This window comes from Scytonema sp. PCC 10023 (assembly GCF_963920835.1).
Classification (GTDB): Bacteria; Cyanobacteriota; Cyanobacteriia; order Cyanobacteriales; family Nostocaceae; genus Kalymmatonema.
In genome coordinates this window covers 57,672-115,342 of sequence record NZ_CAWUDP010000023.1, presented here as the reverse complement: position 1 = coordinate 115,342, position 57,671 = coordinate 57,672, and the positions used below count along the sequence as shown (strand labels likewise).

Below are 57,671 nucleotides of genomic sequence, written 5' to 3'. Positions count from 1 at the left end.
TAGGGGTTAGGGGAAAATTTTTCACCCCAGCCCCTTGACACTTTATAATACACATATTACATTAAGACTACAAGCGGATGTTCACAAAGGAGTTAATTTCTACAAGTAGCGGATAGCTCAATTGGTAGAGCGCCCAACTTGCCTGTTAAGGGCCGATTTATTGAGGGTTATCGTAGATAAAAACAACACCCTTGATTCAAATTCCAAAAGATGCAGGTTCAAATCCTGCTCCGCCGCTACACCAAAATAAATTAAAAACATTTCTTCTAATTTTGAATGAGCGAATTTTCCATGTAGCGGGTAGCTCAGTGGGTAGAGCACCAAAAACATCCTTATTCACCTCTTGCCTGAAAAGGACGAAGAATGAGGGTTATCGTCTTCGGAACGGGAGGTCGCGGGTTCAAATCCCGCCCCGCTACACCAAAACAAATTCAAAACATTTCTTCTAAGGAACTTCCAATTAAAAAATCTCCAATTTGTAGTGATGCACCGAAAAATGGTGGGTTACGGCGCACTTTAGTCATAATGTAAAACCTCAGCTGTCGTGCGCCGTCAGCCCCCCTACATAATGGATAATTTATCTTTTGGTACTCCCTAATTTTGAACTTTGAATTTTGAATGAGCGAATTTTCCATGTGGCGGGTAGCTCAGTTGGTAGAGCGCCAAAATTATCCTTATTCACCCCTTGCCTGAAAAGGACGAAGAATGAGGGTTATCGTCTTCGGAACGGGAGGTCGCAGGTTCGATTCCTGCTCCGCCACCTTCCATTTTTGTCCGCAAGGGCTGGGAGATAAAGCCATGAATTATAAATTCTTCACTCAGAAAAAGACAGCGACACCACAGACTCAGCCTATCCCTGGACGAGAAGCCCAGATGATCCAAGGGCGTTCCGGCGGGTTTATGTTCGATGCTGGTCTTTGGAAGATGCTGCGGCGCTGTTTGCTAATTGGTACGGCAAAAAGTACTTATTATGCTGGCAAACATGAATTGACAGAGGATTTTGTTGCCGTGGTGACACAGGCGATCGCCTCTAATCCTGGGCGAGTGGCAGAAGAAATCCTCTACGCCAGTGATGGACGCGCCATTAACAATAGTGCGCCTATCCTTGCGTTGGTGCTGCTGTCGATGGGTGAAGCACCAGAAGCTAAAAAGGCATTTGGTGAAATCTTCCCGCAAGTTGTCCGTACGGGGAGTCATTTTTACGAATGGCTGAACTACACCAAGTCTTTGCGGGGATTTGGTAAAGTTGTGCGCGAAGCTGGAAAGAATTGGTTTTTACGGGAAGATGTCAAAGGTTTGGCTTACCAGTTGCTGAAGTACCAGCAACGCTATAACTTCTCCCACCGAGACGCTTTGCGGTTGTTCCACGCCAAACCACCTACAGAAGACCACCAACAACTGTTTGAGTGGGTAGTCAAAGGTTGGGAAATCTTGCCAACGGATATTCCCTCTGCAGCGTTGGCACAGATTTGGTGGTATGAGTGGCTCAAGCGCAACCCAGATCAGACTCATCAAGCGATTGTTCAAGGACACCTAACCCACGAAATGGCTGCACCTGTGGGCAAGATGGATAAATCTGCTTGGCAGTTGCTGTTCAACGAAATGCCAATTGGTGCATTGCTGCGTAACTTGGGTTCACTTACTGAAATAGGTGTTTTAGCATCCAATGAACACGCCAACTTGCAGCGAGTTGAAGCGGTTCTTAACAACAAAGAACATTTGAGGCGCGGTCGCATCCACCCAATTGATGTTTTAAAAGCACTCAAAACATATCAATCAGGTGGCTCATTGGGACGCAGCAAGAAGACTTGGAACCGAGTTCGCAAAATTGTGGACATTTTAGAAAAGGCAGTTGAACTGTCTTTCGATGTCGTGCAACCCACAGGCAAAGTGTTCATGCACGCTGTTGACGTGTCTGGTTCTATGGATTCTCCAATTGCGGATATGGGACTGACTTGTTGTGAAGTTGCTGCAACAATGGCACTGGTCACAGCAAAAGCAGAGAAAAACTATATGATTCGCGGTTTTTCTACTCAATTTTGCGACTTGGGTATCACCGCCAAAGATAGTTTTAGCTCAGCGGTTCGCAAAGCAAGCAAGCAAAACTTCGGTGGAACAGATGCATCTGTTGCCTATGACTGGATGATTAGAAACAACTTTAAGGCAGATGTCATCTGTCTTTGGACTGACTCGGAAAGCTGGGCTGGGTATAAGCATCCAAGTCAAGCGCTGGCGGAGTACCGTAAAAAGGTAAATCCCAATGTTAAGGCAATTTACATTACCCTTGCACCTTACCAGATTACCCTAGTAGATCCCAACGACCCACTTTCTTGGGATTTAGGCGGCTTCGATCCGGGAACGCCTCGCATCATCCAGATGGTGGCTACGGGTGAGTTGTAGGTGAAAACTTGCGTCCATTACTCAAAATTCAATAATCTGCTTTCGCAAAGACACAGAGGCGCTAAGAACAACTTCGCGTCTTTGCGTTTTTGAGCGCAATTTTAAAACTTATCACCAAACCTCCTCGCCCCGGAAGCCCCTGTTTTCTAAACATGGGGAGGAAGGGGCAGGGGAATTCATTCCCCGTCCAGATATCTTAGAAAGCATACGAGTAACCATCCTTTTTGTGAATTGGTGTACAAAACTTGTGGCTGATACCTGCGACACGCCCACTTTTGGTAGCGATATCAAAACTGCCTGTTTTACGGCACAGCATACGACCAACATATTGACCTATCTTCTTCCCAGTAGTAACAACGGCTTTAATAATGTCGCCAGTTTTGAAACCAAAATGAACTGATGAACGTTCTCGATGACGAGTGGGAAAGCCGTATCGGTTAGTGCCACACATTTGACGAGTTCCCCAGCCAGTACACTTGATGCGTAATGGTTGTTGAGTTAACAACTGAATTGTTTCCACGTCTCCAACACAAGCCGCATCAATAAGCGTGTTGTTTGGGCAGTTCAAGCCTTGTTCGGTTGCCCACCGTTTGTCCACCCGTTCCCGTTGTGGTGGGTAGGATGTTTTTTAAGGTGCGGAATAATTCCCAACGAGTTGCATTGACTGCGGCTGCATCCTTTAATGGTTGCTTGGCTTGTCGTTTTATTTTTTCTAACCTAGAACCATCATTTTTGAGAAACTCGTCTATAGACTTAGTTCCTTTCTTGGTATTGCATCGTTCGCACGACAAAGTTAGATTACTTACTCTGTTGCTACCGCCCTTTGATTTGGGATGGATATGCTCAATCTGGAGCGGAATAGTTCCTGTTGGAAGCTGACGACCTTTTATAATCCCCTGCTTCCACCAATTCCAAGCCGTTCGATAGCTAACCCCTTGAGATTTTGCGTAATCAGATAGTTTCATGCGGTAATCTTATCGACCTGTGAAGATATTACAGCATTTTTCTACAAAATTCTATATTATGAGGAAACGAGAATCATACCTTCTTTATCGCAGTAGGCACATTTGCGCCCCCACTTCTCTAGAAGATATTCGCGTACCTCATATCCAGCAACTTCTCCCTGTTGATACTCAACACCGTTGACTTCTGGGTTCTGCATTTTTTGAGTGTCAAATTTGACCAATTCCATAGCTATTTGACCAATAGGTGCATAGCGACAAAGTCGCTTTACCCAAGCCTCAACTGTGAGAACACGATGCATTAAAGATGGAGGCAGCCATCCCTCTTTACGTTTGCGATTGTCAAAACGTGGTTGACGATAACGAGTTTTGCGATTACGACGACTACGACGTAGTGAACGTCTAGATTCCAAGGAATCTTTAATCTGCCATCCTCTGTGTTCCAACTCCGCCGCCCAAATAACTTTGTTTTCATCCAAGATTGCAATACCCGTAGTTTTGCTTCCAGGGTCAAACTTAATTGTTAATGGCTTGGGGTTAGGATTATCAACCACGTGTTTCAAAATGATTACAAAAGGGTACACCCGATAAGCGGCAGCTTTTTGTTTTGTGAGTAATTCTCTTGCTCGTGCAGGAGGTATTGGATTGAGTGGTTGTTTGTTTTGGTCGATAACGAAAACATAATTTTGCATTGCTGCATACTCCTTGCGGGTAAAGTTTGCCTCGTTCATGTTTACGATCGGTAACTATCCAGATTGCACTGCCTAAACCTTCAAAGGACGTTTAACAATCTGGTTTCAGAGCTTGGGGCTGGCACGCACCCCAAGGTGAGTTCTTGAACGCTTATCGTAAACGTAGCCCTTTGATGGACTTGAACTGGTCAACTAGAGTCAACTGCAAGCCCCTGCCTTATAGGCATGGGGTTTACACTCAACTGTTAGGTCGTTGACACAAACTGTTAATCAACCCTACCTCACCTTTAGCACAGCAATTTTGTTTTACTATCTGGGAACTGGAGTTTAGACTAACGCATGACAAAATGACTCAAAGGTATTGAAATTTTGCATCAAACCAGGCTTACCCTATAATAATCTATCTACCTCTTTAAGTATTAAACCTGGAATCTTGACGACTTAATCAAAAAATTGTCTATAAAAATACCGTTTTGTATTATGCGTGTCGCTTCATAATTGAAGGATTTATTTAGATAGGCTTGCACTATATCTTCTAACCTAAAGACTGGATTTCTACACTTGTAATCTCGATACAATCCCAAGACAGAAGATAAATTTTTGTAAGTTTGATATGAATAAGTACTTAACCAAATAACTAGCCGCAGCTTATGTGAGGAGTTATCAATGCATCTAGAGCCTATTGTTTCTTTCGCCATTCTGTTAACGGTCATCTTAGTTGTCCCTCTCATCTTTGAGCGACTGAAGCTGCCAGGATTGCTGGGGTTACTGGCAGCTGGTGTAGTCTTAGGACCGCATGGATTTCATCTTCTCAATAATGAGTCGGAAACCCTCAAACTACTCTCTGGCATTGGGCTGATTTACCTGATGTTTGTGGCGGGGCTGGAAATTGACATGCAGCAGTTTGAGAAAACCAAGCACCGTTCCATCGGCTTTGGCACCTTTACGTTCCTTGTGCCCCTGATTGTCGGAACAATAGTGGGGCGAATATTTGGTTTTGGTTGGAATGCCTCATTTTTGATTGGCTCTCTGTTTGCCTCCCACACCCTGCTGGCATACCCAATCATCAGTCGGCTGGGAGTGATTAACAATGAAGCTGTGACAGTCACCATCGGTGCAACCATCTTTACAGACATCGGCTCACTGCTGGTACTGGCGGTATGTATCGGTATCCATCAAGGAGAATTTTCCACGTTTAGCTTAGTCAAGCTGCTGCTGGGGCTAGTGATCTACTCTGCTGTTATCCTGTTCGGCTTTAAGTGGTTGGGGCATGAATTTTTTCGGCGAACCGGAGACGAAGAAGGAAACCAATTTTTGTTTATCTTGCTGGTGGTCTTTATATCCGCACTGGGAGCAGAAGTTATTGGGGTAGAAAAGATTGTCGGGGCTTTCCTAGCAGGATTGGCGGTGAATGAGGTTATCGGTTCTGGACCTGTGAAAGAAAAGGTGGTCTTTGTCGGTAATGTCCTGTTCATCCCAATTTTCTTCGTTAGCTTAGGTTTGTTGATTGATATTCCTGCATTTATCAGCAGCATTAGTTCTATCTGGTTAACTCTGGCTATCTTAGTAGGTTTAATTGGCAGTAAGTTTGGAGCAGCACTCCTGGCTAAGTTGGTTTACCACTACAGCTGGCGTGAGATGATTACGATGTGGTCGCTATCTCTGCCGCAAGTGGCGGCGACGCTGGCGGCGACTTTAGTGGGTTATCGCGCAGGGTTGTTAACTGAAAATGTGCTGAATGGCGTCATTGTTTTAATGATGGTGACAGCAACATTAGGACCTTTAATCACTGCCCGAAGTGCGGCTGGGTTGACTGTAACGGAGTTGACCGTAACGGACACGACTCCTGAAGCAACTGAGTCAATGCTTGACTGGAAAAATGACCCCGCCGACGCGTTGACAGTGGTTGTACCTGTTCGGAACCCGGAAACAGAAAGGAATTTGATTGAAATGGCGGCACTGTTGGTGCGTCGCGAATTGGGTAAGGTAGTTGCCCTAGCGGTTACGCCTGCTCATTTACACATGGACGCACCAGACTTGGAAAATGACATCCAGCGAAGCAAAAACCTTCTGTCTAATGCTGTAGACCTCGGTCGGGAATTTGGGGTAGAAGTGGAACCTGTGGCACGCATCGACCAAGCTATTGCTCAAGGTATTAGCCACGCCAGCCGAGAGCAAAACTCTAGCTTGATTGTCATGGGCTGGGGTACAACTACAGGATTGCGTGCCAGGCTGTTTGGTGGTGTCATTGATAGAGTTCTTTGGGCATCTCATTGCCCTGTAGCTGTTACCCGTCTCTTAGATTCGCCTAGCAACATCCGCAGTATTTTGGTACCTATTGAAAATCTTACCCAAGAATCGGTGCGGATTGTGCGGTTTGCTGAGATTCTGGCGGATGCCAATCAAGCAGAGGTGACGCTGCTGCACGTGTGCGATCGCCATACCTCAAACGCCCGCATTGCCTGGATGAAGTCGCAATTGGATTTGCTGGTTTCCCGACACTTCCCCCAAAGCCGTACCACCATTAAAGTTATGCCAGGGGATAATGTGGTGAGTGCCATCCTCAACGCAGCAAAATCCTGTGACCTTGTCGTGCTGCGATCGCGTCGTCGTCGCTTAAGTATAGGTCAAGTTGCCGTCAGCGACGTTACGACTGATGTGGTACGGCAACTCCAGTGTTCGGTAGTGCTGCTAGGAGAGCCACAAGGCTACCAAGGGAGTATACGTAAAGCCAGAGTGACTGTCAAAAAGTTATCTTCTACAACTGTATGACAAGGAGTCAGAAGTCAGAATTCAGAATTCAGAATATCCCCAAAGGATGAATCCGGGGGTAACAACTGCGTGAAAATTCTTTTCTTCTCCACGGATAAATCCGCTTGCTCTAAACCACTATTCATCCACCAGCCGCACAAAAGTCATTCTGACTCCTAGCTCCTCACTCCTGAATTCTTCTTCGGTAACCTGTATTATTTTCTTTCCATAGGAGGATGTTTCATTTCCTAAAAAGAGATAAAAACAAGAAACGTGTACCCTATGGCTTAGGTATGAATTGCTGCCAGTAGCAATGGAAATCAAAATCAAGATAGATGCATGTACGATTGGAATAAGTCGAAGATAGAACTAAAAACCCGTTTTTCGCTCTTCATTCTTCCCGAAAGTCATGACATTCAATTACGATCTGTTTGTAATTGGTGCTGGTCCTGGAGGACTAGCAGCAGCTAAAAAAGCAGCAAGCTACGGTGCGCGTGTCGCTATTGCTGAAAAAGAAGCGATTGGTGGCACTTGTGTCAATCGCGGTTGCGTACCCAAAAAACTGATTGTCCAAGCTGCTGACTTGGCGCTGCAAAATCAAATGGCGCTAAGCTACGGTTGGAGTGACTGCGAAACTTACTTTGACTGGACAAAATTTCTCAACTCTGTACACCAGCACATCGAAAGCATTCATCACTCCTATTTTGAACAGTTGCAAAAAGCAGGAGTTGAACTCATTCGGGGTGATGCTACTTTCCGAGATGCTCACACTGTAAAAATTAATGAATCCGAATATACAGCTGACAAGATTTTAATTGCTGTGGGCGGGTATCCCATCAAACCAAACATCCCAGGCATTGAATACGCCATCACCTCGCGTGAAATGTTTCACTTACCCTACTTACCTCAACGGTTAGCAATTATTGGCGGTGGCTACATTGGTGTGGAATTTGCCAGCATGATGAATGCTTTTGGGTGTGAAGTCACAATCATCGATCAAGAGGAGATAATTTTATCAGGGTTTGATGATGACATCCGCATTGGCGTTCAAGAAGGTTTGAGCAAACGGCGAATTCGCTTTATCGGCAACAGTACCGCCAAACAAATCAAATACTCAGAAGAAAGACTGCTGTTAACCCTGAGTGGCGAGTCTCGAAAAACAATTGCAGCAGACACTATACTCGTTGCCACAGGTCGCGCCCCAAATACCAAAAACCTTGGTTTAGAAAATGCTGGAGTAGAACTTGGGGAAAAAGGCGCAATCCAAGTTGATGAATACAGCCGCACAACTGCGGAAAATATTTTTGCCGTGGGTGATTGCACAAATCGTTTGCAATTAACTCCAGTAGCTAGGGCAGAAGGTATTGCTTTTGTCAATACAGTTTTTGGTAAAAAACCGCAAAAAGTCGATTATGAGCAAGTGCCTTCTGCTGTTTTTGCTCGCCCAGAAGCAGCAAGTGTAGGTATGACCGAGGCAAAAGCACGGGAAAAATTTGGTGCATCTGTGAAATGCTACACCAATCGCTTTCAACCTTTACTCTCTCAACTGACTGATAAGAACGAACAAGCTACCATTAAGATAGTTGTTGAAGGTGAATCTGAGCGTGTTTTAGGCGCTCACATGGTTGGTGAACACGCAGCAGATATTATTCAAAGTCTCGCTGTTGCCATTCGTAAGGGTATTACCAAGCAAGACCTAGATGAGACAATTGGCATTCATCCAACAACGGCTGAGGAGTTTCTTTTTATGTCCCTTTAAGGGAATAAATTAGTCCTGCCTCAAGACCTTTTTCAAAAGGATACCATCTTACCCTACGAGATGTGAGTTTCGTTGGTAAAGTGGTATCAAATTTTTTTGATTATGCAACAAGGAAAGCTTGATATGACATATGATTACGACCTATTTGTCATTGGTGCTGGTTCTGGGGGTTTGGCTGCTTCCAAACGCGCTGCAAGCTATGGGGCAAAAGTAGCGATCGCCGAAAATGATTTGGTGGGTGGAACCTGTGTGATTCGTGGCTGCGTTCCCAAAAAACTTATGGTTTATGGCTCCCACTTTCCCGCATTATTTGATCATGCAGCAGGCTATGGCTGGAAGGTAGGTGAAGCACAACTCGATTGGGAACATTTCATCACAACAATAGATAAGGAAGTTCGGCGACTGTCACAACTGCACATCAACTTCCTAGAAAAAGCAGGAGTCCAACTGATTCCAGGTCGCGCTACACTGGTAGACCCTCACACTGTAGAGGTGGACGGACGCAAAGTCACAGCAGACAAAATTTTGATTGCTGTGGGAGGACGTCCGATCAAACCAGATTTACCAGGGATGGAATATGGCATCACCTCGAACGAAATCTTTCACCTCAAAGAACAACCAAAACATATTGCCATCATTGGTTCTGGCTATATTGGCACGGAATTTGCCTCTATTATGCGCGGATTAGGCAGTGAAGTGACGCAAATTATCCGCAAAGATTTGATTTTGAAAGGTTTTGATGAAGACATCCGGCTTGAGATACAAGAAGGGATGAGCAACCAGGGAGTACGATTCATCAAGAATACCCTAGTAGAAGCGGTGGAACGCGTACCAGAAGGCTTAAAGTTGACGTTATCTGGACAACATACAGAGTCAGTAATTGCCGACATATTTTTAATCGCAACAGGGCGATCGCCTAATATCGAAGCACTAAATTTAGAAAACGCTGGAGTTGATATCGTTCCCAGTTCCATCGAAGGACCGGGATACAGCACCATGAATGCTATAGCTGTCAACGAATACAGTCAAACTTCCCAAGAAAATATTTTCGCCGTAGGTGATGTTACTGACAGAATCAATCTTACTCCTGTAGCCATAGGCGAAGGTCGTGCTTTTGCTGATAGTGAATTTGGCAACAACCGCCGTGTATTTAGCCATGAAGATGTTCCCACAGCAGTATTTTCCACACCCGAAGCCGCTACAGTCGGTTTGACCGAAACAGAAGCACGTTCTCAATTGGGAGACGACGCAGTCAAAACCTATCGCACTCGCTTCCGCCCGTTATTGCACAGTTTGACAGGTGCATCAGAAAAGACAATGATGAAGTTGGTGGTGGATGGCAACACCGACAAAGTGCTAGGCGCTCACATGGTGGGTGAAAGCGCAGCTGAGATTATTCAAGGCGTGGCGATCGCTGTGAAAATGGGTGCAACCAAAAAAGACTTTGATGCGACTGTTGGTATCCATCCCACATCAGCAGAAGAATTCGTCACCATGCGGTAATTGCCTTGCAGTACATCTACCTTCACGGCTTTGCATCAAGTCCTTATTCTGCCAAAGCAGAATACATACGTACTTGCTTTGCACAAGCAAATATCAAGCTGAAAATTCCCGATTTGAATGCTGGCGATTTTTCTCACTTAACAATCACTCGGCAGCTTACTCAAGTAGCGTCCCAATTCAGTCATAATTCTACGCCAGTCACGCTGATAGGTTCTAGTTTGGGCGGTTTGACAGCCGCCCATCTGGGACAGCAATATCCACAAGTGCAACGCCTCGTCCTTTTAGCACCAGCTTTCGCATTCTTATCTCATTGGTTACCGAAGTTAGGAGATGAGACGCTACAGCGTTGGCAAAAAGATAAATATCTCATGGTTTATCACTATGGCGAGGAGCAAAAACTTCCTCTAAGTTACGATTTCGTAAAAGACGGTAGTCAATATAAAGAGGAGGTTTTGCAACGCCCCATCCCCACTCTTATCCTGCATGGACGACAGGATGATGTGATCCCCATTCAAGCCAGTCGCGACTTTGCTCAAAAGCGTCCTTGGGTAGAGTTCATGGAACTTGACAGCGACCATGGTTTAGGTAATGTTATGTCAGAAATTTGGCAGGCAATTCGGATCTTCTGCCAGTTACCGTGAAGCTGTATAATCAACAATTCTTAGTCATTCTTTGTTTTTTGCGAATGACTAAGCTGCCGCGCTTTCAATTTGCGTACAGCTAGGGACTAGATCAGTTGCGAGTATTGAATTTCTGAATTTTGAATTTTGAATTTTGAATTTTGAATTGCTTAACCATGCTGCCATTTATTAGGTCAGATTTAGCCCAATTTACCGCTTACAAACCTCACCCCAGCAGCAATACTGCTCAAGGTGTCCAGCCATCAACGCAAATTGATCGCCTGGATACCAATGAAAGCCCCTATGATTTGCCACCACAAATCAAAGAAAAATTGGCTGGGACTTTTGAGCAACTGATTGAGACGAACCGTTATCCTGATGGCGGACATGAAGAACTCAAGAGTGCGATCGCCCAATATGTCAATGAGTCAGCGAACCTCCCGCCATCTGTCTTCACTGCTTCCCATATTTCTGTTGGCAACGGTTCGGATGAACTGATACGCTCGATACTAATTGCGAGTTGTTTAGGGGGAGAGGGCTGCGTTCTGGTTGCTCAACCTACTTTTTCCATGTACGCTATTTTGGCACAAACTCTCGGCATTCCTGTTGTAACGGTAGGGAGAGAGGCAGATTTTGAAATTGATTTACAAGCAGCCCAAGTAGCTATAGAACAAACTCAAAATCCTCCCATCCGGGCAGTTTTTGTCGTTCATCCCAATTCACCCACTGCGAATCCCTTAACAACGGCAGAGTTAGCATGGATCAGAAGTCTGAGCGAGCATATTCTCGTCGTCATTGATGAAGCTTACTTTGAATTTAGTCAGCATACCCTTGCTGCTGAATTACCAGAGCGTCCTAACTGGGTGGTGTTACGCACGTTTTCTAAAGCTTTCCGATTAGCAGCATTGCGAGTAGGCTACTGCCTTGCCCATCCTGAATTGATCGCCATTTTAGAAAAAGTTCGCTTACCCTATAATCTTCCCAGCTTTTCATTAGCGGCAGCAACAGTTGCTGTGCAAAACCGCACACTCCTGTTGGAGTCAATTCCCCAAACCCTCAATGAACGAGCCAAACTCATTCAAGCTTTATCTCAACACTCAACATTACAAGTTTGGCAAAGCGCAACGAATTTTGTTTACGTGCGTCTCAAACCAAATGGTTCTCACTCACAAGACGCTGCTGTAAAAATTATTCACCAAAACCTTAAAGCTGCTGGCACTTTAGTGCGGCAAATTAACGGAGGATTGCGAATTACTGTAGGGACTCCCGAGGAAAATGCCCGGACACTCAATCGGTTACAAGCTGCTTTACTTGATTTAAATAAATTTTAATATTTATACTTCTTGTAAAAATCTTTTTTCTAGTTTTCTTGTTTGCACCTAGAGCGTAGAGCGCGAGACAAAATCATCTTTACCCAAGAGGTTTTTGACAGATATTAACACAAAAGCACTCTGTTACGACTTATGAAACTCTCGTACGTGTTAGATATGTCAAATTCATCTGTCTCGACTTGTGCCTTATCCAAGGAAAAACAGTTAATTAAAACTCAGTCATCAAAACTGCCATCTATGTCACTGCCCAAACGGCGTAATATTGCCACCGTTTGTGGCAGCACGCCCACTAAAAGGGCAAATGCTTCATCCGGCAATTGAGTCACCATTTCTGGTGGAAAGTATTGTTCAAATTGGTCTAGGATCTTCTGGACTCGCTGTGCTGGTACTGGGTTTTCTGTAATTTGTTTGATTAACCGAATCCACTGTCGCCTAATTAAGTACGCTTTCTGGCGTTCCTCATGAGACTCAGGATTTAATAACGACAGGTTGCCTATGGGCAATGCTCCTTGACAATCACGGTCGTAATCGCCGCCTACAGCCGCCCCAGGACCAGCAAATTCAGCATGGTAACGTTTAAACAGTATTAAACCATTCCGCCTACGACTGTTAACCATGAAAACTTTTCCACTGAGCAGCATGGTTAGAAGATCCGAGCCATAGGATTGCTCAGTTCCATCTGGCATGACAATATAGTCAAGGAAACTGGTGTCAGGACAATAAGTAGATACCATGGCAGTCTGATAGCGTTGATGCTTTTCGCTATCCATTTTTTCTCAAAAATTGAATGAGTTTGGTAATTGGCTGCACTTTAGATAGAAAACGAATTTGTTGCGCGATCAGCGTTTTGTGTTTTTCTTACTATCAAGAATTGGCTTGTGAATTTGAGTAAGAATAAATAGACCTTGTTTCGTAATTGAGTAATCATATTTTATGAGATTTAACTGCATTTGTCTTCAACCCAAGGAGGATTTTTTTAAAGTTTTTATAAAGATAAATATCGAAAATACAAAGTTATTGTAAGGATTTGAAAAATTTTTCACCGTTATTTCCCTGATGTCATAACTGTATAGTCTCTCTGAAATAAAAAAAAATTGCAATTTCTTTTGTGATTGAAATAGTAGATTAATTATCTAATATCTCCCGTCTAAATAGATATTTTTTTTCAATAAAGAAAAATAAAGATTTTTGTTTTAATCTATTAATAAATATCTTTGTATAAAAACTATTAGTTATTTTATGACGGTAGAAATATTATATGATAATAAAAAACTCTATAAATACTTGTTGTCAATATTCTTGAATAGCTATACGCCAATATAAGCATTATAAAAAATTTATTATATTATTTCAAGTATATTTACTTAATTTAGCTAAATTTTTAATTAAAATATTCTTTCTGGCAGCCTGTATGGTATGGTGCCTAAACAAACTGTTGTATTCTAGTTACCGTCAAATATCTTGATTTTGCATATGTGAAGATGCGATCACATTATTATATACTCAAGCAATCAGTTAAGCTTGCACCAAAAGGTATTAGAAGCCTACACCAAACGGCATAAGACTCACAAAAAAAGAGAATTTAAATAGCTGAGTCAAGATTTAGGCGCTTGTGCAAAAGAATCTGGCGTGAGCGTCTTAAAAAGAATGCATTCAAATGAGATTCGACTTTATGCACCTGATATCCCAGCTTGAAATACAGTTGCCCAGCGTGATGGTTATCTTCCAAAACATGGAGGTATAAATCTTGGAATCCCCAGGAAAGGGCTACTTTTTCACAACCTATCAGTAACCCAGAAGCAGCGCCTTGTCTGCGGTATTTTGGGTGTACGGCTAAATTAGACAAGTAAGGAAAACTCTTACCGCTTTGTATCCAAGAATCACTAAAACGCACACCCAATTCTACAGTTCCAACTAAGTTACTTGCGGCATCAGCAGTCCTGTCAACAGCAACTAAACAGATGTGATGAGGCGCAGGAGATGCCAAACGATGCCTTAAATCTTCGTATATACCCAAACGTAATAATGGAAAAACCCACCCGAATAAACCATTTTGCGAGTGAAAGCTTTCGGCAATAATTTGGGCAACACCAGTCAAATCAGCAGCGGTAGCCGCACGAATTTGGAATTGGCTGGAAGCTGGGAGGGCGGCGGCTGAGACTGGTTCTTGATGAGATGAGTGAAAAAACGAGGGTTTCAAGGCTAGTTTAGTTTTGATTTTATGCTACAGAAATATTCTCAAATTTCCTAAAACACCATCAAACCTGTATGAAAACTTTAAATTTGCTCATAGATACTAGATATTGTTCCTCTATACCTAAGCTTCAGAGCATATCTAACAATCAGCAAAATAGCAACATAGCTCGCACTGTTTTTTGTAGTATAATCTGCTGCAACAAGAATTGCCTACAAAATTTTTTGACACACACATCAGGGCAAAATCTGGTTTCTAAGCAAAACATTGCTGTGTGCCTAGTAGGATAAAGGCAATGATTGAAAAAGTTTCGTTCTTGACTTATGCAAGAGAACTGCTGGACTTTTTGAGAATTCAGGACTGAGTCCTTATGAACCCTATACTATGGGCAATGATTCTGCATAGCGGGCTGATGGTCGTGATTGCTAAATTGCAAGTGGGTATTTGTTCAATAGTATACTTTGCTCTTTAATTTTATTGTTGTATTGCAAACTTTACCATGATTGCTCTAAATAAAACTTATCTGCAAATGTTAACGTTACTGCTGCGGTGGGAAAACTGCATATGTGGCAACAAGTTGATTTTTCAGCCATCCTTGAGTGCTGGGTACTTTGTTTGACAGTTCTCGCTCTTGGGTAAGTAGAAATTTAGCAACTAAGTAACTATTCTATAGCAGTCCTATTTGATTTATAAAAATTATTACCGCCAAGCCTGCCCTCGAGCGAAGCGTAGGAACGCCAAGAACGCCAAGAAAAGAGAGAACACAGAACAGAGAATTTTACGTAGCCGAAGGCAGAGTCCATACCTCCTCCTGAACTGAGCGCCAAGGGCGCAGGCTGCGCGTTTGCGTTGCAAGAGCGTATCCGTAAAGACTCAGGGCTTATCATTTAGGATTGCTATATAAGGTGAAAGCTTAGCATCAATGTAATTGGGGTGCACCAAAGTAAATGGGAATCTACATAAGCTATTGAGGCAATTGGTTATTAGTAAAAGCTTTGATTGTAAGCAGTCATATCATGTTTGGCTAATTAATTATGATTTCCACCTTAACTGCACCCCACTCCGCGCCGCCCCTAAGCGCAAGCGAGGAGGGGACGTGATAGCGTTTGCGCAGCGTCCCTCTTAGGGACTAGCGTGGCCGTACCCACTGGCGTATTTTTACGGGGGACTCACAGTCGCCTCTGGCGATAGGGGGAAAGGGGTTCCCTTTGGGGTTGGAAAAGGGGGTTCTTACGGAAATGACAAGTATTCATCCGGACTTGATATTATGTGGGCAAACAGCCGGATTGCTAGCAATGTGCTCTCAAGAGACTCAGAAACATCTCTACTCAATCAGATTATTACCTATCCGTCTGCCGTTACAGCAGGAAAACGGTGCATGAAATCCCAAGCAAACAGTCAGCCTAAAATTTTGGTTGTCGATGACGAACTTGACAACCTTGAATTGCTCTATCGCACTTTTTCTCACGACTATAAGGTGCTTAAAGCAAGTTCTGGTTCAGTGGCATTGGATCTGCTAGCGCAAGAGAAAGATGTGTCAGTCATTATCTGCGATCAGCGGATGCCAATGATGAGCGGTACGGAATTTTTGAGTTTAACAGCTACTCAATATCCTGATATCATCCGGATTATTTTAACAGGATATACCGATGTTGAAGACCTGGTGGAAGCAATAAACTCTGGCAAGGTCTTCAAATATGTTACCAAACCCTGGGAGACAGAGGAACTCAAAGCGGTAGTACGCCAAGCAATGGATACTCACAATGTTCTCAAAGCCCGCACTCATGAACTATACCGCACACTCCGTCAGGAATCGTTGCTCAATATTATCACAAATACGATTCGCAGCGCTTTAGACTACCGGCAAATCCTACAAACAATTGTACAAACTGTCGGTCATATGCTGGAAGTAGATATCTGCCTCCTGCGCCCCTTCCAAGATGAGCAACTGCTGGATGAAGGATTTATTTACCAGGATGAGGGAGAGGGGGGAGATGAGGGAGATGAGGGAGAGGGGGGAGATGAGGGAGATGGGGGAGATAGGGGAGATGAGGGAGATGAGGGAGATGAGGGAGATGAGGGAGATGGGGGAGATGGGGGAGATAGGGGAAATGAGGGAGATGGGGGAGATAGGGGAGATGAGGGAGATAGGGGAGATGAGGGAGAAATTACTTCCTCATCCTCCTCATCCTCCTCATCCTCCTCATCCTCTCCTCCCCTCAGCCTGTTGCTAGCTCAAACAGTCTGGGAAACCCGCGAAGTTCACGTTATTAACGATGTGGCGAGCGATAAGTGTATCCAAGGTGATCATCCCCAGTTGCAAAGTCGCGCTGCAGCTTTTGCAGCTGCTCATATTTGCTCTAGCTTGGTGGTACCACTGATTTGCCGACAAGAACTGATGGCTGTGCTGGCGCTGCATCAGTGCAACGAGCCTCGGCTTTGGGGAGAAGATGAGGTACAGTTGGTGATGATGGTGGCAGATCAGGCAGCTTTAGCTTTGTCCCAAGCTCGTGCTTATGAGCAAGTACACGCTCTTGCTCAACGCGAAGCCCTGATTAATACGATTACTAGTGCGATTCGCTCTAGCCTGAATCCTCAAGATATTTTTGCGGCTATTACACAACAATTGGGACAAGCTTTACAAGTAGATGGCTGTGTTCTGTCTTTGTGGACAGAAGAAGATGAGTTTGTCCAGTGTGTCGGCTTGTATGACAATTCTCAAAATTTAAAGCGGGAAAATTTGGGTAGTGTTGACAACATTAATACTCAACAATTGCCTCAATCTCAAGCTCCTATTCAGGAAAATCCAATTCTCCAAGAAATGTTGCAGACACAGCAGCCAGTGCTTATTGCTGATATGAACCTGTGTCCTCCAGAAATGAAAGGATTTGATTTGCCTTTGAAGGTGCCTACGCGATCGCTCATGGTTGTTCCTTTACTTGCTGACGGCAAAAGTATCGGTAGTATTACGCTGCGTGAAGGTAATAAACCACGTCAGTGGATGTCATCGGAAATTGAGTTAGCAAAAGCAGTCGCAGCTCAAGCGGCGATCGCCGTGCAGCAGTCTCGACTTTACCAAAAAACCCGCGAACAAGCTGAGCGCTTACTGGAATTAGATCGACAAAAAACCGAATTTTTTCAAAATATTTCTCACGAGTTCCGTACTCCGATAACCTTGATTCAAGGACCATTAGAAGCGGCTGTCGCCTCAAAGCAGGGGTTGTCCTACCCTGAAAGTGCGATCGCCTTGCGTAACTCCCGCCGTCTACTGCGACTCGTCAATCAATTACTCGATCTGCAACGCCTAGATGCTGATAGGATGGAGCCTGGTTTCCGTCCCTGCAATTTAGTTCAATTTGTGAGTCAAATTGTAGAATCGTTTCGCCCTTACTGTGAGAAAAAGGGACTGTACCTGCTGACTCAAATGGGAGAATGTCCCACTGTGTACTTGGATATGGAAAAATTCGACAAGGTGGTTTACAACCTCCTGTCAAATGCTATGAAATTTACGCCCTCAGGGGGAAGCATCCGGGTTAACGTAGAATCACTAAACGACAAGTGCATATTGCAAGTACAAGACACGGGAATTGGTATAGTTAAAGAAAAAATTCCCCACTTATTTGAGCGTTTTCGCCAAGCTGAAGGCTCAGAAAACCGTTCTTATGAAGGAAGTGGTTTGGGTTTGGCTTTAGTCAAAGAATTGGTGGAACTTCACGGCGGTAAAGTCACGGTAGAATCAGTCTACGGCAAAGGCACTACTTTTACCGTATGGCTTCTCCCTGGAAAAACTCACTTGAGCGCAGAACAAGTACTAGAAGTACCATGCCAGTTCAACACTAACCGCGCTAGTGTGGAATTAGCTGATTTGGAATTGCTACTCACAGGTGACGACAGCGAAAGCCATACAACAGACTTTGATACCCAAGATTCAAAAGTCAAGAATGGGCATTTAATTTTAGTTGTAGACGACAACCCAGATTTACGAGCTTATGTTTGCAGAATTTTACGTGCCAACAACTATCAAGTGCAAACTGCTTGTAATGGTTTAGAAGGTTTGCACTTAGCCAAGGAAATGGTACCTAGTTTAATAGTTAGCGACTTGATGATGCCTGTAATATCAGGGCTAGAGATGATTCGAGTGATTCGCAACGAGAAAAATTTGAAAGGAATACCAATCATCTTACTAACGGCAAAAGCTGATGAGGAAACTCGTATTGAAGGAACAGAACATGGTGCAGATGCTTATTTGTCTAAGCCATTTAATAACCGCGAACTTTTAGCAGAGGTGCGGAATCTCTTAGCATTAAAAGAAAATGAACGCCGAGTTGTCGAGTTAAACACTTACCTCACAGAGTCGGTACTCAAGCGCTTTTTGCCTCCCGCGTTGGTGCAAAAAGCAGCTGCAGGAGAGTTAGCCTTGGATTTGCAACCGGAACCACGGTTGATTACAGTTTTGTTTAGTGACATTGTGGGTTTTACTCAATTAGCAAATACCCTGCGATCGCGCCGAGTTGCAGAGTTACTCAATGAATATTTAGAAGAAATGACGCGAGTCGTGTTTGATAACGGCGGCACTGTGGATAAATTTATGGGAGATGCTATTTTAGCTTTGTTTGGAGCACCAGAAGAAATAACACCCAACGAACAGGTGCGTCGCGCCATCAACACAGCAAGAGCAATGCTGCGATCGCTTGAACATTTAAACCAACACTGGAAACAGCAGGGTATTTTTGGTGCAGGTTCTGCTGTACAATTTCGCTGTGGTATCCACCAGGGTACGGCAGTTGTGGGAATGTTTGGTAGCGCTGAACGATCTGACTATACAGCAATTGGTCCAAGCGTGAATATTGCCGCAAGGCTGCAACAAGCCGCTGTTCCCGGTACGATTCTGGTTTCTGCGGCTGTGGCAGATTATTTGCAGGATGAAGAAATGACGAAATGCAGTCCGCTACAACTTAAAGGAGTAGACGAAACTGTTCTTACCTTCACTGTCAAACCAGAACTCGTAGCTAATCGATAATTTCTCCTGATTCACTGAGACTGTTTCGTCGTTAGTGATTATTCGCACAAATCACAACCAGTGGTAAGGCAGTGCTACACTAACTCAGGAATCAGGACTCATGGTTTAATATGACACAATCGGTTGCTGATAAAACTCCTATTCCAGATAAAGCATCGAGGCGACACACCGATCCACCTGGTTTGTGGATTTCTGTAGCCGCAATTTCTGTTACCCTGCACTTGCTGCTATTCTGGTTGCTACGCTCGAATTCTTATAGCCTGTCGCAACGAAGTTCTTCAAATCCTATCCCAGTAGAGTTTGTAGAGATTTCGTCAGGACGAAAAGCGCCATCAAAAGCAAAGCCAGTTTCGTCAAAAAGAGCTTCCACAACTGGAAAGCCGACTGTAGTTAGGTCATCAAAGCCAGCCGCTCAAGAGAATTTTACTCCAAAGACTTCTACTGTAGAAGATAGTAATGGAATCGCGCTCCGTACAACGCCCGATGGGGCGATCGCTTTCGATAACACCAAAAAAGCGAGGACTTCTCAACCTAAAGCAGATGATACAACAACCCAGCCATCTTCACAACAACGGGTTGTCGAGCAACAAGCACAATCTAAGCCTCAACAAGATGCAACATCTGAACCAACACCTTCACCCCAGCCTCCTGAGCAAAACCAACCAGAACCAACTCCACAGCCGACTCCGGAAGTCACTCCCCAAGCGCAACAACCAGAACCAACTCCACAGCCGACTCCGGAAGTCACTCCCCAAGCGCAACAACCAGAACCAACTCCACAGCGGACTTCAGAAGTCACTCCCCAAGCACAACAACCAGAACCAACTCCACAGCCTAACACTGCTGACAGTACAAATACAGATACTCAAAATGAAGCAAATCAAGAACTCGGTGAGCAAAATCAGGCTTTAAATCCGCAGAATAACCCCACAGATTCAACTGGTACTGATTCCTCACCGGAAACACAGGAGGCGCAAGGGACGCCTAGTAGTCTCCCCACACCAGAAGGTGAAGTCGCTGTTGGACAAGCAACGCCTCTACAAGATATTGCTCCACCAGTCAATCCTCAACAGTCGCCACCTTTGAATGAGGAAAATGGCACAGGAGTAGGAGTAGCAACCTGGAGTCCAGAAACTGATTTGATAAGAAAGGATAGAACAGACAACCCACCTCAAATCAAAGGGGATATTACGGAAAAACAATTGAACTTCCTTGCACTGAATAGAGAACTTGGCAATCAGCCTATAGAGTTCTTAGCGGTGTTAAATATTAATCAGGAAGGCAAATTGGAGATGATCATTATAGATCCAAAGATACCGGAACCACAGGCAAGTCAATATCACGAGTACGCCGAGGAAATTTTCAAAGGTCAGGAATTTATCCCTGCTAGCAACAACAATGGAACAAAACCACCTCAAGGACAGCTTCCTGTACGTATCAAAATACAGCCGAAACCACCTCAGTCTTGATTCTCCGATTGTTTGTGCTAAGAACTTCAGTCCTTATGAGAACAAATGAGGATTAAAGTCCTCACTACGAACATAATATAATTGAATACTTGGCATCTCATTAAGATTGTGTTATCCTGTAATGGATGTGGATTTGCGGGCGTAGTTTAGTGGTAAAACTATAGCCTTCCAAGCTATTAATGCGGGTTCGATTCCCGCCGCCCGCTTTATTTATAAAAAAAGAGTATATAAAAATAGTCTCCAGGTGAATCCTAGAAACCAGAACAGCTTTATGTTGCATTCTTAAATTATTGCGACTTATTGCGGCAAATAAAATCTTCAACCAAATTTACCACTGACGTATTCCTTAGTAGCTTCCTGTTTGGGATTCTGGAAAATTGCTTCTGTGCGGTCAAACTCCACAAGATAACCGGTACGACCTCCTTTTTCAGACGTTTGCACGTTAAAGAAGGCAGTCTGATCCGAAACTCGCGAAGCCTGTTGCATATTGTGAGTCACGATAATAATTGTGTATTGCTCTTTGAGTTGGTGAATCAGTTCTTCAACCCGCAGGGTGGAGATAGGGTCAAGAGCAGAACAAGGTTCATCCATTAAAATAACTTCAGGCTGAACTGCGATCGCCCGAGCAATACACAAGCGCTGTTGTTGTCCTCCAGATAAGGACAAGCCACTTTGCCGGAGTTTATCTTTGACTTCATCCCACAAAGCGGCTTGTCTGAGCGATCGCTCTACCAGTTCATCCATATCACCTTTGTAGCCGTTGAGCCTAGGACCAAAGGTAATATTGTCATAAATTGACTTTGGAAAAGGGTTCGGTTTTTGAAACACCATTCCAATCCGACGACGCACTTCCACGGGATCAATGTGAGATGCGTACAAATCTTCACCCTGGTAAAAAACTTTTCCTTCTGCTCGAAAACTTTCAATTAGATCGTTGAGGCGGTTGTAGCAGCGCAGCAAGGTACTCTTACCACATCCAGAAGGACCAATAAAGGCTACTACTCTATTTCTAGGGACATTCAGCCAAATATCGCGTACTGCCAAGAAATTTCCGTAGTATACATTCAGTCCCTCTGTACGAAAAACGGTATCCGTTTGATTCCCGGTTTTAGTGTCGGTAGTCATAAATAAGTAACGTTGTTTTCTTGATTTTAGTTAAATGTTCGAGCTTGCTTTTCTTATTTAAGTGTGCGACTCGTTGCCCAACGGGCAATGATATTTGTCAGCAGAACCAACAACACCAAAATCAAAGCCGCCGCCCAAGCGAGTGACTGCAAATTTGCATACGGCGAAGTGCCATAGTTATAAACAAAAACAGCAAGAGAAGGTGTGGGAGCGAATAAGCTAGTGGGCCAATACTGAAACGCTAAAGCCGTAAACAGTAAAGGTGCGGTTTCTCCAGACGCACGAGCGATCGCCAAAGTGACCCCAGTCACAATTGCTGGTACAGCTGCTGGTAACACTACTTGGGAAACTGTTTGAAACTTAGTTGCTCCTAACCCCGTAGCGGCTTGGCGCAAATCTTGTGAGACTAATTGCAAAGCTTCGTCAGTGGTTCGCACTATAATCGGCAACATCAAAATTGCCAGAGCGACTCCTCCAGCCACAGCGGAGAATGTATCAGTGGTCAGAACCACAATTGCATAAGCAAACACTCCAGCAATAATCGAGGGAACTCCGCTCAAAATATTGGTAGCAAACCGAACCCAGCGAGATATCTTACCAGAGCTAAACTCTGTCAAATAAATTGCTGCCAAAACTCCAAAAGGAATGCTAAATAGTGCAGCAAGTGCTACTACTATTATTGTTCCGACAATGGCATGACCAAAACCTCCTCCCAATCCGAACGGCGGCGGTGGTAATTGGGTAAATATATTCAAACTAAAACTGCTGAAGCCTCGCAAGAGGACGTAAATCAGCACTGACAGCAACGGCAAAAGAGACAATATCCCGCATACAAATGCTAAAACCGTCATCACCGTGTTAAACAATGTCCGGGAAGACGAGCGAGAGTAAGCCAGACTGCTGCGTCCCGATCCACCAGACGGCTGCTGTGAAAAATTAGAAGTCATATTTTAACACACCCAAATGCTACAGTCGCTTGACTCGTAGTACGATCAACTCTGCCAAAATGTTGACTATAAGAGTTAGAACAAACAGAATTAACGCTGCGTACATTAAAGCTGCAATTTGCAGTCCGCCGGCTTCTGAAAATTGACTAGCCAACAGAGAAGAAATCGTATTGGCTGGTGCAAACAGCGAGGCGTTAATGTTATTAGAGTTTCCAATCAATATCGTGACAGCCATTGTTTCTCCCATTGCCCGCCCGAGTCCCAGCATCACAGCACTCACAATGCCAGAAAAGGCAGCTGGAATGAGAACCTTCAAAATTGTCTCCCAACGGGTGGCTCCCAGTCCCAGAGCTGCTTGACGCAAAGTAGGGGGTAGGGAAATCAGAGCATCGCGAGAGATGGCTGTGATGATAGGCAAAGTCATAATGGCTAAGATGACTCCAGCAGCCAACATATTTGGTCCTGCGGGAACTGTGCTAAAAATTGGCAAAAAGCCTAAGGAAGAATTGAGAAATTTTCCCAGGCTTGTTAACGGGGGAACTAAAACAAAAAATCCCCATATTCCATACACAATGCTAGGAATTGCTGCTAGCAGTTCTACCAAGAAAACCAGCACTAACCGCACTTTTGCTGGTAAGAAATTTTCGCTCAGCAACACAGCTGTGCCAACGCCAATTGGTACAGCTATCAACAAACCAATAAAAGCACTCACTAAAGTACCGTAAATTTGCGGCAGCGCACCGTACTCATTTGTAACAGGGTTCCAAGTACTGTTAACTAAAAAGCTAGCACCATACTTTTGAATAGCAGGCCAGGCCTCTTTGCCAACCTGAATAGCTATCCATAGTAGGACGGCAGCAACCGCCAATGCAAAAATCCGAGTCAGCCAAATAAAGCCACGATCCAGTGACTTTTCTGCTTGAGAAGGTGGTTTAACTATTGGAATCTGGGCTTGTGTAGTCATGACGAGACCCATTAATGAAAAAAGAAGTGGGAGCGAACCACACCAAGAAATTCAAAATTCAAAATTCAAAATTCAAAAAGCTCAGCGTGCTATTTGCTGGCGCTGGCACCAGTAGCACTGCCACCCCCAGCAATTTTATAATCTGGGCTGATTGCATCGGCAGCCGCTGTCACTTTTTGAACCACGGTTTGGGGGAGAGGAACGTAGCCTAGTTGTGGAGCAATTTTCTGACCTTCTGTCAAGCCGTACTCAATCATGGCTTCTACTGCTTTGGCTTTTGCGGCATCGGGATATTTCTTGTTAGCCAGAATCCAAGTGTAGGTCACAATCGGATAGGAATCTGCCCCTTCTGGGTCTGTAATGAAGGCGCGGAGATTTTCTGGCAAGTTTACCGATGCCAAGGTTTTAGCTGCAGATTCATCGCTTGGTGCAACAAATTGCTTAGCTTTATTTTCCAAAGTAGCAAAATTGAGTTTACTATTTTTGGCGTAAGCGTACTCGACGTAACCAATTGAGCCTTGAGTTTGTTGTATTTGGGCGGTAACACCATCATTGCCCTTAGCAGCAAGTCCCGCAGGCCAGTTTACAGTTTTCCCACTGCCAACTTTAGACTTCCATTCCGGATTAATTGCACTCAGGTGTTGCGTAAATACACCCGTGGTGCCACTACCTTCAGCACGATGCACAGTTGTGATTGGCGTGTTGGGAAGCTTGGCACCAGGGTTAGCTGCAGCAATTTTGGGGTCGTTCCAAGACTTAATTGTGCCTAAGAAGATACCAGTATAAACATCCCGTGGAAGCTTTAGTCCCTCTACACCAGGCAGGTTGTAAGCTAGCACGATGCTACCCGCAGTCATAGGTAGCAAAAGTACGCCATTTTGCACCTTTTGGATTTCTTCATCTGTCATAGCAACGTCGCTGGCACCAAAGTCTACAAGACCTTTGGTAAATTGCTCAATTCCTGCACCGCTACCAACTGGTTGATAGTTGACTTGGAGATTGGGATATCTCTGGTTTAAAGCCTGAAACCAAGTTTGGTACAGCGGTGCTGGGAAGGTGGCACCAGACCCATTTAAGCTCACCTTTCCACCAAGGTCTAGTTTGCCTGGAGCAGTAGCCGTTGTATTAGTAGCAGATCCAGGAGAGGATTCGCCAGTCGTAGCACCGTTTTGCGCTTGCTGTCCACCGCAAGCCGCCAAAGTAGTACTCAGTGCTACTACTGAAATTGTTTTTGTTAAACGAGAAAGATTAGTTACAGGGCAACGAAAAAGCATGGATGTGTCGTTTCTGTGATTTTCCAGTTAAGCGTTTATACTATACAACTGCAGAGTAAAGAGAAGGTTAACATCATTGGAATTACTACTTTGGAATGGCTACTTTTTCTTACCCCTCATCTCGCAAAATTTAATCTTTACTGGACAAAACTTTGCCACTGCAATCAGTTAATTCGTAGAATAAATGATACAGTAGTACATTCGTTTTAGTCCAACAGAGACAAAAACAACTTACACAACCATGGTAATGTAGAAAGATCATCCTATTGAGGGATGAAAAAATGCAATTAGACAGGTATATGTGTTCAGAATAGCATTTTCAACTTGTTTAAATTTATAAAATAGCGATCCTGCTGAAATCTCAAGAGAATATGACAGAAGAAAAGTATATACCAGACAACAGAACAAGTTCCTTGACTAGTTAGCAAGGCTTCATATAATTTGAGGGTCAAGTTTGCCAAGTGCATATATAAGTAGGTCGGTAAGAAAAAACATAATTGGAAAGGGTCGTCCTGAGTCATTTGTCATTATGAGCCATTGCAGGGGAACCTCCCTTGAGTCCTGCGGCGTAAATTGGTAAGAGTTTCGACCATATTTATATTTTGTAATATAGTTCTGTTTAAGTAGATAGGTGGAAATAAACACCAGCTAGTTAAGAAAGATAAAAACGCCTAAAACCCTTACTAATGACTAATGACTGCCAAAACTTGTTAACTTTATTTGTACTGACCTACTTATTCCCGCCTACCTACTTATTTTCCAATTAGAGATTAAGAAATAAAATAATACTATTATTTACACTTTTGTACGAGAGTCCTTTGCATGAGTGCCTTGTAAATGCTAGCCGCATCCAATCAATTACTATGGTCTATGATTGGCTTACTGCTAACGATGGGTGGTACATTCCTAGAAGCCTATGTCACCACTTTACCTTGGAATTGGAGTCAACATGGAATTCATACTTTGTCTGTGGGTGTCACCTATCAAATTGGTGGGGTGCTGCTCGTTGGTTGTTTAGGGGGCAAAAATGCTGGTGCGCTCTCGCAAATCGCATATTTAGTGATGGGATTAACTTTGTTACCTGTGTTTGCTAACGGTGGCGGCATTGGTTATGTGAAGCTATCCCAGTTTGGTTATTTGCTTGGTTTTATCCCTGGAGCTTGGATTTGTGGGTTTTTCGCCTTTAAAGCTAGACCTCGGCTAGAAACTCTCGCCTTTAGTTGTTTTTGTGGCTTGTTAACTGTGCACTTGTGCGGTATTACTTATTTGATTATCAGCTATGTTTTTCAATGGAAAGGAACAGAAACTCTGTCTCTGATGCAAGAAGCAATGCTCACATACTCCTGGTTGGCACTGCCTGGACAACTATCAGTAGTTTGCGCTGTCGTTGTTATAGCATATGTACTGCGCCACCTAATGTTTTACTAGTGATGAGTTTTTAGTGGTGTGTCCTTTGTCCTGTGCGCAAATGACAAAGAACCCTTCGGGTATCTCCTCTAGAGTGCCTTCGCACTTACGCCAATCGCCACCAAGTTGGAAACCTTAAGCGAAATTTCCGCTTGTTGGGATCGCCTGCAGAACTTCTGGCGTTGCAGCGCTGGCTCACAAATGACAAATGACAAATTCGCCATGCGTTTAAAAAATCTCCTGTTCTGGATTGCTGCCTTGTTAGCTTTTTTCTTAGACCAACTCACAAAATACTGGGTGGTGCAAACTTTTAGCTTGGGACAAACACAAGCACTACTACCGGGGGTATTTCACTTCACCTACGTTACCAACACTGGTGCAGCTTTTAGTCTGTTAGCAGGGAAAGTAGAATGGTTACGCTGGCTATCTTTGGGAGTGAGTTTAGCATTGATAGCACTGGCATCGTTTGGTCCGGTGTTACATCTTTGGGAGCAACTAGGTTATGGCTTTATTTTAGGCGGAGCGATCGGTAATGGCATCGACCGATTTGTTCTGGGCTACGTTGTTGATTTTCTTGATTTTCGAGTGATTAACTTTCCAGTCTTTAATTTAGCAGATGTCTTCATTAATATGGGTATTGTTTGCCTGCTCATTGCTACCTTTCAAAAGACTCCCACTTCAAATCGCAGGTAGCGGACTTGTCTATCCCCAGACTTTTCCTCTGAAAGTAGAAAATTTTTCTTGCAAACTACTCTCAAAAAGAAGAAGTCACAATTTGTGCAATTCCTCAACTGAGTTTGCCGTTATATCGGTTCTCATTTCAATCACCAAGAAAGAACGATAGATACAGAATCATTCGTCAGAATATTAAACACGCTTTTTGGGTATGAATTAAGAGTTCTGTTCAGCCGTATTGGTCTGAAGCCCCCGGATTTATCCTTTGGAGATTAACAAACTTTTTCCGCACTTATTTCCCCCGGATTCACTCGTTTTGGATATTCTGATTACTGTGTTCTGTGTTCTGCGTTCTTCTTAAATACACCACGAATAATCTAGAGACCGTACAATACAGTCTCTACAGCTGTGTATTGCACGCAACCGATAAACGCTATAGTCAGGTCTTGAACCTGTTTCAAACCCCGGATCGCAATATGCCCCCACTAAATCAAAGATGAAGTGGGGGCATATTGCTCAAGTTATCCACCAACCGCACAGAATCATAGCTGGATTCTGGTTCCTGACGACTGACGACAAATGCCGATTAAATTACGCCTAATCTAGTGTTGAGACTACTACCGCGACGATCCACCTGAACTAGGATTTTGCGTGCCAGAGCCTGAACCACCTTGAGAGGGAGATAAAGTTGGATCGGTAGTGTTGCTACCAGGAGCAGTAGGATCACTACTGTTGCCGGGGTTAGCAGGGCTGCCAACAGGAGGCGGGGCAATTTCAGTAGTGCCGCTTGGATTGCCTGTGGTGCCAGGGTCAGCGGGCGCTGTACCAGGTACACCTGTGCCACCAGGGGTAGTGCTGCTGTCAGGAGCGCCTGTTGTACCACCAGGCGGGGTCGTTTGAGTATCGCCTGTACCACCAGGTAGAGTCTGTTGTTGAGTAGTTCCACTACCGGGGACGGCAGGGTTGCCAGCAGGAGCCGGGGGAAGATCAGGGGTGCCGCTGGGGGTATTTAGCGTGCCAGGGTCATTTGGCGCTTTGCCTGGTGTAGCTGTGCTGCCATCAGCAGGTTGCTTTTGTGTATCAGAACTGCTACCGGAATTTGGTGTAGATGCTGCTTCACCTTGACAACGGGAGTTAAGCGGGAAATCTCTGCAAAACTTCTTCTTGTCTACTCTTGGTGAAAGTTTGACTTCTCCGGGTGAGCTAGTGGATTCACCACCTGATTGACCACCTGATTGAGCAGTCTCGAATTTGCTTGACTGGGCAAGAGCAACGTTGCTGGTTAAAGCCAGAGTCAAGGCTGTACCGATAAGGGTTAGATATTTTCCGTTCATATTACTTAACCTCCACACCTCAACGGAGTACTCCCGCTTATTAAACCAAAAGATCTTCATTTAGAAAATCATCCTAAATGAAGATCTGTATTTTTGCTTCAAAATGTGCTTATGTGTTAAAACGGGAATATTTATCTGTTTGATTTATCAAGTGGTAGTTAATAGAAATACAAAATCAAAAGTAGCTACTTTACATTTCTTCAACAGATGAAACAGAGACAAGACAAACACTACAAGCAAAGAAGAAAAAATCTTAGCGATATATTAAAGATGTGACAAAATTAACAACATAAGTCAAATTATATATATATCTTAATGTTAAATTGAATCGGGAACAATTCGGTGCAGCCAACGTCCTCATAGGCTTATGAGTACAATGGTCAAATACAAGCAGCGAGATTATAGTGCGTCCGATTCCTTACCAATAAACTGGTGTCAATAGCCGATGAGTTCCCCCCAACCGCCTCAAAAGCCACAAACTTTGCTTGGTCAGATAACTCAAGCAGTACAAACAATTCAAGCTAGAGTCGATTTTTCCAAACTGGCGCTCAAACCAAATGCCAAAGTACCAGAACTTTGGGTGCAGGATGCGGGGGCGGATAAGGCGGAGGTGTATCCGTTGTTGGGCGATCGCTACATCATCGGTCGCAGTTCCAAATCCTGCGATATTGTTGTCCGCAACCCAGTTGTTAGCCAAATTCATTTGTCTTTAGCACGAGATTCTACTCAAAGACAACCGGTTTTTGTCATTAAAGATGAAAACTCTACAAATGGCATTTATCGAGGTAAGCGTCGGCTCACTTCTTTGGAATTGCGTCATGGCGATATTCTCACCCTCGGACCTCCAGAACTCGCCGCCTCAGTCAGACTGCAATATGTCGATCCACCGCCTTGGTATGTCACAGCAGGAACTTGGGCTGGTTACGGTGTCGGTGGAATCACAACTCTGATGGCGCTAGTCATGGGCGTGGAATGGCTCAAATTTGATGTCAAACCCCTACCCGGACCAACGCGAGCACCCGTGGTAATTTATGCTCGTGATGCCACCACCAAGTTACGCGAACCTCGGACGACTGCTCATATAGATATGAAGCGGTTGCAGGACTTTGGTCCTTACTTGCCAACGGCAGTCGTTGCTTCAGAAGATAGTCGTTATTACTGGCACTTTGGAGTTGACCCCTTGGGGATTTTGCGAGCGGTGTTTATTAACACGCAAAGCGGTGATGTCCAACAAGGGGCGAGTACAGTGACTCAGCAGGTTGCGAGGAGTTTGTTCCGCGATTATGTAGGCAGGCAAGACTCGCTTGGTCGCAAATTCCGAGAAGCGATGGTTGCCCTAAAATTAGAAACGTTTTACAGCAAAGATTACATCTTGCTGACTTATTTAAATCGGGTTTTCTTAGGAGCTGATACCTCTGGTTTTGAAGATGCTGCTCGTTATTACTTTGATAAGTCAGCAAAAGAATTGACACTGTCTGAAGCAGCAACGTTAGTGGCAATTTTACCTGCTCCCAACGGCTTCGATTATTGTACACGAGGAGATAGCCAAAATAACCTCAGAACGATTGAATACCGCAATCGCGTACTGAAGCGGATGCTGGAGATGGGCAAAATCAAACAAGATGAGTATAACCGCTCTAGGCGCTCGCCCATCGAAATCAGCCCCAAAGTCTGCGAACAGCAAGCAAAAACAATTGCTCCTTATTTTTATAGTTATGTCTTCCAAGAACTACAAAATATTCTGGGCAAGGAACTGGCAACAGAAGGGAACTTTATTATTGAAACCCAACTAGATCCAGCCATTCAAGCACAAGCAGAAGTCGCATTGCGTAATCATGTCCGCACTGGTAAGTCATCTTTTAATTTTTCCCAAGGAGCGATGCTTACCCTTGATTCAAGCAATGGAGCAATAATCGCAATGGTAGGAGGCACCGATTATAGAACAAGCCAGTTCAATCGTGCTGTTCAGGCAAAAAGACAACCAGGTTCCACCTTCAAAATCTTTGCTTACGCAGCTGCTCTCGAGCAAGGGATTTCACCGGAAAAGTCTTATTCCTGTGCCCCTTATCGTTGGCAAGGCTTTACCTACAAACCTTGTCGTACTGGCGCTGGTAGTTTAGACATTGCCAGGGGGCTTGCCTTATCTGAAAACCCGATTGCTTTGAGGGTTGCTCATGAAGTCGGGCTGGATAAAGTTGTGGGAATGGCGCGACAGTTAGGGGTGAAGTCACAGTTAGAAGCAGTTCCTGGGTTGGTGCTGGGTCAAAGTGTAGTGAATGTCATGGAGATGACTGGTGCATTTGGTGCTATCAGCAATGGCGGTGTGTGGAATCGACCTCATGCAATTAGCCGGATTTTAGATAGCAGTGAGTGCCGTGACCAGAACGACCCTAAAACTTGCCGCGTGATTTACTCTTATGACCAAGACGCAGAGGCTAATAAACGAGTGCTGCAAACGAACATAGCTGATACAATGACTCGGTTGCTGCGCGGCGTGGTTACAAGCGGTACTGGTCGCAGTGCTGCGATAGGACTAGGGGAAGCAGGTAAAACCGGTACAACAGATAAAAACGTTGATTTGTGGTTTATTGGCTTTGTTCCCAGTAAACGACTGGTCACTGGTATTTGGCTGGGAAACGACAACAATGCCCCCACATCTGGAAGTAGCGCTCAAGCTGCTCAATTATGGGGAAATTATATGGGTAAAATTACACGGTAAGTGAAGAAAGAAGAAAGAAGAAAGAAGAATCAACAAAGAGTTTTCTGTTCTTCCTTCTTCTTTTTTGTTGTTCATTCTTTTGTCCTAACGATATCCCCGCCAAGGAATAACCTCCAGCGTGCCGTTCGGCTTGAATACCACTTGGTAGTGTGCAAGAGCTTCTTTGTTATTTGGAGGGGCTAGGTATGAACCATAGACATCTTGGAACATCTTAGGAAGGGGTGTTCCTTGAAAATAGTCAACGGCACCTTGGTTAAGTGGTTCGTAATCGGCGATGACGCCATCTTTGTTGACCGCCACCCGGTATTTCAAATCTCGCGCAAAGGAAGGAGAAGTACTCCAATTTTGGCGGATGCTGTTATAAAGCTTCTGGTTTAAATCCTTAACTGCGTTGGGGTCTGTGATTTTTGTACCCACAACATCTGGTGTTTTAGGGTATCCTCGCCAAGGGCTAACCTGTAGCACGCCTGTATTCGTAAAGACGACTTTAAATTGGGCGATAGGCGATTGCGGCGCTGCGTTTTGGGCGATCGCTTCATTAGTTCCCGAACCAGGATTTGCCGGATTCTGAAGTAGACTTGGTAAGGGAGTTTTCTCCACTGCATCATTCGTCCCTTTATCTACCGCTTTATATCCAACAATCGCACCATCCGCAGCCACACCCAAGCGAAAGACCAGATCCTGCTTCAATCCTGAGCGCTCAACCCACTTTGGATTAATTTGGTTATAGATTTGGCGGTTCAATGCACGCAGTTGAGATGCATCATTAATTTCCGGAACTGTCTTTAAAAGTGCTTCTAAATCCGTAACAACAGGCGATACCCCGGGTGTGGGAGTCGCCGCAGTTGTGGCATTTGCTGCAACTGAGGCAGGTGTCGTAGGGGCAAGAATAGAATTTGCCGTAGCTGGGGCAGTTGGTGTGGGCGTCAATGTAGCATTTGCGCCGATTTGTTCATTAGGAGTCGGTGTGGGGGTGAGTGCAGGCGTTGCCGGACTATTGACATTGGTGGTTGTATTTGCATCGTTCTGTGTCTGTGGCTGAGGCGGACGCACTTCCGGGACTGGAACCAAGCTAAAAGCAACGGCGGCGGCAGCCAAACTCGTTACTCCCACACTCGCAGGCACCGCCTGCTTGACTAACGCCTGACTGACACCGCCATGACGTCTGGCAACTGGTTGTAATTGCAGTGTTAACTCTGGTAAAGTTTGGCTATCTGCAAAAAATTGGTCTATTGCTTCTACCAAATCGAACAACTGCACTGTGTTCAAATCGAGTTGTATCGGCTGCTTTCCATTATTGGGGTTAGATCCGACTGAGTGTGATGCAGTATCTGAATGTATAATGACTCTGTGTCGGTTGCTGTCGATTTTCTGGAAGTGCACTAACTCCGACTCAAAGTTGTGTGCTTGAGGGTGTGGCACACTACTCAAAAATTCTTGGGCATACGCACTCACTGCCCTTACCAAACTTTCAAAAAATTCTCGCCCTCCTACCACCGGTTTACTATTGCCAGATAAATAGCATTCTGCATTTACCAATATGGATAACTCTGGGCGCAGTTCCTGAAAATGTGCCGCCCTTGACGCATCACTTAAACCCTCTAACAGTAATGTGCAATTAGGTAAACTATACTTACGTTGAATATTCATTCCACTTCACCGTCAAAAAGACTAATCCAGAACCGCTGCATTCCAGCTGTGCCGGTACAGAATAGTAATTGTCCCAACAAACTTATAGCTAGATCATCTAATTTTTCATCAGAATTTAATGCCAATACACCACCAGAACGCCGGGGATTCATCCGGCTCTTAAAGTGAGTTCTAAACCGTTCTAGATAGTTAGATAGACGCAAATTCTGTTCTAAAGGAATCTGTTTTTCAACCATTTGTTGATATATCATTAGCAATTGGCGAATAACAACTGTTAACCGCCGCGCCATGTAGCAAGCAATAACCACTAAGGCTTTTGCTTCCATGATAGACAGGGGACGGCGGATGTGTGCTCGTCGTATGGGGTTAGTGCTACGCATTCGCCATAAATTCACTCGATCTTTAACAATTCCTTTAAGATCCAACTCTTCAGCAAATGACAAAATCGCTTCAGAGCCACCAAGCTCTAATGCTTCAATTGCCAGTAAAATGAGGTCAATTTGCAACCGGGCTTTAGGGGGACATACCTGTCCCTCAATCGCCGGTTCGGGTAAAGTGGCCAGAATCATCGGCAAAGACTTGGGGATTGGACTGTTAAATTGCGTGACACTAGCAGAGACATTCATTATAAATACCTTATAGGGCTGCAACAAACTCAGTAAAACTAATTTAAAATAGACAACCAGTCAAGAAAATGAGACTGACGGCATTTCGAGGCAAGCCTCGCTGATATATACATTACTTACTCTTCCAAGACGATTGTTTCCGTATTGCCTTGAATCAAAGTTTTTAAAGCATCATTTCTCTTAACCTCAGTCGTTAGTATCATTACATCCTTAGCTTGTAGATTTGCTCTCATCGTCAACGAATAACGTTTATTGAGGGCTAATACCAAGCGTATGACATTTTAGTGTACGATTTTTCCGGGAAGGTGCGCCTTGTTTAACCAGGAGCTTGCAATCGGGCGAATAGGGTTGTAGCTTGTACTGCACAGTACTAAAACTTTTTTCTATTTTATGGATTTGAAGTCTCTGATTCGTGACATTCCAGATTTTCCTAAACCGGGAATTTTATTCCGCGATATTACTACGCTGCTGCGCGATCCAGAGGGACTGCGCTACACGATTGACCTGTTTGCACAAAAGATAGAAGCTACTGGACTGAGACCAGAGTTCGTGGTGGGAATAGAGTCACGGGGCTTTATTGTTGGCACACCGCTTGCTTGTCTATTAGGAGCTGGTTTTATTCCTGTCCGTAAACCTGGTAAGTTACCCGCAGCAGTTCACTCAATTGAGTACGCACTAGAGTACGGTACTGATTGTTTGGAAATTCACCAAGATGCTTTGCATCCAGGTAGCCGAGTTTTAATTGTAGACGACTTGATAGCTACAGGTGGAACCGCAGGTGCAACCGCAAGGCTAGTCCAAAAAATTGGCTGCAAACTTGAGGGTTTTGGGTTTATCATCGAGCTACGGGATTTACAAGGGCGGAAACATCTACCAGATGTGCCCATCGTCACCCTTTTAGAATACTAGTCAATAGTCATTAGTCATTTGGCTAACGACGAATGACTAATGACAAAGGACAAAGCACAAATGACTACTACACGAATTTCCTTGGATGCAGGTCGTGATTGGCTTTTAAAGTTAGTCACGAGTGAGACTTTTATTTATGTGATGAAACGGCTGTTGCAGGCGCTGTTGACTTTGTTGTTGGCGTCGGCGTTGTCGTTTGTGATTATTCAACTTGCTCCAGGGGATTATGTAGATACGTTACGGCAAAACCCAAAGATTTCTCCAGAAAGAATTGAGGAACTTAGACGACAGTTTGGTCTGGATAAGTCTTGGCTTGAGCAATTTGGACTTTGGCTGTGGCGAATTCTCACTCAGGGGGACTTTGGCACCAGTTTTGTTTACCAGCGGTCGGTGTCGTCGCTGTTGTGGGAACGGGTACCCGCAACTTTGTTGTTGGCAGTGTCTTCTCTGATTGTAACGTGGGCGATCGCCATCCCCTTGGGCATAGTCGCTGCTGTCAAACAAAATCAGTGGGTTGACCGCGTTTTGCAGGTGATTAGTTACGCAGGACAAGGGTTTCCCAGTTTCATCACTGCCTTATTGCTGCTCATTTTGGCTCAAAACCTCTCGCCCCTCGTGCCAGTGGGTGATATGACCAGCATCAATCATGCCGAACTCAACTGGTTTGGTAAAATCCTCGATATTGGCTGGCACATGATTTTACCCACCATTGCTTTGAGTATCACCAGCTTTGCTGGCTTACAGCGCATCACTCGGGGCGAATTATTAGATGTGCTGCGCCAAGATTATATCCAAACAGCTCGTGCTAAAGGGTTGCCTGAAAACCGTGTTATTTATGTTCATGCTTTGCGCAATGCGATCAACCCCTTGATGACTTTGTTAGGTTTCGAGTTAGCAGGTTTATTGGGTGGTGCGTTTATTGCGGAATTTTTCTTTAACTGGCCCGGCTTAGGGAGATTGACTTTACAAGCGGTGCAGGCTCAAGATTTGTATTTAGTGATGGCAAGTTTGGTCATCAGCGCCGTACTGCTGAGTGTTGGTAATTTGATAGCAGACTTGTTGCTCAAGGCGAGTGATCCTCGCATTCGCTTAGAAAATCTTAATTAACTAACTAGATGCAAGGGACGACGCACTCGTGTTGATCGTCCTTTGTCATTTGTACCAAACCAATGACTCATGACTCATGATTAATAACTATGTTTTCCGAAGTTTATTATTTGGTGCGGTCAAAAGCTGACGGTCGTTATCTCGCGGCTCTTCCTGAGCGCGAAGCTTTGGGTTATTTATTATTATTTCGCGAAAACTTTGATGCCCTCAGCTACCTCAACACTCATGCCGCAGAAGTGGCAAACCGTTTTGCCGTAGAATCTATTCCTGGTTCTCAAATAGCAGGTTTGCTTAAACGCTGGGGTTTTAGTGGCGTGGGTATTGTTTCTGACCCGTTATTACCAAAAATAGAATTTTTATCACACTCATGACGTCCGCAAGGAACGACAGTATGAGGTTTTCAGCCTGGCTTCAGACTGCACTTGCTCATGGTAAAATCCACAGACCTTTATCTGTCCAGCTACAGCGGCGTTTGCTCCAGTCGGTAACGCCACCTTCTTACTTGGTGATGCCTCGGCAATGGCCTTCTTACCTAATAACTTGCAGTAGGAACTCATTCACTGCGTCGCACCTTTTGGTGCCATTGACTGAGCAACTTGAAGCGCTTGATCTAGAATTTTAGAGGCTTTGTCTTTATTTGAGGAGCCGAATAGAGAATTATAGCTATTGGTAAGCACAAAAAGGATTTTTTCAATAGGTTCTTTGTTCTCTCGTTCTCTTGCCACATATTGTTCTGCGATCGCCGTTAGGGCTTGAGCTTTGTAACTTTTGTCTGTAATGGTTTGAGCAAGCTGAAGCGCTTGGTCAAATTTTCCCTGTTTTGCAAACCCACGGGCGATAGCACAGAATCTCCAGTCCTTGTGTCTAGCATCAGGAGGGGGTTGGATGGAAAGAGTGATTTGTAGCGCACGCTCAGGCTGCCCTGTCTCAAGGTAACCGAATGCCACCTCCGACAGCATATCCTTAAAATTCCACTGTTGGATGATCTCAAACGCTTGGTCGTACTGTCCGCTGTTTAGATAGTGCCTCGCAATCCCTCTGAAGGTGGCGTCTCGGTTTCCAATCGATGTTGCCAGTTTAACCGCTTGGTCAGAGTACCCGGCTTTGCCATAAGCGATCGCAATTCCAAGGAACGCCCGCTTCCTCGCATTCACATTCTCGATGGCTCGGGCAATTTGCCGTGCCTGATCAAAGTTTCCTAGTTCTGCGTAGGCATCAGCGACGCTAGCTAATGCATCACTTTTGCTTTGAGCTTTGTCAATTACAATTGCCTGCGCCGCTTTCTGAGCTTCCGCTAGCGTCGAGAGTGCCTTGTTCTTCTGCTCCAATGCTGCATACTGGGCTGCTGTTTCAATCAGTTGGGAAATTTTATCAAGGGGAAAGCGCTTGTCTGCAAGCGTCCGTATTTTTGGCAAGGATTGATCTACAAGCTCGATCGCTCGACGTTCTTGTCCGATGAATGCAAATTGTTTAACAATCCTTAGCATCTGAGAGATTTTCATTGAGGCATTTTCGCCCGATTGTGCCTCATCGATAGCAGATGCACTCTTAAGCGCATGTTCCAGCACTTGAGGCACTTGTTTCTTTTGTCCAGCTTGACTAAGATGTTCCGCAATTACAATCAGGGTCATAGTTCTATAAAGGGCATGGTCATTGCGTTGGGCAATCGCCAGCGCTTGCTTCAAGACCGTAGTTGCCTGCTCATCCTCTCCAGCTTTTGCATAATGCCCCGCAACTTCTGCCATAGTTATAGGAGTGAACACAGGATTGTTTACTCCTGTGATGAGCTCGATAGCAAAGCCATAGTACCCAGCCTCTGCGTATTCCTTAGCTCGGTTGAGCAAAGACTCATCCGGAGAAGTTCCGCTGCCGCTACAGCGTGTTGCCGTTTGGGTGCGGGCAATGTGGATGGCTTGTTTTAGAAGTTGCTTACCCTTAGCTTCCTGTCCAGCCTGGATATAACCAAGAGCGACTTTCACTAAGGGGTTGGCTTTGAAGCACTCATTGGGATTCGCTTCCGCCAAAGGCAGAACTTGGTTTAAAATCTTGACAGCCTGCTCAGATTTTCCTACCGCCGCATACTGAAATGCAATGTCAGCCAATATGCCATGTTTTTCAAAGTAGGTTTCTACTGCAAGAACTTGCTCCCCTGGAAAGAACGTAGCAATTAGTGCAGTGACAGCTAAAATATTGAACTGGATTATTCTTCGAGCCATGTTTTTCCCACGTCAACTTTTTGTTGCGCGACTACCCACAGGTGGTTAGCCTTGAACCGCTAAAGTCAACGACAGAAATGTTTGGCAGTTTGTGGTGATTTTGTTACAAAAATTTATTTAGTTACTGAGAGTGTTAGAAAACCCAGAGCGATCGCCATCCTGGGCAGCTCCCTCTGGGAGCATCGCCGCAAGCGCCTCTGCGCTTAGTGCAGAGTCCTCCGTTCAGGTACGCGCAATTGCCCTTCCCAACAACCTTGTTTTTTGACGCTCCCACGGCTAGAAGCCGATGGGCTTTCTACTACCAACGCTGTAAGTGGTATGTTCTGCTTTATACTAAACAATGAGCGACTTTCTTAACCAAAATTAAATAGACTTTGTAGCACAATAGCAACAAAGCCTATTTGAGCCAAAATCTAAAATCTCAAATTCCTACACTGGTGCTTTTTCTAATTTCAATTTAGAACGCTTCACTTGTTCGGGTATGGAAACGGGGTAATCTCCAGTGAAGCAAGCAGAACAGAAGCTTTCAGGGTCTTCTCGTGTCGCCTCTAGCATACCTTGCCAACTGAGATAAGCTAGAGTATCTACCTCTACTTGCTTGGCAATTTCTTCCACTGACATGTTAGCAGCAATGAGCTGCTCTTGGCTATCAGTGTCAATACCATAGAAGCAGGGGTGAGTGACTGGGGGAGAGGAAATTCGCATATGCACTTCCAACGCACCTGCTTCACGCAACGCTTTGACTAGCTTGCGGCTAGTAGTCCCCCGGACAATCGAGTCATCTACAATGACTACTCGTTTGCCATACAACACATCTTTAAGGGGGTTGAGTTTCATGCGGATACCCGACTCCCGCATACTCTGTGTAGGTTGGATAAAAGTACGTCCGACGTAGCGATTTTTAATCAGTCCTTCAGCGTAGGGGATGCCAGAGGCTTGAGAATAGCCAATGGCAGCAGGAATACCAGAATCAGGAACACCAATCACCAAATCGGCATCAGCAGGAGATTCTTGAGCCAGCCGCCGCCCGATACGCATCCGATAGCTGTACAAACTCTCGTCATGCATGACACTATCAGGACGGGCAAAGTAAATCATCTCAAAAATGCACATCTTCCGTTGGGGTTTTTGACTCCATTGCAACGAAGCTAAACCCTCTTCGGTAATCCAAACTAACTCGCCTGGTTCCACGTCCCTCAGGTATTCAGCACCAATAATGTCTAAACCGCAAGTTTCGGAGGAGAGAACATAGCGAACTGGATTCTCACCTAAGGTACCAATCACAAGGGGGCGAATGCCATTGGGGTCACGAACACCCATGATACCCGCTGATGTACCAATCACTAAGCTAAAGGCTCCTTGGCAACGGTGAAACGCCCGAATGCAGCCATCTAACCAATCGGCTCCAGCATTGATTTCTTCGGCTATTGCAAAAGCAATCATTTCTGAGTCAGTGGTTGTGACTAAGTTGCAGTTGTTGTTGAGCAACTCCTCTCGCAACTGCACAGTATTGACTAAATTACCATTATGTGCTAACGCTACTGAGCCGAAGCGGGTTTCGACAACAGCAGGCTGGGCATTGACTTTGCGGCTGGAACCCGTGGTTGAATAACGAGTGTGACCAACAGCTACACTACCAGGTAAAGTTTGTAAAATTGATTCATTAAAGACTTGGGACACCAACCCCATGTCTTTGTGTAAATTGACTTGTTCACCCTCAAATGTGGCAATACCAGCCGATTCTTGACCCCGGTGCTGGAGAGCGTACAATCCAAAGTATGTCAGTTTGGCAGCGTCTTCTCCTGGTACGTAGACGCCAAAAACACCGCAAGCTTCTTCTGGCTTGTCTGGACGATTTTCCAGGTCATTGGCTGAGTCGTTAGGCAATTCGGGATGGTTATCCAAAGAGTCGGGATGGTTGGGAATCATGCTAGCTGTGCTCCTGATGAGGGTATCAAGTCACTAGAAATATGTCAAAGGATAGTTGTAGAAATTCTTAAAAAGCTCTTAACCATCCATTAAAACAGTAACGCAATTATGCCTATGGACGCTAGTATCCCAGATGAGGGGATTTTATCAATCAACTGGGGGTGATCTTATGGATGGTCAAACGTCTTTCAATCGCGTTTAAGTAGCGATCGCTCATTTCCTCAATGCTAACGTTGATTAAACTTTGATTATCAGTTGTTAAAACCCGCAAACCTATTTCGGAATTCCCAACCTTGCCAAGTTGCTGCCAATGATTACCGAGTTGTTCTGTTAAATAAGTTTCCCAAGTTTTTTGTTGTTCTGTTGCAACAGAGACTACAATTCGCGCACCACCTTCGCCAAAAAGAACTTCATCCCAACGTTGGGAATTGTTTGCTGGTAGTTCTAATTTGATTTCTGCTCCCAGCTTTGTAGCAAGACAACATTCTGCCAGGGCGATCGCGACTCCGCCCTCAGCACAATCATGAGCGGAACGTACCCAACCTTTGCGAATTCCTTCACGACACACTTGTTGTACACGGCGTTCCAATTCAAAATCAACTCGTGGCGGTTTTCCAGCAACAGTGTTGTGGATAGTGGCTAAATATTCCGAACCCCCCAGCGTAGAGTGCGCAGAAAGTTCGCCCAACAGATAAATCAAATCACCATTCGCTTGCCAAGCTTGACCACAAATCTTGGTTAAATCAGGGATTAACCCTACCATACCTACAACAGGGGTAGGATAGATTGGTTGTGGATTGCCTTGAGAATCCAAAGTTTCATTGTAAAGAGAGACATTTCCACCAGTCACTGGCGTTGCCATTTCTCGGCAACCTTCAGCCAAACCGCGACAAGCTTCTGCTAATTGCCAGTATCCAACAGGTTTTTCTGGGCTGCCAAAATTCAAGTTATCAGTAACTGCCACAGGTTCGGCACCCACACAGCTGAGATTACGTGCCGCTTCTGCCACAACTGCCTTCGCTCCCTCATAGGGATCAAGATAAACATAGCGAGGATTGCAATCAACCGTAGCTGCAACACCTTGCTGGGGATTGGGGATTAGGGATTGGGGACTAGGAATTCTCTCCCCCTCCTCTACTCTCTCACTCCCTCCCTCCCTCACTCCCTCACTCCCTCCCTCCTCTTGCTGAGGACGCAAGCGAATCACAGAGGCATCTGCACCACCAGGTAACACAACAGTGTTATTCTGGACTTGATGGTCATACTGACGATACACCCAACGTTTCGATGCAATGGTGGGCGTATCGAGCAAAGTCAACAGGATGTCATTCCAACTTTGCAAACGTCCTTGAATTTCAATTCCAGCAGATGTACTCTCAGGCAAAGAATCAGGCGTCCATTCCCAAGCTTTTCGTACATATTCTGGTGGTTGTGCCAACACTTCTCGGTGATACAGCGGCGTATTTTCTGCCAACGCTGTTGCCGGAATTTCTGCGGCAATTTCACCTTGGAATAGAATCCGTACAATAGGTTCATAAATGACGCTTCCTGCAACCACAGCTTGCAGCCCCCAACGGTGGAAAATGTCAATTAACTCTTGCTCACGTCCCTTGTGTGCAACAAACAGCATCCGTTCTTGAGATTCCGAAAGCAGATATTCATAAGGAACCATTCCCGCTTCCCGTACAGGAATCTTGTCTAAATCGAATTCAATGCCCACGCCGCCTTTTGCTGCCATTTCTGAAGTAGAACAGGTAATGCCAGCTGCACCCATATCCTGTGCGGCGACCACTGCACCTGTCTTAAACGCCTCCAAACAAGCTTCAATTAACGACTTTTCCAAGAAGGGGTCGCCGACCTGTACCGCCGGACGGTCATCTACTGACTGATCACTCAGTTCTGCACTGGCAAAACTTGCGCCTCCCATACCATCGCGTCCGGTGGTGGAACCGACATAAAGCACTGGGTTGCCTATACCAGATGCACCAGATGTGACGATTTCTGGCGTTTCCATCAATCCCAATGCCATCACATTCACCAAAGGATTGCCAGAGTACGCGGGGTCAAAGTAAACTTCACCGCCTACAGTGGGGACACCAACACAGTTGTGTGTAACGATGCCAGAAGTCGTCACAAAAAGATGAGTGTTATCTACCTCAACATCATAGACATCGCATTCCTCAACAGTGTTGGTTTCTATGCTCTTAATTTTGACAGCAGCTACCTCATTTGAAGACTTACGAAAACGTGGGAAAGAATCTTTCGTCCCCTCATACCGTGCCAAAGCTGTCGCTAACTCTACAGTGCGTTCCTCGGCAAAAACGTTTGATAACGCTGTTAGTCCCACGAAGTTGTTAACTTCTAATTGCCATAATGGTAGCCGTGTATGCTGACGACCTTCTATTTGTCCTGTTGATGGCGATCGCTGATAAATATATGGGATTACCCCCTGATTTTGGAGGAGTGCCACGGTTTGATCAAACAGTTTGCGGCTAGTTGTCGCATAGGTAATTTTTGCATGATTTCCATGAGTTTTTGTGGTCAGGGAACCATCACCTCTGAATAAACCTTTGAGTGCTTCCAACTGTAAGTTAGCAGACCATTGGAAAACAAAACTTGGGAAAGCTTTATTACTTGCTCCAGTACCGCACCGCCAAACGTCTTTTAAAATGTAACCAAATAGCCATGAAGTCGCATAAACAATGATTGTAGAAGCCCGTTTTTCTAAACAAGGGCGAAGTCCCAGATGTTTGAGTCCGTACACAACGTCATTGACATATTCGGTTTCATGCAGAGCAAACGTGAAGATAATTTTATATGTATTGCCGTTTTGAGAAACACATCCTTCTGAAAGATAGTAACCGAGTACGCGTGCTAACACCTCATCTGCATGGATGGCTGCTTTCATGTAATTAGCTTTTCCACGACGGAAAAGACAAACTTCGTGGCGAGCAACATTAAGCAGTGGCTCTAAGCTCAGAAAATGTGAAAGGGGTAGTATACTATTGTTTAGGTAGTGGTGACGACTGTAAACAGAAGGTTCAATTAATTGTAAAGCTGTCCGAATGACATCTGTTGCTTGCCAATTTGAGGGCAACTGCACATAAACATTTTTACCACTTTCATCTTGAGGGTTCAAAGCGCTAATGAAATCGAGTGGTGAAAAATCTCCACTACCTTCTGGTGATTCTGGCAACGACACCAGTATTGGCAATTCGTAACCAACCTGTAAGCTTTGGGCTGGACAAATTTCCCACTCACCGTTTGACCGAATTAACATCGGATGATCTGGTGTGACAGTTAGGTTACGACCAAGAGATGTACGAATAGTTACTAAGGTTTTAGTGCGTCGTTTAAACACACGCCGCACACGCTGCCAGCAACTGTCGTGAGTGTCAGGGTCTACGGATAGGGTTTCAACTGCAGCTGTATCATCTAACTCTAAGGTTATGAGATTTGAATGCAGCCTTGATTCTACAAAGTTGCCGATGGTGTCAAAATGTACGCCAGTGCGATCGCGCCAGATAAATGTTTCTTTACCAACCAAACAATTTCCGTAATGTGAAATACCAGCGACCACACCACTAAAAAGCCTTTGAGTTTTCGCATCTTCTAAGGAACCAAAGCGCAGGGAGTTTAATACGGCAATAGGACGCGCACCCATTGTAAAGATATCTCTTAAGATACCTCCTACTCCTGTAGCAGCTCCTTGAAAGGGTTCAACAGCTGAGGGGTGGTTGTGTGATTCAATCTTAAATGCTAGGCGCAGGCGATCGCCCAAATCTACAACACCAGCATTTTCACCAGGTCCAACAAGAATGCGGGATCCTGTCGTGGGAAATTGTTTGAGTAACGGACGAGAATTCTTGTAACAGCAGTGTTCTGACCACATCACCCCAAACATTCCTAGTTCAGCTTTGTTAGGATGACGCCCTAAACGCCTGACTATTTCTTCATATTCTTCTAGCTTCAAACCTTCAGCAGCGATTTCTTCAGGAGAAAAAGGAGCATCGGAAATGGCGGTCATGGCAATAATGCACCAAGGGGACAGAGCCTTATTTTAGCGGTTTACTTAGGTGCTTTTTTCAAAATGCAAGAGTTCTTCTTTGGATCTTTCCTGTTGAACAACTCCCACGACCAAGTTATAAGCTTCCTCCTGAGATAGATTCAGACTGTAGTTATTCAACTAGCCCCGCTGCAGAGTCCCACGGAACCTGTAAGGGTAAACGAAACTTGCACAGCAAGTTGGAACCCCCTGCCTTTAGGCATGGGGTAGTTCAGCCCCCCAACCCTTACACCCTTACACCCCTAGTACCGCAAGGCGGAAGTCAAAAGTGAAGGTAACAAGTCAAAAGTATTATGGAATGGGCTTTTTAGGGATTTTAAATGGTTGCCCTATTTACGCCGCTCTGTACTAGTTTTTGACATCTTTTTCGTCACATCTGGGAATGGCAAAACTAGATGTGCTATTAACAAAGTAAATCTAGGTGACTGCACGCCCACACCTGTGAATTTCTTGCCAGGACCTAAGCCTTTTGGTTCAACTGTAGAAATACGTAATTTTTTCTTTAAACTTTAAGCTCTCAACAAACAAATAAGTGTTTCCACTATTTGAACAATTTATTTTTTTTCGTAGAATAAATATGTGCTAAGCCAAGGATGAAAATAAATTTCACTATCTACAATATGGCTATTTCAAGTGGTGATTGAACAAGTTCTATGTTGTTTGAATCTTCAATTCTGCAATGGCTATCATGCTTGCCTTAGTTAACAAAATTTTATTTTTTTAGTGTGTCCCTACTAATCAACACAATCGTTACAGTTAGCCTATTGATTGAATTGGTGGCTTAGTTGGCGCTTTTCACAAAAGGAATTGTAAAAGAAGTGCTAGGTAAGTCATTCTGTCTAAAGCTTTGTCTGCAATTTTCATCGGTGCTATGTATATGAAAAAATTTCTTTTTTCAACTGCTATTTTGACTTTTCTAAAAAATAATTACAGCATTTATCGATCAATGAGAGTTTTTACTGTTTCCTGATTCATTTTTAGTTTCAAAAATTTGATTGGTGCATGATGAATGCTTTTGCACCTATCTTCCTCAAACCAACACTCCTGCATGAGCCATGAAATAGTTTCTAGATTTTGCATTCAACAAATCTGCTCTCACTGAAAACCCGTCTTCATATTCGATTGTGTCATGGCTCATGGCTGATTTTTTTTCTTTTTCAAGAGTTATCATACTAGAGCAGATTGCATTTTTCTTGAGGTACACCTTTTCAACTCAAAAGCCAGATCTAGCATAACACGGTTCAGATAAGACCAAAACCATTATCAACACGTTTATGTAGAACTTTCGTCCGAAAGTTCTACACGTGTCGAATCTTCACCTCCTGAATTCTGCTGTATTACTATCTAAAACTTGGTTTTGGGGTTGAGTAGCACAACCCAAGAAAGCATCAAGAACAAGTATCTCTACCATAAGATAGATGAACTGACGCATTTTGCATCATCTGCGTTGATGTTTACATAAAAGCTGATTTTGTAATTAATTTTATATTTTTTTTTGAGAATATGATAAAGCTTGTCTAAATTCTAGAGATACCAAGTTCCGCGTGTTGATGTGTGAATACAGTTTGGCAGAAATAATTTTGTGATGAACATCACTGATAGCGATGATTAAGATCGTATTCCTCATATGGCTAAATTGGCAGAATACAAACAACTGAACTCTAGCCGAGTCATTAATAGGGAACACACTAAATGCCGACAGCCTTCTCTTGAAGACTGTTGGCTTTTTATATATGGGGAGCGAGTCACAGCACGTGGCGGAACGGGAGGTGGAGAGAAAGTTAAAAGTCTTTGACTAATGACTCTTGAATGTTGAGTATCCAATAAAATTTCCCCACAACCTGTTAGTAACTTGACAGAGATTCTGCCGGAGCCACTATCTAGTGTGGGGAAGATATGATCAGTATATAAGTATTATTGGTGTTGAGTCCTAGTTGCTTGCACTTTGTTTAGAAGCCTGCAAGCAGAAGGAAAACAAAACTCACCTTGTATTACGACATCGCTTGAATGATGTAATCAAAGTAGGGTCCTGCTTCGGCGGCGTCTTCTGCATTCAGTAAGTTAAGGGAGGCTTTTTTCAGAGAGTTGATGGCTTCTACCATTCCAGGTACGGGAACGCCAAGCGAGTTGTACATTTCCCGCACGCCAATTAAACCAATTTTTTCAATTGGTTCTTTGTCACCAGCAAGTACACCGTAAGTAATTAGGCGCAAGTACCAGCCAAAGTCACGGATGCATAAAGCACGCTGACGTTCACCGTATGCATTGCCCCCTGGCGCGATAAAGTCGGGACGCTTCTGCCAAAGCTGTTTAGTAGCTTCTTGAACTATCTTTTTTTCGTTTTCAGCTAGGGTTGTGACAATTCGTATCCGTTGCGCGCCGGTCTGCAAATAGTCTTTGATATTGTTGAGTTCGCCACTGCTGGGATAACGCAGTTGGTCGTCGGCTTGGAGAATAACTTGGCTTACTACAGTCATGATTATTGCAATGACATGAATTAATTATTATTTGCTAGTTTAACGAGTCTTGAGTACACAAGTGAAGAGGGAGTTAAGAGGGGGATGAGGGGGATGAGGGGGATGAGGGGGATGAGGGGGATGAGGGAGAACTAATGACTAATGACTAATGACTAATGACTAATGACCGATGACTGAAAAAATCTGGAAACAGGGTGAGTTAATTGAAGTTGAGATTTCGGATTTGAACGATGCGGGTGAGGGTGTAGGGCGTTGGCAGGATAGGGTGGTATTTATACCAGATACTGTACCAGGCGATCGCGCTGTTGTCCGTCTGGTACACGTTAAACCTAACTACGCCCACGGCAAACTCAAAGAACTGTTGCAACCCTCTCCCCACCGTGTCCGACCAAGCTGCATCGTGGCTGATAAATGTGGTGGTTGTCAATGGCAGCATATTGATTATGAGTACCAGTTAGCTGCCAAGCAAAATCAAGTTATTCAAGCTTTGGAACGCATTGGCGGTTTCGTACAACCAGCTGTAGATCGAGTGCTTTCGACTCCCGAGTGTTTGGGCTATCGTAACAAAGCCACTTATCCTCTGGGATCATCTTACAACGGACAGGTTCAAGCAGGTTACTACCAAAAAGGTAGCCACCAATTGATTAACTTGAATCAATGCCCTGTGCAAGACCAAAGATTAAATCCTCTGCTGTTGGAAGTCAAACACGACATTCAAAAGCGGGGTTGGCAGATTTACAACGAACAACGCCACACAGGTGTTGTACGCCATCTGAGTTTACGCATTGGTCGCCGCACAGGGGAAATATTGCTGACTTTGGTGGTCAAGGACTGGAATTTACCGTCAATTCAAGACCAAGCCGAGGAGTGGTTAAAGCGCTATCCCCAATTGGTGGGGGTTTGTTTAAACCGTAACCCAGACCGTACTAATGCCATTTTTGGCACCGAAACTCGTTGTATTGCTGGGCGTCCCTACCTGCGAGAAAAATTTGCTGGACTGGAGTTCCAGGTACGAGCGGATACCTTTTTCCAGGTACATACGGAGACGGCAGAGGCATTATTGCAGGTGATTCAGTCGGAACTGAATTTACAAGGTTCTGAGGTGCTACTTGATACTTATTGCGGTATTGGGACGTTAACATTGCCACTTGCAAAACAAGTTAGGCAAGCAATGGGGTTAGAATTGCAACCAGAGGCAGTGGAACAAGCAATTTTAAATGCTAAGCACAACGATATTCCTCATGTAATTTTTCACACTGGCGCAGTAGAAAAATTACTTCCCCAGATGGAGATTTCACCAGACATTGTTTTGCTTGATCCCCCGCGTAAGGGATGCGATCGCGCTGTGATTGAAACTCTACTGAAATCAAAACCACCACGTATTGTTTATGTCAGTTGTAAAGTTGCCACCCTTGCCCGTGACCTAAAATTACTTTGTGAAAACGGAGTATATACTCTCACACGGGTACAACCAGCTGATTTCTTTGGGCAAACTGCTCATGTGGAAGCTGCGGCATTTCTTGTGCTATCAGATTTGGACAAAGGCACTAACTCGACAAAAACTTAAATCAAAAATTTGTAGTCCAATGCATACTAAAAATGTTAGAATTGAATTAAGATAAACATATGATTCCTTTTGTGTGAAGATATTGAAGTTGCAAAAACTCTCCCAAAAATATGAATCGAGTTGTTTAAGTTATGAATCGGCAGATAAAAGAGTATGTTAATACTCTTTTCATTAGAAATCATATCAGTTGCTTACTGTTTGAGCAGTTGCATATAAGCCGTTTTTTATGTGAGTGACTCTATGTCATTAAAGAGAGTTAATGCTCCCTAGCATTTTCAAAATTTAGTTTAAAAGACGAAAGTTTGAAGGCAACATAACCACCTCAAATTCTATCAGGGTGCCTGTGACAGCAAACTGATGTCTAGCTAACTCTGAAAGCTACGGGGTTCCACTTGTGATTACTATTTCACTTCGTCCTACAGGGCGTAATTGGGGCACAATTAGTTTTGCCTCAACTTTGTACCTCTGTCCAATACTAGATTTGCTTTTGGCAGAGATTCCGGTCAAATTACAAGCAGAACTGCGACTAGGACTTCAAGAAGCCTTAGTAAACGCAGCTAAACATGGCAATAATCTAGATCCAAGTAAAACAGTAGTCGTTCGTTTTTCCTTAATTGATAAACAGTATTGGTGGGTGATATCCGACCAAGGTCACGGTTTTACACCCTCCTCTACTTGCGATGTCGATGTCGATCCAGATATCGATCCAACAGAATACTTACCTCCTGATGAGTCAGAGAACGGTCGTGGTATGTGTATTCTGCATCAAATTTTCGATCAGGTGCAGTGGAACAGGAAAGGCACAGAGTTGAGGCTTTGTAAACACCTCGAGAACCGACCTAAACTAGCTCTCTTACGGTGAAGAAGGATAAGGGAGATGAGGAGCCAGCGCCGTGGGCGGGTTTCCCGACTTGAGGCGACTGGCGTGGAGATAAGGGAGATAAGGGAGCAGGGGAAGTAGGAGAAGAAATTACTCTTTTATCCTCCTCATCCCCCTCATCCTCCTCGTCTCCCTCATCCTCCTCATCCTCCTCGTCTCCCTCATCCTACTTCTTTTGCTCGCCGTGACTTGGACAGGGTGGAGCAGAAATAGAACGATCCAACCAACCGCTTGCTTGCTCGAGTCTGAGTAAAGCTTCTTGTGGTTCATCTTTCACGAGATACACAAGAGCAGCAGCAGCTTGCTCACTTGCGCGAACTTTGCGGTTAGACTTGAGACGATGCCAATCGTCAGGTGAAATGCTCAGTCTCTCCATAAGAGCTTGGGCTAGTTCCAAGGTACTAAATTGATTCAGTTGACTCGTGTTAGGTAGCTGGGTTGATTGAGACATGATGTGAAGTCCTGAGTGCTGATTCTGTGACTGATAGGGAAAATCGCATTTGATTCTAAGTTTACTACTTGTGCATAAAACCGCCTAAGCTACCGTCTAAGATGCCATTGGGTGAGGAAAATCAACACGAAGAATTTGAACAAGAACTATTGGAACTGGAGCAACTGCTTGTTGCTTTAAAAGAACGCTACAATCAAGTGCAAGCAGACAGATTCCGTCAAAGAGAATTGCAACAACGCTTCAAACAAGTGCGTCATAGTAAATTGCCAGAGGATAAAGCTCAGTTAAAGCAAATTAAACAGCAGTTGGAAGTGCTAGAACTGAACTTAGAAAGTCAGTTGTTTTCCTGGGGTAGCCTTAAAGAACCTTTTTGGCAAGCCGTCCGCTTTGGCGGTTTGGGCGTTATCATAGGCTGGTTATTAAAGTCTGTTGTTGGATAATATGGTAAATCGACGGATTGCAGAAATATTGCGAAGTGGTCAACCTGATGAGTGGCTGATAGTTCAAGGGTGGGTTCGTACCAAACGCGAATTAAAAGGTTTTTCTTTTATAGAAGTAAATGATGGCTCATCCTTGGCTAGTTTGCAAGTGGTAATTAATCAGGATTTGCCAGAATATGATGATATTTTGAAAAAGCTCAATACAGGTGCTTCTGTGGAAGTGGCTGGAGTATTGGTAGCATCTCAAGGTAAAGGACAGCGGATCGAGTTGAAAGCAGAGAAGGTGAAAGTTTACGGAGAAGCTGATCCCGAAACATATCCCCTGCAAAAGAAACGTCATTCCTTTGAGTTTCTGCGAACCATTGGACATTTGCGATCGCGTACCAATTCCTTAGGTGCAGTGTTCCGAGTTAGAAATGCGTGCGCTACAGCCATTCATCAATTCTTTCAAGAACGCGGCTTTTTGTGGGTACACACTCCCATCATCACTGCTAACGACTGCGAAGGTGCGGGTGAATTGTTCAGCGTGACGAGTTTGGATCTCAAAGATGTTCCTCGCACAGAAACCAAGGCAATAGATTATAGCAAAGACTTTTTTGGCAAACCAACATATTTAACAGTCAGCGGTCAGCTAGAAGCCGAAGTTATGGCGATGGCGTTTACCAACGTCTACACTTTTGGTCCTACCTTCCGTGCAGAAAACTCCAACACCTCCCGCCACTTAGCAGAATTTTGGATGGTAGAACCGGAGATGGCTTTCTGTCAACTCAAGGAAGATATGGATTTAGCCGAGGCGTTTCTCAAATATATTTTCAAATATGTAGTGGAAACTTGCCCAGAAGACATGGAATTTTTCAATCAGCGCATTGATAATACCGTGTTAGCAACGGCAGATAATATTATTAACAATGAATTTGAGCGCATAACTTATACGGAAGCCATCAAACTTTTAGAAAAAGCTGATGTTAAGTTTGAATACCCGCTAAGTTGGGGCTTGGATTTACAATCAGAACACGAACGCTATCTTTGCGAACAACTTTTCAAAAAGCCGGTCATCGTCACCAATTATCCAGCGCAAATCAAAGCCTTTTATATGCGCTTAGATGACGATGAAAAAACCGTTTCTGCTATGGATATTCTCGCACCCAAAATTGGCGAAATTATCGGCGGTTCTCAAAGAGAAGAACGTTTAGATGTTCTTGAACGTCGCATACTCGCGCAAGGGATGAAACCAGAAGATTTGTGGTGGTATCTCGATTTGCGCCGCTTTGGGACTGTCCCCCACGCTGGTTTTGGTTTGGGTTTTGAACGACTCGTGCAGTTTATGACGGGGATGGGGAATATTAGAGATGTGATTCCGTTTCCCCGGACGCCGGAAAGTGCCGAGTTTTAGATATTTATCGCGGTTCTTATTTGTATTGAATACAGTTCTTGTGGGGTGAACCGGACAGCCATTGGTTCAACAATCACGTTCAAAGGTTTATCCCACGTTGATTTACCCCACCCCTTAATCCCCTCCCCGCTTGCGGGGAGGGGACGTAATATCATGTCCGGCTAATTAGTTATCAAAAAATTTTGCGTCTTTCTTTGCGCCTTAGCGACGCCAGTCGCCTGCTGTCGGGAAACCCTCCTGCAGCGCTGGCTCGTCTTTGCGCGACATTTAATGATAATTATTCAACCGGACATGATATGAAGCGTAGCTTTAGGGGGATGGGGTTCCTAAGGGAATGACAAGTATTCACCCGGACTTGATATGAAGCGCCCGCCCTGAATTTAGGACGGGTGGTGTCGCCCATGGCACAAATACTATAAGTGTTCATTCGGGCATGATATTACTGTTTGGGACACCCAGCAGGAGTAGACCCCAAACTAGTATTACCTGAGGTATGAGAGATCAGCGTAACGTGCCCTTTGCCGTCGAACACCCAACCAGTCGCGGGTACAATCTTCACGGTTTCAGCTTTAGATGGTGGTAAGCCAGCAGGTTTCTCTGAACGTTGCTGTTGCGATGCGATCAGTGACAGGCGAGTATCTAACCATACCACATCAGTACTGAGGGGTTCGTAAGGGCTAGGAGGCAAACCCCCGCGTCCGGTAACGGTGAATTGACTAGTCTTTCCGTTCGCAAAGGCAGCACAGCTAGTGTCTATTATGTTTGAGGTATCGACTACTACTGCCGGCAGTTCCACTAGTCCCAAGCTTTGGTCAGCATCGGGTGTGTTCAGAGTAACTTGACCGCCCAGAGTAGGATTTTGCCGCGAAACCGCTGTAATATCATTTGTTAATAAGTTATTCGGGTCTAAATCCTCAGGACGTAATCGCTCAAGCTCTTGTCGAGATAGTGGTGCGATATTAAAAATACCAGCAGCCCGAATTGTAACGTTTCCTCCCTGACCGCTAAACGCATTGGCGGTGATGTCGCTATTTTCATTTGGGACAGCAACGATAAAGCCACGGGGGGCATCAATGGTGATATTACCACCATCGCCGCCAGCACCAGTAGTGCCTGCGGTGGCGGAGATTTGGCTACCACGACGCAGCAATAAGACTTCTCCCAAATTTAAATTAATATTACCGCCTTGGCTGCTAGTAGTTTGAGCAGAAATCGAGGCTTTATTGTCAAGAGTTAGATTACCTGCTCTTAGCGTAATATTGCCTGCATTACCTGTACCATCGCTATTGACTGATATTTTTGCCCCATCTCTCATGGTGACTCGACGGGGAGAGTTTATCAAGATGCTACCGCCTTGTCCAGTGGAACCAGTAGTGGTGCTTGCAAATAGCCCACTGGTACCTTGACCATCGAAAAGTACGAGATCACTTACCCTATCGGTTGAACCAGAAGATTTCTGTTGTTGTTCAATCAAAGCCAGTCTAGCTATGAAGTTCGGGTCACTTCCAGCGAGAGTGATACTATCTCTAATATTTAGTTTGATGGTTCCAGCTTTACCACTACTAAGAGTACTTGTTAGGACTTGCCCACCGTTAACTGCTTCAAAGTTATTGGCGTTAATAGTGATGTCACCTGCGTTACCTTCATTGAAGGTAGCCGCCACCACAAGAGCACCATCTGCAACGCGGAAGTTATCTGTACTGACATTGATACTACCCGCATCACCCGATGCACCTCTTTCCGTCAAAGCTACCAATCCGCTCGAAAAGCCTGTAGAACTAATACCTGAAAGGGTCACAGAATCGGAGGCATTTATGCGAATTTCTCCCCCTCTACCTCTGCCACCAGGAAGATTGCCAAATTCTCGGGAAACTGCAGCAGCAATTTGAGAACCATCGGTTAGTGTGAGGGTACGGGTGTTGATATCGATATTACCACTGTTGCCTACGCCGCCTGGTAGCACGCTGCTGGTAATATAACTAGAGTTTGATAACGAAATTAAGTCAGATGCTTGGACAAAGATGTTACCTGCATCTCCCTTGCCCAAAGTCACGGCAGAGAGGTTGGCATTATTAATTATCGAAAGTGAGTTGGTTGCCAAGCTGATATTACCACCCTTGCCCACGCCTAGCGATTCTACTGTGCTGAAGACACCACTAGAGCGACCATTGCTGCCTGTACCGTTGAAGGTAATGGTATCGCGGGCGTTAATATTGATATTGCCTGCGTTCCCCTGATCCAAGGTGCTAGCAGCGAGTTGAGCGCCATTGGTTAAAGATAGCGATCCAGTTGTGACTTGGATATCGCCTGCATTGCCTACGCCACCAGATTCTACTGTGCTGTAAGCACCAGTGGGATTTAGATTGCTGCCAGTGCCATCAAACTTAACAGTATTGCGGGCATCGATGGTGATATTGCCGCCATTGCCCCGCCCACCGGTGCTGGAATTGAGTTGAGCGCCATTGGTAACAGAAAGGGAACCAGTTGTCACCTGGATGTCTCCCCCCTTACCAGCTACTCCTCCAGGTAACGATAGGCTAACAGCACCACTGGAGCTTTCGTTGCTGCCTACGCCATCAAAGTTAACGGCATCACGGGCATTAATAGTAATATTGCCTGCATTCCCCCGCGCAGAGGTAACCAACTGAGCACCATTAGTCAATGACAGGGTTCCGGTGGTCACTAAGATATCTCCGCCATTACCTTGAGAACCTAAAGTATTTGCACCGCTTTGAAGTCCATTACTACCTACGCCGTCAAAGGCAACTGTATCGCGGGTATCAATGGTAATGCTGCCTGCATTACCTTGCCCGAAGCTATTAGCATTGAGTTGACCACCATTTTTTAAGAACAGCGCCCTAGCATTCACGCGGATATCTCCACCATTACCTACACCATTACTTCCCAGCGTACTGTTTGCACTGCTGCCAAGAAGTGTATCGTTTCCTACGCCGTCAAAAGTCACAGTGTCACGGGCATTAATGGTGATATTACCTGCATTTCCCCGCCCATTTGTGCTGGTAGATAGTGCTGCGCCATTGGTAACAGAAAGGGAACCTGTTGTCACCCGGATGTCTCCTCCCTTACCGGCACCACTTAGCAAACTGCTTTGAATACCACTAATTGCATCGCCCACTATGCCTTCAAAGGTAACTGTATCGCGGGCATCAACAGTGATATTGCCTGCGTTACCTTCCCCTAAAACGCTGGTATTCAGTTGAGCGCCATTAGTTAATGAGAGTGAGCCAGTTGTCACCCGGATATCTCCTCCCTTACCGACAGCTTGTGTACTCACAGTGCTTGAGGCATAACTATTACCGTCAAAGCTAATGCGATCGCTCGCATCAATCGTGATATTTCCAGCGTCGCCTTTTCCTAAGGTGCTGCTACTGAAAAATGCTCCATTGTTCAATGATAGAGTGCCCGTTGTTACCTGGATGTCTCCGGCTTTGCCCTCGCCCCCTTGTCGTACACTAGTAATTGCACGGCTAAATATTTGCTCTCCCTTGCCGTCAAAAGAAATGCGATCGCGGGCATTAAGAATAATGTTGCCTCCATTCCCTTTTCCCGAAACCGTGCTAGACAGTTCAGCTCCGTTTTGTACTGTCAGGGAACCAGCGTTGATGTTGATAGTACCGCCATTGCCTTGTGCCCCTGTATCTACATCGCTATAAATGCCGCTATTGTTAAGGAAAACAGAATCAGAAGCTTGAATAAATATACTACCTGCATTCCCTTGTCCATAGGTGCTGACATCCACATAAGCGCCATCGGCTAAGGAAACTGACCCAGCCTGTATATTGAGACTACCTCCCTTACCTACGGCTTGCGATCGCACACTGCTCTCGATGGTGCTGCCGAATCCGTTTTGATCCACTCCAGCCAAAGTCAGGGCATCGCGAACATTAAGATTTATGTTGCCGCCATCCCCTTGCCCATAGTTGCTAGTATTTAGGGTACTACCATTGATAAGCCCAAGTGACCCAGTAGTAATATTGACGTTGCCACCTTTACCTACAGATGTTGGTTGGGGAACATTGGCAATAAAGCTGCCATCAGTTAAGGTCGTTGCTCCTGTTGCATTAATATCAATATCTCCCGCCTTGCTTTGAAGCGTACCCAATCCCGTGTCTATCCCCGCCCGTAATTTACTTTCTCCTGCCAAACTCAAGTTTTGAGCATTGATGGCGATATTCCCGCCATCTGCACCACGGACATTAATCTCAGCTGCATTACTTAAGGATATATCGGCGCGAGGGAAACCGTTAGGAACACTGAAGCTCAAAGTATTTTCCGCAACATTTAGTCCCACGACTCCGGGTGCCGCCAATCCTGCCAAATCAATGCGACCTCCATAAGCCCTGAGTGCGCCACCTTCAATGTTGATGTTTCCACCCCCCAGCAGCAAACTCTTGCCATCTGGCACTCTCAAACCCGTGACTTCAACGCCTGCTGGATTTATTCCTGCGGCGGCTTGAGAACGGTTGATAATGGCAGCAGGCGATAGTTGATTGAACAGCAACGCTGAAGGGTTTATTGTCAGCAATGGAGTGGGTGCATTCGGATTATCAGCGCTGAAAAAGCCGATATTGCCAAATTGGATCGCATTTGCCGTTGTTGCTACAAATGAACCGCCAACATTCAAACTGGCATTTGGACCAAAGATAATCCCATTTGGATTAAGCAGAAACACGTTAGCTGCACCGTTAGCGCGGATGAAACCATCAATGTTAGATATCGACCCACCTGTTACTCGGTTAATGATGTTTTGAATGCTAACAGCATTATTGAAAAAAGCTCCGCTACCAGTAGGAATAGAGAATTGTTGGAAACTGTGGAAAAGGTTGTTTCCTGCTTGTGTTCCGCCAGTAATGATGTTTATGTTACCAGAGGGAGTGACAATAGAATTATTAGGTAAAGTCACATCCGGTGTGATTTGAGCAACAGCGGAATGTGCATTGAAAGTATTTCCAAGTGCGATCGCAACTCCTAACAAGCAGCCCCAGCGACTTATCCCAAACATCACGCCTCCAGCTTTTTACAGCGTTTACATTATTACTCAGTAAAGCACAGCTAGTGGTATTTGCCGTAGTTACTTTAACAACTGGGCTTAACTTTCAGTAACAAACAGAACTTGGTATTGTTCAAACTTATGGGGTTGGTTAGAAAGGGCACGTTTTGCTTGAGCGATAGTTCGGAAACTTAGAAATCGGGCGATCGCGATTCGGGCAGTGTGCAAAAGGGCGATCGTAATGAACGTGAGTTTGATAGACCTCTCCCACCCAACCTCCCTCTCCTGCAAGGAGAGGGAGGAGCAATGTAAAAATCAGAGTTTGAAGTCTCTCCCCTTGTAGGGGAGAGGTTTGGAGAGGGGTCAAATCAAGATATATCGAACTCACGTTAATGAAAAAATTGTGCAAGGTAGCACGACTTGTGTTGTCCTTGCAACAATAGCTATAAGTGTTCATTCGGACATGATATTACTGTTTGGGGCACCCAGCACGAGTAGACCCCAAACTAGTATTACCTGAAGTATGAGAGATCAGCGTAACGTTCCCTTTGCCGTCAAACACCCAACCAGTCGCGGGGACAATCTTCACGGTTTCAGCTTTAGATGGTGGTAAGCCAGCAGGTTTCTCTGAACGTTGCTGTTGCGATGCGATCAGTGACAGGCGAGTATCTAACCATACCACATCAGTACTGAGGGGTTCGTAAGGGCTAGGAGGCAAACCCCCGCGTCCGGTAACGGTGAATTGACTAGTCTTTCCGTTCGCAAAGGCAGCACAGCTAGTGTCTATTATGTTTGAGGTATCGACTACTACTGCCGGCAGTTCCACTAGTCCCAAGCTTTGGTCAGCATCGGGTGTGTTCAGAGTAACTTGACCGCCCAGAGTAGGATTTTGCCGCGAAACCGCTGTAATATCATTTGTTAATAAGTTATTCGGGTCTAAATCCTCAGGACGTAATCGCTCAAGCTCTTGTCGAGATAGTGGTGCGATATTAAAAATACCAGCAGCCCGAATTGTAACGTTTCCTCCCTGACCGCTAAACGCATTGGCGGTGATGTCGCTATTTTCATTTGGGACAGCAACGATAAAGCCACGGGGGGCATCAATGGTGATATTACCACCATCGCCGCCAGCACCAGTAGTGCCTGCGGTGGCGGAGATTTGGCTACCACGACGCAGCAATAAGACTTCTCCCAAATTTAAATTAATATTACCGCCTTGGCTGGTAGCAGTTTGAGCAGAAATCGAGGCTTTATTGTCAAGAGTCAGATTACCTGCTCGTAGCCTGATATCACCTGCATTACCTGTACCATCGCTATTGACTGATATTTTTGCCTGATCTGTAATTGTGACTCGACGGGCAGGGTTAATCAAGATGCTACCGCCTTGCCCTGTGGAACCAGTAGTGGTGTTGGCGAAGATTCCACTGGCAGGATCTATATTTGCAATAACATCCTGAAGTTGGTCTGTTTCCCCTGATTGGCGCAGTCGTTGTTCAACTCGGGCAACGCGTTCAGTAAAGTTTGGGTCACTCCCAGCTATGGCGATGCTGTCTTTGACGTTGAGTCTAATAGTTCCAGCATTGCCACCTCCAGCAGTACTAGTTGTTACTTGTCCGCCATTGAGAGCTTCAAAGCTATTAGCGTCAATTGTAATATCACCTCCATCACCGAAGCCAGCAGTACCAGCCGTGACAATAGCACCATCTAAGACTCTAAAATTACCAGTATTGACAGTAATATTACCAGCAAGCCCTGATGCCCCTCTATTTGTAACAGTCACTAATCCGCTAGAAAATCCTGTAG

37 protein-coding genes and 4 tRNA genes (1 of these 41 only partly in view) are annotated in these 57,671 nt (G+C 44.8%); 22 read left to right on the top strand and 19 right to left on the bottom strand.

The features are described from left to right. Nucleotides 1-105 precede the first annotated feature (105 nt). The 4 genes from ACM0OZ_RS16165 to ACM0OZ_RS16150 all read left to right on the top strand — a co-directional run bounded on the left by ACM0OZ_RS16165 (nucleotide 106) and on the right by ACM0OZ_RS16150 (nucleotide 2,400). A tRNA-OTHER gene (locus ACM0OZ_RS16165) sits at nucleotides 106-244 on the top strand. A gap of 49 nt (nucleotides 245-293) precedes the next feature. Beyond that, nucleotides 294-423: transfer RNA gene (locus ACM0OZ_RS16160), tRNA-OTHER, on the top strand. Nucleotides 424-636: 213 nt separating this feature from the next. Next, nucleotides 637-761 (top strand) — tRNA-OTHER (locus tag ACM0OZ_RS16155). A 37-nt stretch (nucleotides 762-798) separates the two neighbouring features. Beyond that, on the top strand, nucleotides 799-2,400 hold the full coding sequence (locus tag ACM0OZ_RS16150; protein WP_414583827.1) for a TROVE domain-containing protein: 1,602 nt from the start codon (nucleotides 799-801) through the stop codon (nucleotides 2,398-2,400). Nucleotides 2,401-2,596: 196 nt separating this feature from the next. On the opposite strand, the gene ACM0OZ_RS16145 is transcribed toward ACM0OZ_RS16150, so the two are convergent. The 3 genes from ACM0OZ_RS16145 to iscB are packed head-to-tail and all read right to left on the bottom strand — an operon-like array spanning nucleotide 2,597 to nucleotide 4,093. Next, complete coding sequence (locus ACM0OZ_RS16145) at nucleotides 2,597-2,920, bottom strand: hypothetical protein (protein ID WP_414583826.1); 324 nt, start codon at nucleotides 2,918-2,920, stop codon at nucleotides 2,597-2,599. 19 nt (nucleotides 2,921-2,939) lie between these two features. Further along, on the bottom strand, nucleotides 2,940-3,365 hold the full coding sequence (locus tag ACM0OZ_RS16140; RefSeq protein ID WP_414583825.1) for an HNH endonuclease: 426 nt from the start codon (nucleotides 3,363-3,365) through the stop codon (nucleotides 2,940-2,942). 56 nt (nucleotides 3,366-3,421) lie between these two features. After that, a complete protein-coding gene (gene iscB / locus ACM0OZ_RS16135; protein WP_414583824.1) occupies nucleotides 3,422-4,093 on the bottom strand; it encodes an RNA-guided endonuclease IscB in 672 nt (223 codons plus the stop codon). A gap of 627 nt (nucleotides 4,094-4,720) precedes the next feature. Here iscB and ACM0OZ_RS16130 point away from each other — a divergent pair. The 5 genes from ACM0OZ_RS16130 to ACM0OZ_RS16110 all read left to right on the top strand — a co-directional run bounded on the left by ACM0OZ_RS16130 (nucleotide 4,721) and on the right by ACM0OZ_RS16110 (nucleotide 12,018). After that, entirely contained in the window at nucleotides 4,721-6,826 is a 2,106-nt protein-coding gene (locus ACM0OZ_RS16130; RefSeq protein ID WP_414583823.1) for a cation:proton antiporter, read from the top strand. 388 nt (nucleotides 6,827-7,214) lie between these two features. Continuing rightward, nucleotides 7,215-8,564: a glutathione-disulfide reductase gene (gorA, locus tag ACM0OZ_RS16125; RefSeq protein WP_414583822.1), complete on the top strand. Its 1,350-nt coding sequence runs from the start codon at nucleotides 7,215-7,217 to the stop codon at nucleotides 8,562-8,564. 123 nt (nucleotides 8,565-8,687) lie between these two features. After that, complete coding sequence (gene gor / locus ACM0OZ_RS16120) at nucleotides 8,688-10,067, top strand: glutathione-disulfide reductase (protein WP_414583821.1); 1,380 nt, start codon at nucleotides 8,688-8,690, stop codon at nucleotides 10,065-10,067. Beyond that, nucleotides 10,067-10,708, top strand: a complete 642-nt coding sequence (locus ACM0OZ_RS16115; protein WP_414583834.1) for a YqiA/YcfP family alpha/beta fold hydrolase — start codon at nucleotides 10,067-10,069, stop codon at nucleotides 10,706-10,708. Before gor ends, ACM0OZ_RS16115 begins: the two co-directional genes overlap by 1 nt. 155 nt (nucleotides 10,709-10,863) lie before the next feature. After that, on the top strand, nucleotides 10,864-12,018 hold the full coding sequence (locus ACM0OZ_RS16110) for a histidinol-phosphate transaminase (protein ID WP_414583820.1): 1,155 nt from the start codon (nucleotides 10,864-10,866) through the stop codon (nucleotides 12,016-12,018). 215 nt (nucleotides 12,019-12,233) lie between these two features. On the opposite strand, the gene ACM0OZ_RS16105 is transcribed toward ACM0OZ_RS16110, so the two are convergent. Then, nucleotides 12,234-12,788, bottom strand: coding sequence for a hypothetical protein (locus tag ACM0OZ_RS16105; RefSeq protein WP_096570027.1), 555 nt, complete (start codon nucleotides 12,786-12,788; stop codon nucleotides 12,234-12,236). 812 nt (nucleotides 12,789-13,600) lie between these two features. Beyond that, nucleotides 13,601-14,236, bottom strand: a complete 636-nt coding sequence (locus ACM0OZ_RS16100) for an N-acetyltransferase family protein (protein ID WP_414583833.1) — start codon at nucleotides 14,234-14,236, stop codon at nucleotides 13,601-13,603. 1,354 nt (nucleotides 14,237-15,590) lie between these two features. Between ACM0OZ_RS16100 and ACM0OZ_RS16095 the strand changes: the two genes are divergently transcribed. The 3 genes from ACM0OZ_RS16095 to ACM0OZ_RS16085 all read left to right on the top strand — a co-directional run bounded on the left by ACM0OZ_RS16095 (nucleotide 15,591) and on the right by ACM0OZ_RS16085 (nucleotide 20,907). Beyond that, nucleotides 15,591-19,232, top strand: a complete 3,642-nt coding sequence (locus tag ACM0OZ_RS16095; protein WP_414583832.1) for a response regulator — start codon at nucleotides 15,591-15,593, stop codon at nucleotides 19,230-19,232. A gap of 110 nt (nucleotides 19,233-19,342) precedes the next feature. After that, the gene (locus tag ACM0OZ_RS16090; RefSeq protein ID WP_414583819.1) at nucleotides 19,343-20,701 is read left to right on the top strand and encodes a hypothetical protein; all 1,359 of its coding nucleotides are present in this window, start codon (nucleotides 19,343-19,345) and stop codon (nucleotides 20,699-20,701) included. 135 nt (nucleotides 20,702-20,836) lie between these two features. Then, a tRNA-Gly gene (locus tag ACM0OZ_RS16085) sits at nucleotides 20,837-20,907 on the top strand. Nucleotides 20,908-21,019: 112 nt separating this feature from the next. On the opposite strand, the gene pstB is transcribed toward ACM0OZ_RS16085, so the two are convergent. The 4 genes from pstB to pstS all read right to left on the bottom strand — a co-directional run bounded on the left by pstB (nucleotide 21,020) and on the right by pstS (nucleotide 25,011). Then, nucleotides 21,020-21,826 carry a phosphate ABC transporter ATP-binding protein PstB gene (pstB, locus tag ACM0OZ_RS16080; RefSeq protein ID WP_414583818.1) on the bottom strand — a complete coding sequence of 269 codons (807 nt, stop codon included), beginning with the start codon at nucleotides 21,824-21,826 and terminating at the stop codon, nucleotides 21,020-21,022. A 53-nt stretch (nucleotides 21,827-21,879) separates the two neighbouring features. Further along, nucleotides 21,880-22,773 carry a phosphate ABC transporter permease PstA gene (gene pstA / locus ACM0OZ_RS16075; RefSeq protein WP_414583817.1) on the bottom strand — a complete coding sequence of 298 codons (894 nt, stop codon included), beginning with the start codon at nucleotides 22,771-22,773 and terminating at the stop codon, nucleotides 21,880-21,882. A gap of 19 nt (nucleotides 22,774-22,792) precedes the next feature. After that, complete coding sequence (gene pstC / locus ACM0OZ_RS16070) at nucleotides 22,793-23,737, bottom strand: phosphate ABC transporter permease subunit PstC (protein ID WP_414583816.1); 945 nt, start codon at nucleotides 23,735-23,737, stop codon at nucleotides 22,793-22,795. 89 nt (nucleotides 23,738-23,826) lie between these two features. Beyond that, nucleotides 23,827-25,011: a phosphate ABC transporter substrate-binding protein PstS gene (pstS, locus tag ACM0OZ_RS16065; RefSeq protein WP_414583815.1), complete on the bottom strand. Its 1,185-nt coding sequence runs from the start codon at nucleotides 25,009-25,011 to the stop codon at nucleotides 23,827-23,829. An 837-nt stretch (nucleotides 25,012-25,848) separates the two neighbouring features. On the opposite strand from pstS, the gene ACM0OZ_RS16060 reads away from it, so the two are divergent. Then, the gene (locus tag ACM0OZ_RS16060) at nucleotides 25,849-26,439 is read left to right on the top strand and encodes a biotin transporter BioY (RefSeq protein WP_414583814.1); all 591 of its coding nucleotides are present in this window, start codon (nucleotides 25,849-25,851) and stop codon (nucleotides 26,437-26,439) included. 201 nt (nucleotides 26,440-26,640) lie between these two features. Continuing rightward, on the top strand, nucleotides 26,641-27,111 hold the full coding sequence (gene lspA / locus ACM0OZ_RS16055; protein WP_414583831.1) for a signal peptidase II: 471 nt from the start codon (nucleotides 26,641-26,643) through the stop codon (nucleotides 27,109-27,111). 599 nt (nucleotides 27,112-27,710) lie between these two features. Here the strand turns inward: lspA and ACM0OZ_RS16050 are convergent. Then, the gene (locus tag ACM0OZ_RS16050; protein WP_414583813.1) at nucleotides 27,711-28,427 is read right to left on the bottom strand and encodes a hypothetical protein; all 717 of its coding nucleotides are present in this window, start codon (nucleotides 28,425-28,427) and stop codon (nucleotides 27,711-27,713) included. Nucleotides 28,428-28,872: 445 nt separating this feature from the next. On the opposite strand from ACM0OZ_RS16050, the gene ACM0OZ_RS16045 reads away from it, so the two are divergent. Further along, the gene (locus ACM0OZ_RS16045) at nucleotides 28,873-31,146 is read left to right on the top strand and encodes a transglycosylase domain-containing protein (RefSeq protein WP_414583812.1); all 2,274 of its coding nucleotides are present in this window, start codon (nucleotides 28,873-28,875) and stop codon (nucleotides 31,144-31,146) included. Between the two features lie 84 nt (nucleotides 31,147-31,230). Here ACM0OZ_RS16045 and ACM0OZ_RS16040 read toward each other — a convergent pair whose 3' ends face one another. Together ACM0OZ_RS16040 and ACM0OZ_RS16035 are read right to left on the bottom strand one after the other, a co-directional pair. After that, nucleotides 31,231-32,796 (bottom strand): DUF4335 domain-containing protein, encoded by a 1,566-nt coding sequence (locus ACM0OZ_RS16040; RefSeq protein ID WP_414583811.1) that lies wholly within the window; start codon nucleotides 32,794-32,796, stop codon nucleotides 31,231-31,233. Then, a complete protein-coding gene (locus tag ACM0OZ_RS16035; protein ID WP_414583810.1) occupies nucleotides 32,793-33,422 on the bottom strand; it encodes a DUF3038 domain-containing protein in 630 nt (209 codons plus the stop codon). Before ACM0OZ_RS16035 ends, ACM0OZ_RS16040 begins: the two co-directional genes overlap by 4 nt. A 390-nt stretch (nucleotides 33,423-33,812) precedes the next feature. Between ACM0OZ_RS16035 and ACM0OZ_RS16030 the strand changes: the two genes are divergently transcribed. The 3 genes from ACM0OZ_RS16030 (at nucleotide 33,813) to ACM0OZ_RS16020 (ending at nucleotide 35,809) form a co-directional block, all read left to right on the top strand. Further along, entirely contained in the window at nucleotides 33,813-34,331 is a 519-nt protein-coding gene (locus ACM0OZ_RS16030) for an adenine phosphoribosyltransferase (protein WP_414583809.1), read from the top strand. A gap of 60 nt (nucleotides 34,332-34,391) precedes the next feature. Next, a complete protein-coding gene (locus tag ACM0OZ_RS16025) occupies nucleotides 34,392-35,438 on the top strand; it encodes an ABC transporter permease (RefSeq protein ID WP_414583807.1) in 1,047 nt (348 codons plus the stop codon). Nucleotides 35,439-35,527: 89 nt separating this feature from the next. After that, nucleotides 35,528-35,809 (top strand): hypothetical protein, encoded by a 282-nt coding sequence (locus ACM0OZ_RS16020; protein ID WP_414583806.1) that lies wholly within the window; start codon nucleotides 35,528-35,530, stop codon nucleotides 35,807-35,809. Nucleotides 35,810-35,995: 186 nt separating this feature from the next. Here ACM0OZ_RS16020 and ACM0OZ_RS16015 read toward each other — a convergent pair whose 3' ends face one another. The 4 genes from ACM0OZ_RS16015 to ACM0OZ_RS16000 form a co-directional block, all read right to left on the bottom strand. Further along, nucleotides 35,996-37,654 carry a hypothetical protein gene (locus tag ACM0OZ_RS16015; protein WP_414583805.1) on the bottom strand — a complete coding sequence of 553 codons (1,659 nt, stop codon included), beginning with the start codon at nucleotides 37,652-37,654 and terminating at the stop codon, nucleotides 35,996-35,998. Between the two features lie 429 nt (nucleotides 37,655-38,083). Beyond that, on the bottom strand, nucleotides 38,084-39,583 hold the full coding sequence (gene purF / locus ACM0OZ_RS16010) for an amidophosphoribosyltransferase (RefSeq protein WP_414583804.1): 1,500 nt from the start codon (nucleotides 39,581-39,583) through the stop codon (nucleotides 38,084-38,086). Nucleotides 39,584-39,734: 151 nt separating this feature from the next. After that, nucleotides 39,735-43,610, bottom strand: a complete 3,876-nt coding sequence (gene purL / locus ACM0OZ_RS16005) for a phosphoribosylformylglycinamidine synthase subunit PurL (protein ID WP_414583803.1) — start codon at nucleotides 43,608-43,610, stop codon at nucleotides 39,735-39,737. 2,030 nt (nucleotides 43,611-45,640) lie between these two features. Then, nucleotides 45,641-46,126, bottom strand: coding sequence for an allophycocyanin (locus tag ACM0OZ_RS16000; protein ID WP_414583802.1), 486 nt, complete (start codon nucleotides 46,124-46,126; stop codon nucleotides 45,641-45,643). A 169-nt stretch (nucleotides 46,127-46,295) separates the two neighbouring features. Here ACM0OZ_RS16000 and rlmD point away from each other — a divergent pair, with 169 nt between their 5' ends. Together rlmD and ACM0OZ_RS15990 are read left to right on the top strand one after the other, a co-directional pair. After that, on the top strand, nucleotides 46,296-47,693 hold the full coding sequence (gene rlmD, locus ACM0OZ_RS15995; RefSeq protein ID WP_414583801.1) for a 23S rRNA (uracil(1939)-C(5))-methyltransferase RlmD: 1,398 nt from the start codon (nucleotides 46,296-46,298) through the stop codon (nucleotides 47,691-47,693). A gap of 394 nt (nucleotides 47,694-48,087) precedes the next feature. Continuing rightward, nucleotides 48,088-48,555, top strand: a complete 468-nt coding sequence (locus tag ACM0OZ_RS15990; RefSeq protein WP_096569982.1) for an ATP-binding protein — start codon at nucleotides 48,088-48,090, stop codon at nucleotides 48,553-48,555. Between the two features lie 184 nt (nucleotides 48,556-48,739). Here ACM0OZ_RS15990 and ACM0OZ_RS15985 read toward each other — a convergent pair whose 3' ends face one another. Then, complete coding sequence (locus ACM0OZ_RS15985; protein WP_414583800.1) at nucleotides 48,740-49,024, bottom strand: DUF6439 family protein; 285 nt, start codon at nucleotides 49,022-49,024, stop codon at nucleotides 48,740-48,742. 74 nt (nucleotides 49,025-49,098) lie between these two features. On the opposite strand from ACM0OZ_RS15985, the gene ACM0OZ_RS15980 reads away from it, so the two are divergent. After that, nucleotides 49,099-49,464, top strand: a complete 366-nt coding sequence (locus tag ACM0OZ_RS15980) for a hypothetical protein (protein WP_414583830.1) — start codon at nucleotides 49,099-49,101, stop codon at nucleotides 49,462-49,464. A 1-nt stretch (nucleotide 49,465) separates the two neighbouring features. Beyond that, the gene (asnS, locus tag ACM0OZ_RS15975; RefSeq protein ID WP_414583799.1) at nucleotides 49,466-50,857 is read left to right on the top strand and encodes an asparagine--tRNA ligase; all 1,392 of its coding nucleotides are present in this window, start codon (nucleotides 49,466-49,468) and stop codon (nucleotides 50,855-50,857) included. A gap of 439 nt (nucleotides 50,858-51,296) precedes the next feature. Here asnS and ACM0OZ_RS15970 read toward each other — a convergent pair whose 3' ends face one another. Together ACM0OZ_RS15970 and ACM0OZ_RS15965 are read right to left on the bottom strand one after the other, a co-directional pair. After that, complete coding sequence (locus ACM0OZ_RS15970) at nucleotides 51,297-55,880, bottom strand: beta strand repeat-containing protein (protein WP_414583798.1); 4,584 nt, start codon at nucleotides 55,878-55,880, stop codon at nucleotides 51,297-51,299. Nucleotides 55,881-56,337: 457 nt separating this feature from the next. Further along, nucleotides 56,338-57,671 carry the end of a filamentous hemagglutinin N-terminal domain-containing protein gene (locus tag ACM0OZ_RS15965; protein ID WP_414583797.1) on the bottom strand. 3,655 nt of this gene lie beyond the right edge of the window, so only the last 1,334 of its 4,989 coding nucleotides appear in the window; the start codon falls outside the window, past its right edge; the stop codon is at nucleotides 56,338-56,340.

Excerpts from the sequence above, each read along its gene's own strand:
- gor (WP_414583821.1), top strand. The coding sequence starts at position 8,688 with ATGACATATGATTACGACCTATTTGTCATTGGTGCTGGTTCTGGGGGT.
- ACM0OZ_RS16095 (WP_414583832.1), top strand. The coding sequence starts at position 15,591 with ATGAAATCCCAAGCAAACAGTCAGCCTAAAATTTTGGTTGTCGATGAC.
- ACM0OZ_RS16030 (WP_414583809.1), top strand. The coding sequence starts at position 33,813 with ATGGATTTGAAGTCTCTGATTCGTGACATTCCAGATTTTCCTAAACCG.
- pstS (WP_414583815.1), bottom strand. The coding sequence starts at position 25,011 with ATGCTTTTTCGTTGCCCTGTAACTAATCTTTCTCGTTTAACAAAAACA.
- ACM0OZ_RS16025 (WP_414583807.1), top strand. The coding sequence starts at position 34,392 with ATGACTACTACACGAATTTCCTTGGATGCAGGTCGTGATTGGCTTTTA.
- ACM0OZ_RS15970 (WP_414583798.1), bottom strand. The coding sequence starts at position 55,880 with ATGTTTGGGATAAGTCGCTGGGGCTGCTTGTTAGGAGTTGCGATCGCA.
- purL (WP_414583803.1), bottom strand. The coding sequence starts at position 43,610 with ATGACCGCCATTTCCGATGCTCCTTTTTCTCCTGAAGAAATCGCTGCT.
- gorA (WP_414583822.1), top strand. The coding sequence starts at position 7,215 with ATGACATTCAATTACGATCTGTTTGTAATTGGTGCTGGTCCTGGAGGA.
- ACM0OZ_RS16060 (WP_414583814.1), top strand. The coding sequence starts at position 25,849 with ATGCTAGCCGCATCCAATCAATTACTATGGTCTATGATTGGCTTACTG.
- ACM0OZ_RS16040 (WP_414583811.1), bottom strand. The coding sequence starts at position 32,796 with ATGAATATTCAACGTAAGTATAGTTTACCTAATTGCACATTACTGTTA.
- ACM0OZ_RS16110 (WP_414583820.1), top strand. The coding sequence starts at position 10,864 with ATGCTGCCATTTATTAGGTCAGATTTAGCCCAATTTACCGCTTACAAA.
- ACM0OZ_RS16150 (WP_414583827.1), top strand. The coding sequence starts at position 799 with ATGAATTATAAATTCTTCACTCAGAAAAAGACAGCGACACCACAGACT.
- pstA (WP_414583817.1), bottom strand. The coding sequence starts at position 22,773 with ATGACTTCTAATTTTTCACAGCAGCCGTCTGGTGGATCGGGACGCAGC.
- purF (WP_414583804.1), bottom strand. The coding sequence starts at position 39,583 with ATGATTCCCAACCATCCCGACTCTTTGGATAACCATCCCGAATTGCCT.
- lspA (WP_414583831.1), top strand. The coding sequence starts at position 26,641 with ATGCGTTTAAAAAATCTCCTGTTCTGGATTGCTGCCTTGTTAGCTTTT.
- ACM0OZ_RS16090 (WP_414583819.1), top strand. The coding sequence starts at position 19,343 with ATGACACAATCGGTTGCTGATAAAACTCCTATTCCAGATAAAGCATCG.
- pstC (WP_414583816.1), bottom strand. The coding sequence starts at position 23,737 with ATGACTACACAAGCCCAGATTCCAATAGTTAAACCACCTTCTCAAGCA.
- ACM0OZ_RS16140 (WP_414583825.1), bottom strand. The coding sequence starts at position 3,365 with ATGAAACTATCTGATTACGCAAAATCTCAAGGGGTTAGCTATCGAACG.
- ACM0OZ_RS16020 (WP_414583806.1), top strand. The coding sequence starts at position 35,528 with ATGTTTTCCGAAGTTTATTATTTGGTGCGGTCAAAAGCTGACGGTCGT.
- pstB (WP_414583818.1), bottom strand. The coding sequence starts at position 21,826 with ATGACTACCGACACTAAAACCGGGAATCAAACGGATACCGTTTTTCGT.
- asnS (WP_414583799.1), top strand. The coding sequence starts at position 49,466 with ATGGTAAATCGACGGATTGCAGAAATATTGCGAAGTGGTCAACCTGAT.
- ACM0OZ_RS16015 (WP_414583805.1), bottom strand. The coding sequence starts at position 37,654 with ATGGCTCGAAGAATAATCCAGTTCAATATTTTAGCTGTCACTGCACTA.
- ACM0OZ_RS16000 (WP_414583802.1), bottom strand. The coding sequence starts at position 46,126 with ATGACTGTAGTAAGCCAAGTTATTCTCCAAGCCGACGACCAACTGCGT.
- ACM0OZ_RS16035 (WP_414583810.1), bottom strand. The coding sequence starts at position 33,422 with ATGAATGTCTCTGCTAGTGTCACGCAATTTAACAGTCCAATCCCCAAG.
- iscB (WP_414583824.1), bottom strand. The coding sequence starts at position 4,093 with ATGAACGAGGCAAACTTTACCCGCAAGGAGTATGCAGCAATGCAAAAT.
- ACM0OZ_RS16050 (WP_414583813.1), bottom strand. The coding sequence starts at position 28,427 with ATGAACGGAAAATATCTAACCCTTATCGGTACAGCCTTGACTCTGGCT.
- ACM0OZ_RS16045 (WP_414583812.1), top strand. The coding sequence starts at position 28,873 with ATGAGTTCCCCCCAACCGCCTCAAAAGCCACAAACTTTGCTTGGTCAG.
- ACM0OZ_RS16105 (WP_096570027.1), bottom strand. The coding sequence starts at position 12,788 with ATGGATAGCGAAAAGCATCAACGCTATCAGACTGCCATGGTATCTACT.
- rlmD (WP_414583801.1), top strand. The coding sequence starts at position 46,296 with ATGACTGAAAAAATCTGGAAACAGGGTGAGTTAATTGAAGTTGAGATT.
- ACM0OZ_RS15985 (WP_414583800.1), bottom strand. The coding sequence starts at position 49,024 with ATGTCTCAATCAACCCAGCTACCTAACACGAGTCAACTGAATCAATTT.
- ACM0OZ_RS16130 (WP_414583823.1), top strand. The coding sequence starts at position 4,721 with ATGCATCTAGAGCCTATTGTTTCTTTCGCCATTCTGTTAACGGTCATC.